Here is a 55941-nt window from a genome sequence, read left to right as displayed (position 1 = left end):
AAATCGAGATAATCGATGGGCGTGTTGTCGATCACGGTCACGTCGCGGACCGGGTCCAGGCGCGTGGACACGGCCCAGATGACATCGGCCCAGTTGCGCACGTTGATGTCCTCATCCACGACGATGACGAATTTTGTGTACATGAATTGCCTGAGAAACGACCACACGGCCATCATCACGCGCTTGGCATGGCCGGGATACGATTTGCGGATCGAGACGCAGGCGACGCGATAGGAGCAGGCTTCGGGCGGCAGGTAGAAATCCCGGATCTCGGGAAACTGCTGGCGCAGCAGCGGCACGAACACATCGTTCAGCGCCTCGCCCAGTACCGAGGGTTCGTCCGGCGGCCGGCCGGTGAAGGTGGAGAGATACACCGCGTCGCGCCGACGCGTCAGCGCCGTCACCTCGAAAACCGGGAATTCCTCCACAGCGTTGTAATAGCCGGTGTGATCGCCGTACGGCCCTTCGAGCCCCGTCTCGGTCAATGACACATAGCCTTCGAGTACGATCTCGGCCGTGGCGGGGACCCGAAGCGGCACCGTGCGACACGCCACGAGATCAAGTCGCCCGCCCCGGAGGAGGCCGGAGAACTGGTATTCCGACAGCCGGTCTGGCACCGGCGTCACGGCCGCCAGAATGGTCGCGGGATCGGCGCCAATCACCACGGCAGCGGGCAGGCGCCCCGCCTCGCGCAGGGCGGCGTTCTGCCGGCCCGCCTCGAAATGCTGCGCCCCCCCGCGATGGCGGAGCCAGCGCATCAGCGTGCGATCCGGCGCCGTGACCTGCATCCTGTAGATCCCGAGATTGACGTCGTCGGCGCCGCCTTCGGGGTCCTGCGTGACCACCAGTGGCCAGGTGATCAGCGGCGCGGGCTCGCCCGGCCAGCAGGTCTGGATGGGCAGCGCGGCGAGGTCGATTTCCTTTCCGGTCAGCACAACCTCTTGGCAGGGCCCGCTCGAGACGGTCCGGGGGCGCATGGCGAGCACGGATTTCAGCAGTGGCAGCTTGTCCACCGCCTCGCGCCAGCCGCCGGGCGGTTCAGGCTGGCGCAGAAAGGCCAAAGTCTCGCCCAGCGCCGACAGTTCGTCCGCCTCGCGGTTCATGCCCCAGGCGACGCGCTCGCGCGTGCCGAACAGATTGACGAGAACCGGCATGTCATAGGGTGTTCCGTCGGCCCGGACCGGATTCTCGAAAAGCACCGCCGGCCCCCCGGTGGCCAGAAGCCGGCGCTGGATTTCCGTCATTTCCAGTTCGGGCGAGACCGGCGCACTGACGCGCACGAGCCGGCCGGTGTTTTCGAGCCGGGTCATGAAATCGCGAAGGGATGCATAGGTCATGGAATTTACTCGCTCACGGGCGGGGTGCGCGGTTTCCGGCGTCAACGGCGGCGCGCCTCAGCCATACAGATAAAATCCGCATCCGACCAGCACCAGCGCGGTCAGGCTGAGTGGCAGGAAAGCGCCGAGGGGATGGCCGAACACGCTCGGCAGGCCGGCCCGGTGCAGGAAGTAGAGGCGGATCGCCTGGGCGCCCGCGGCCGCCACGGCCGTGGCGCCGACGATGGCGCAGATATCGGGCAGGGAAGTAAGGCGGAAAAGGATGAATGCCCCGGCCCAGACGGGCACCGACAGCATGTTTGCGTGGGCATCTTCGATCGCCCGTCCGTTCGAGACCAGGACTTCGTGCTGCGGCCCCCAAAGGAGGTCGGCGAAGCGGACCAGCAGGAGGAGGTGCAGTACCGGCACCACTTCGACGAACCCGTCACCCAGCCATCCGAGAAGGGGCTTCGCCAGAAGCAGCCCCAACACGAGCCCGAAGGCGGCCAGCGGGATCAGCGCCCTCTGGCGTGTCATGACTTGGGCGAAGCCGGCCCCTTTCTCGCCGTGCTGGCCGATGGCGCGCAATTCCCAGGGCAGCCCGAGGAAGATGAAATGCTGAATGACGATGAAGCCGATGGCGAGCTGCGCGGCGACGCGATACTCGCCGACAATGCCGAGGGCGACCGCCGACAGGACGAGAATATCGAAATATGACGCGAAGCGGGCCGTGAAATTGCCGTAGACCAGGCTGGCCGTATGCCTGCCTACGGGTTTCCAGGCCGACCAGCGCAGGTTGATGGTGCTCGCGCTCAACGCGATCTCCTGCGCCAGCAGAAACAATGTCACAAGAAAGGCGGCGAGCCAGACCAGCGTGTAGATCTCGATCACCCCGTTGGCGGTCGCTGGACCGATGATGAGGATGGCCGCCAGATAGGCGACCGGCGTGGCCACGTCGCGGACCGAGAAAAAGACGAAGAGATTGCCGGCCGAGCGGATGACCGCCAGCATGGTCTCCGTCATGCCGGCAAGGCAGGCGCCGGCGAGCGCCAGGATGAACGGCCCGGCATAGCCCGGCAGCGGATCGAAGAGCAAAACCGCCCCCGCCCCAAGCGCGAAGGTGGCCGCCGCCATGATCAGCGACAGGCTGAGATAGACGAACCAGATATGCGGCGGGGGTCGGACCTTGGCGTAGGATTGGGGCGTGAAGCGATTTAGCCACATGTCGCCGCCGCCGCTGACCAGCGCATTCACGATGGCGGCGACCGTGGCGATCAGGGCGTAGACATCGAATTCCCCGGGTGTCAGCAGCTTGGCCGCCACCAGCAGGATCAGCAGGATCGAACTGCGGGAGATGATGGCGCTCAGGATGGGCGGAAACAGATAGGTCACGCGGGGCGGTCTCGGAATGGCGACGGGTTGGGCCAAAAATCGCCGGCAGCTTAGCGGCTGGCCCAGCCCCGAGATAGCGCCGGCGCGCCAGGGGGCCGAAATCCGGTCCCGTTGATCTGGGTTAAGGTAGGATTCTCGCCATTCTGGGAATATAAAAACTACGTGAATACGCGGGCCCGCCCGGCCGGCCGGTTAGGCCGGCGGGGCTGGATCGGGCGTCACGGAATCTTAAGAAGCCCAGGCTAGATTCGGTCCATGAGTGGTAGAGCGACATATTTCTGGGTCATCGGCGGCGAGTTCGCCGACACGGACTTCTCGCATATGGCCGCGGGCAAGACGCTCGAGAAGCTTGGGCCGTTCAGCCGGTTCAAGGAGGCCTACGAGGTGTGGTCCAAATATTCCTGGGCCAGGGTGGATGACTGCCATCAGCGCTATGTGATCGTCGAGGACGGCGCCGAGGCCCCCGAGGGCGGCCCCGCCAGCCTCATGCGCCGGGCGATCCATCTGCCGGGGGCCGCGTTTTCCTCCCCCGATGCCGGCGACGGATCGGCCCTCAGCGCCGCCGTCCAGGGCTAGGCGGTCGCCTGACCGGCGATCACCGCGGCCAGAACGATCAGGCCGAAATCCCGATTGGACCGGAACGTGGCGAGGCAACTGGCGCCATCCGCGAAATCGACGTGGCGTAACTGTCGCCAGAGATGCCAGCCCGCGACCAGCCAGATCGCATAAAAACCGATCCCCAGCCCGGCCCGCCAGCCCGCCAGGCCAAGCAGCACGAAGGTGGCGAGATAGAACCCCCGCAGCCAGGGCCGTGTCCTGTCGCCCAGTTTGAGGGCGAGTGATTTCACGCCGATGAGGGCATCGTCCTCCTTGTCCTGATGGGCGTAAATCGTGTCGTAGCCGAGGGTCCAGAAGAACCCGGCCGCGTAAAGCAGAAAGGCCTCGGCCGCCAGCGCATTGGTGACCGCCGCGTATCCGAGCAGCGCCCCCCAGTTGAATGTCAGCCCCAGTACCGCCTGCGGCCAGTAGGTCACCCGCTTGCTGAGCGGGTAGGTGAAGACGAGGACGAGCGAGCCGATGCCGAGCGCGATGGCGAGCGGCGTGAGTTGCAACAGGATCCCAAGGGCCGCCAACAGCAGCCCCGCGAGAAACAGGATTGCGGCGCGAACAGAGACCTGACCGCTCGGCAGGGGCCGCGTGCGCGTGCGGACGACCTCGCCGTCGAAATCTCGGTCGACGATATCGTTATAGGTGCATCCAGCCCCGCGCATCAGCACGGCACCCAGGCCGAACAATGTTAAAAGCCAGAGCGTCTCGCGGCCCGCGGACTCGAAGGGCGTCGCCAGCGCGATGGCCCACCACCCCGGCAACAGCAGCAGCCAGGTGCCGATCGGGCGGTCGAGCCGGGCGAGACGGGCATAGGGGCCGAGCGCGCGGGGCAGGTAGCGCCCGACCCAGTCTTCCGGGCGCAGGTCGCTATGCGCTTTGGTGTCGTTTCCGGGGCGGGAGTGGCGGTCGGGGCACATGGCTTGGGTGGCGGGCGTCCCTCGGTTAAGCTGGTGCGTCCGGCTGGCGCCGGCGCTGTTTCTTTGTAGGCGAGTGACTGCCAACCCGCCAGACCTTGACGGCCAGAAAAACGAGAACACGCATGAGCACCGCCTTGCCCGGTCGGGAAATGCCGGCGGGAACATCCGGCGAGCGATGGGCGCCATGAGCGCTGATTTCCGCACGCCGCGGCTGTTCACCCCGGAGCCGTTCGCCGTCGGCGGCAGGCTTCGCCTGACCCCGGCGCAGACTCATTACCTGAAAAATGTGCTGCGCCGGAAGCCGGGCGACGATGTCCTGGTGTTCAACGGCCGGGACGGCGAGGGCGAAGGGCGGATCAGCGCGCTCGGCCGGGACGGCGCCGAAATCGAAGTTGCGCGCCTTCGCCGGCCACAGACATCCACGCCCGATCTCTGGCTGGTGTTCGCCCCGGTCAAGAAGGCAGCGATGGACAATCTCGTGGCCAAGGCGACAGAGCTCGGCGTCGACCGGCTGGTGCCGGTCTGGACCCAACATACGCAGGCTCGCCGCCTCAATCTCGACCGGCTCGAAGCGCAGGCGATCGAGGCGGCCGAACAATCGGACCGCCTGTCCGTGCCCGGGATCGCGCCGCCCCGGCCGCTCTTGGACGTGCTCTCCGATTGGCCTGGCGAGCGCCGTCTCCTTGTTTGCGACGAGACGGGAGGTGGTCGGCCGATCCTCGATGTGCTCGACGAAATGGGCTCCGGGCCGACCGCTTTCCTGGCCGGCCCCGAAGGCGGGTTCGCGATTTCCGAACTTGACCCGATGCGCAAACTGCCCTTTTCTACCGCCATCGGATTAGGGCCCCGCGTCCTTCGCGCTGATACCGCCGCTATCGCGGCCCTGTCCTGTTGGCAGGCAAGACTTGGGGATTGGCACGAACAACCCGCTTTCCGAGGAACGCGATAAGAACGCAGCAAGCACCAAGGCGCGGCGCGGCCTACTGAACCGCCTCCCATCCACAAAGTCCGGTCCAGCCATCATGTCATCGCCCTCCCTTCTGCCGGCCGGTGTGGCCGCCGACAAAGCTGCGTTGGTGAAGTTCCTCGAAGACGGCTGCAAGCCGGAGGCGAAGTGGCGCATCGGAACCGAGCACGAAAAATTCGCCTATACCCGGGATGACCATCGCCCGATCGCCTATGACGGGCCGAACGGCATCGCCGCGCTTCTGGAGGGGCTCCAGGCGTTCGGCTGGGCGCCGGTCAGCGAAGCGGGGCGGGTGATCGCCCTGACGAAAGGGCAGGCGTCCATCTCGCTCGAACCCGGCGGCCAGGTGGAGCTGTCGGGTGCGCCGCTCGATAACCTGCACCAGACCTGTGACGAAGTGCACACGCATCTGCGCGAGGTAAAGAGCGTTGCCTCCAGGATCGGGATCGGCCTTATCGGGCTGGGATTCCATCCCGAGGCGAGCCGGGACGACATCAACTGGATGCCCAAGGGCCGCTACCGGATCATGCGGGCCTATATGCCGAGGAAGGGCAAGCTCGGTATCGACATGATGATCCGGACCTGCACGGTGCAGGTGAACCTCGATTTCTCGAGCGAGGCGGACATGGTGCGCAAGTTCCGTGTCGGCCTGGCGCTTCAGCCGATTGCCGTGGCGCTGTTCGCCAATTCGCCCTTCAGTGAAGGCAGGCCGAACGGCTATCTGAGTTACCGCAGCCGGGTCTGGACGGATACGGATCCCGATCGCTGCGGCATGCTGCCCTTCGTGTTCGATGGCGCCATGGGGTTCGAGCGTTACGTCGATTACGCCCTCGATGTGCCGATGTATTTCGTGTATCGCGACGGCACGTATCACGACGCAAGCGGGCAGTCCTTTCGTGATTTCCTCAAGGGCAGGCTGCCGGCCCTGCCGGGGGAGCTGCCCACCTTCAGCGACTGGAACGATCATCTGACGACGATCTTTCCCGAAGTGCGGCTCAAGCGGTATCTGGAGATGCGTGGCGCGGATGGCGGCCCGTGGCGGCGGCTGTGCGCCCTGCCGGCACTCTGGGCCGGGCTTTGCTACGATTCGACCGCGCTCGATGCCGCCTGGGACCTCGTCAAGAACTGGTCGGTCGAGGCGCAGGCCCGGTTGCGCGACGAGGTGCCGCGCGACGGATTCGGGGCCAGCATCGCCGGACATTCGGTCCTCGATCTGGCAAGAGAGGTGGTCGCGATCGCCGAAGGGGGGCTGGCCCGGCGCAATCGACAGGACCCGGAAACGGGCAATAACGAGGTCCTGTTCCTGGCCCCGTTGCGTGAAATCGTGGAGCGGGGCCGGACACCGGCCGACGAGCTGCTCGACTTGTACAATGGGGCCTGGCAGCACAGTCTCGGGCCGCTGTACCGCGACTTTTCCTACTAGGTCTTTTCGGCCCGGGCGGCCTCGCGAAGCCCGAAGGCGTGCCCGCTCAGGCGGCCTCGGTGCCACCCACGGTCAGTGAATCGAGCTTGAGCGTCGGCTGGCCGACACCGACCGGCACGCCCTGACCGTCCTTGCCGCAGGTCCCGACGCCCGGATCGAGCTCCATGTCGTTGCCGATCATGGACACCCGCGTCAGTACGTCGGGTCCATTGCCGATCAGCGTGGCGCCCTTGACGGGGTGCGTGACCTTGCCGCCTTCGATGAGATAGGCCTCGCTGGCGGAGAAGACAAACTTGCCGGAGGTGATATCCACCTGACCGCCGCCGAAATTGACGGCGAAGAGCCCGCGATCGACCGAAGCGATGATTTCGGCCGGGTCATGCGCGCCGGCCAGCATGCAGGTATTGGTCATCCGCGGCATCGGCGCGTGGGCGTAGCTCTCCCGCCTGCCATTGCCGGTGGGCCGGACCCCCATCAGCCGCGCGTTCATCCGGTCCTGCATGTAGCCCGTCAGAACCCCGTCCTCGATCAGCACCGTACGCTGGCTGGGCGTGCCTTCGTCGTCAATGGTGAGCGATCCGCGCCGGTCGGCCAGCGTACCGTCGTCGATGACGGTGACGCCCGGGGCCGCGACCCGCTCGCCGATAAGCCCGGAAAAGGCGGAGGTCTTTTTGCGATTGAAATCCCCTTCCAGCCCGTGACCGATGGCTTCGTGCAGCAGGATCCCGGGCCAGCCCGGCCCCAGCACCACCGGCATTTCGCCCGCCGGCGCCGGCCGGGCCTCGAGATTCACCACCGCCTGGCGCAGCGCCTCGTCGACCTGCGCCCGCCAGTTCCGAGGATCGATCAGCCGGTCATAGGCGACGCGGCCGCCCGCGCCATGGCTGCCACTTTCAAGCCGGTCACCGTCGGCCGCCACGACCTGTACGTTGAGCCGGACCAGCGGTCGGATATCGCCGCTCATCTCGCCCCCCGCGCGCATGATCTGCACCGCCTGCCATTCGCCGGCCAGCGAGGCCGAGACCTGGCGCACGCGCGGGTCGGCAGCACGGGCATAGGCGTCAATCTCGCGCAGGAGCGCCACCTTGGTCTCGAAATCCAGGGCCGAGAGCGGGTTTCCCTCGGTATAAAGCGAGTGGTTGGGCCGCCCCGGCGCCGGATCGAGTGCCACGGTCCCGCGCCCGGCCCGTACGGTCCGCACCGCCTCGGCCGCCCGCTTGAGGGCGTTCGTGCTGACCTCGGATGCGTGCGCGTAGCCCGTCGCCTCGCCCGCGACGGCGCGCAGGCCGAAGCCCTGGCTGGTATCGAAGCTGGCACTGCGGATCTTGCCGTCATCCAGCGAGACCGCCTCGGACTGGCGATATTCAAGAAACAGTTCGCCGTCATCGGCGCCGTGAAGCGTCTCGTCGAGGATGGCGGTTGCGCGCTCGCGGTCCAGACCGGCGCGCTCGAAAAAAAGATGTTCGGTTTCGAGGAGGGCACTCATGCTCGTCTCGCAAATCATGGAGGAAGGTGACCAGATCAATATAGGAAGCCGGAACGGCCCCTGCATCCTTTGGGCGGCAGTTTCCGCCGATAAATTTGCCGCAGCTTCTGTCGCCGGCTTCCGGAGCAGGATTTCGGCCTTGCGGGCGGTCGGTGCGACAATAGGCCGCGAGGGCCAGGGGGCCGCTGAATTTACGGTAACAACTTGAGATCAAAGATGTTTTGAACCAGGATCGGGCGCCGTGACGACACCGGCCCCGCCCTGCGACCGGGCGCCCGTTGCGGCTTTGGACGGGTTGCCGGTATTGTGCGCGGGCACGAAAAACCGGGGGGCTAACCGGCTGATTCTGCTAATTTCATGGACGTGGACCCGGACGGTTTGCGGGGCACGCGGCCGATTGCCCCAGTGGTTCCGGGGCCATCGGCAAGATTCCGACGAGGGACTGATATTCATGGCGGACAAATCTGAAGGCGGCCTCCGGCCGGCATCGTTTTTCTGGGCGGTAACGGGGGTGGCCGTGCTGACGCTTCTCCTTGGCTTGGGAAGCATGGGAGGGCCGGCGCTGGCCGCCCAGCCCGAACCCTGGCAGATGGGGATGCAGCCGGCCGCGACGCCGATCAAGGCCGAGATCGAGGAATTTCACAATCTGCTGCTGGTGATCATTACCGCGATCAGCGTCTTCGTTCTTGCGCTTCTCATCTATGTCATGGTGCGCTTCAACGCGCGGCGCAATCCCGAGCCCGGCAAGTTTACCCACAACACCGCGATCGAGGTGATCTGGACGATCGTCCCCGTGATCATCCTGATCGTGATCGCCATCCCCTCGTTCCGGCTGCTCTATTTCAATGACGTGGTGCCGGAAAGCGATATGACCATCAAGGCGGTGGGTCATCAGTGGTACTGGTCGTACGAGTATCCCGATCACGGCGACTTCGCCTTCGACAGCTTTATGAAGGAAGACGGGGACCTCCTGGAAGGCGAGCCACGCCTGCTTTCAGTCGATAACGACCTCGTGGTGCCGGTCGGCAAGACCGTCCGGCTGCAGGTGACCTCGACCGACGTACTGCATTCCTTCGCTGTCCCCGCGTTCGGTATCAAGATCGATAGCGTCCCCGGACGGCTGAACGAGACCTGGTTCCGCATCGATCGGCCGGGCATGTATTACGGGCAGTGCTCTGAAATCTGTGGCGTCAATCACGGCTTCATGCCAATCGCCGTGCGCGCCCTCCCGGAAGAAGAATTCAATGCCTGGCTGAAGGAAGCGCAGGCCGAATTCGCCGGCACCGATTTCGACCCGGAACAGGAAACAGAGACCGCGCCGGTCAAACGTCTGGCCGCGGTCGGCCGCGATTAGGAGTGGAGTTAGGACAATGGCAGACAGCGCAGTAGATCACGGCCATCACGATCATCCGACCGGGTGGCGGCGTTTCGTTTACTCCACCAACCACAAGGACATCGGCACGATGTACCTGATCTTCGCCGTCATAGCGGGGATCATTGGTGGTGGCATGTCGATCCTGTTCCGCGCCGAACTGGCGGAGCCGGGGCTCACCGTGCTTGGTGGCGACAACCAGTTCTACAACGTGCTGATTACCGCGCATGGCCTGATCATGATCTTCTTCATGGTGATGCCGGCGATGATCGGCGGGTTCGGCAACTGGATGGTGCCCATCATGATCGGCGCGCCCGACATGGCCTTCCCGCGCATGAACAACATCAGTTTCTGGCTGCTGGTCCCGTCCTTCCTGCTGCTTCTGGGGTCGGCCTTCGTTCAGGGCGGCGCGGGGACGGGCTGGACGATCTATCCGCCGCTGTCGGGATCTCTCGGCCATGGCGGGCCGGCGGTCGATATGGCGATCTTCTCACTCCATCTCGCCGGCGCTTCGTCGATCCTTGGCGCAATCAATTTCATCACGACCATCTTCAACATGCGCGCGCCCGGCATGACACTGCACAAGATGCCGCTCTTCGTCTGGTCCGTGCTGATAACGGCCTTTTTGCTGCTGTTGTCGCTGCCGGTTCTGGCGGGCGCCATCACGATGCTGCTGACAGACCGCAATTTCGGGACCCATTTCTTCGATCCGGCCGGCGGCGGCGATCCGCTGCTGTTCCAGCATCTGTTCTGGTTCTTCGGTCATCCCGAGGTCTACATCCTGATCCTGCCGGGCTTCGGCATGATCAGCCATATCGTCTCGACCTTCTCGCGCAAGCCCGTGTTCGGTTACCTGGGCATGGCCTATGCGATGGTTTCGATCGGCGTGGTCGGTTTCGTGGTCTGGGCTCACCACATGTTCACGGTGGGTCTGGACGTCGACACCAAGGCCTATTTCACGGCCGCGACGATGATCATCGCAGTCCCCACCGGCATCAAGATCTTCAGTTGGATCGCGACCATGTGGGGCGGCTCGATCGAGTTCAAGACGCCGATGCTGTGGGCGGTCGGTTTCATCTTCCTGTTCACGGTGGGCGGCGTCACCGGCGTCGTGCTGGCCAATGCGGGGATCGACGTGGCGCTGCACGATACATATTACGTGGTGGCGCATTTCCACTACGTGCTGTCGCTCGGCGCTGTCTTCGCTATCTTTGCCGGGTTCTATTACTGGATCAGCAAGATGTGCGGCCGCCAGTACCCTGAAAAACTGGCGCAGCTCCAGTTCTGGCTGATGTTCATCGGGGTCAACCTGACCTTCTTCCCGATGCATTTCCTCGGCCTGGCCGGCATGCCGCGCCGGATTCCGGATTACCCGGACGCCTATGCCGGCTGGAACATGGTGGCGACCTACGGCTCCTACATTTCGGCGCTGAGCGTGGTGCTGTTCCTTTACATCTGCTATCGCACGTTCACGGCGGGCGAGAAGGTCGGCGCCAATCCGTGGGGCAAGGGAGCGACGACGCTGGAATGGACAGTCAGTTCGCCGCCGCCCTTCCACACCTTCGAGGAACTCCCGGAAGTGAAGTAGCCGGGCGAGGGGAGCGGAAAGCAAGGCGATGTCCGACTATTCGGCAGATCTGGATCTGGGGCAGGGCACCCGCTCCTTCGGGGCGGGCGCCGACGTGGCCGGCCCGGCGGCGCGCGACTTCATCGCATTGCTGAAGCCGCGCGTGATGTCGCTCGTCGTCTTTACCGCCGCCGTGGGCCTGGTACTGGCGCCGGGCGACCTGCATCCCGTTCTCGCGGTGGTCGCGATCCTTTGCATCGCGGTCGGGGCCGGCGCGGCGGGCGCCATCAACATGTGGTATGACCGCGATATCGACGCGATCATGGCGCGCACGCAGAACCGGCCCATTCCGGCCGGCCGGATGGCGCCGGGCACGGCGCTCGGGTTCGGCACGGTGCTGGGCGCGGGATCGGTCCTGTTGATGGGGCTGGCGTTGAACTGGGCGGCCGCGATCCTGCTTGCCGGGACGATCGGGTTCTACGTTTTCGTCTATACGATCTGGCTCAAGCGTCGCACGCCGCAGAACATCGTGATCGGCGGGGCAGCCGGCGCGTTCCCGCCGATGGTCGGCTGGGCGGCGGTAACGGGAGACGTGACACTCGTCTCGCTCGCATTGTTCGCGATCATTTTCATGTGGACGCCACCGCATTTCTGGGCCCTCGCCCTCTATCGCCAGGGTGATTACGAAAAGGCCGGCGTGCCGATGATGCCGGTGGTGGCCGGCCCGGGCGAGACCCGGCGGCAGATATTTCTCTATGCGGCGCTGCTGGTACCGGTCACGCTGGCGCCCTACTGGCTGGGCGCGCTGGGGCCGCTCTACGCCGTCGGTGCGGGCGCGCTGGGGGCGGTTTTCGTCGCGCTGGCGCTGCGCGTCCTGCTGACGCGGGATGACCGCCCGGCGCGGCAATTATTCGGTTTCTCGATCCTCTATCTCTTCGCCCTGTTCGCCCTGATGCTGGTGGACGGGCTCGTGTCGGGTGTGGTGGGGTAAGCCATGGCGGGTTCGGGACAGACGCCAAAGACCGAGGCGCGCGAGACCGCGCAGGGTCCCTACGGATCGGTCGAGCGCGAGCGGCGCATGCGCGGACGCAACCGGGCGCTGCTCGCCGTCCTCGTGGCGCTGGTCAGCCTTTTCTACGTGATCGCCTTCGTGCGTATGGGAGCAGGGCAATGAGGCAGGGGCGCTCCAACCTGCGCCTGGTGCTGGCGCTCACGTCCGTGGTGGTGGGCATGGTCGGCCTGTCCTTCGCCGCCGTGCCGCTCTATCGCCTGTTCTGCCAGGTCACCGGCTATGGCGGCACCACGCAGGTGGCCCAGGTCGCGCCCGACGTCATCTCTGACAGCCGCGTCACCGTGCGCTTCAATGCGGATAAGGATCCGGCGCTCGAGTGGCGCTTCGAGCCGTTGCAGAAATCGATGACGGCGCGGCTGGGCGAGCAGAAGCTCGCCTTCTTCCGAGCCACCAATCTCGCCGATCATCCGGTGATCGGCACCGCCACGTTCAACGTGACGCCGCTCAAGGCGGGATTGTATTTCAACAAGTTAGAATGCTTCTGTTTCACCGAGCAACGGCTCGAGCCCGGGCAGTCCATGGACATGCCGGTCGCCTTCTTCGTCGATCCGGCGATACTCGAGGACGAGGGCGCGCGCGAAGTGCGGACAGTCACGCTTTCCTACACATTCTTTCCGCTCCCGGACGCAGAGCCGGAAAAAGCGGATCGCGATCACGAGCAGGTTTCCTACGCAGACATATCCACCCAGGGGGAAAGGTAAGCGGCCATGAGTGATGCAACTCACGCCAAACATCCGTATCATCTGGTCGACCCGAGCCCGTGGCCCGTGGTCGGCGCCATCGCCGCCGGCCTCCTTTGCCTCGGCACGGTCATGTACATGCATGGCGGCTCCTGGTGGCTTCTTGCGCTGGGCGGCGCGCTGGTGCTGTTCACCATGGCCGGCTGGTGGCGCGACGTCATTCGCGAAGCGACCTTCGAGGGACATCACACGCCGGTGGTGCAGCTCTCCATGCGCTACGGCATGGCCCTCTTCATCGTTTCCGAGGTGATGTTCTTCGCCGCCTGGTTCTGGGCCTATTTCAATGCCAGCCTGTTCCCGACCGAAGCGATCGGCAGCATCTGGCCGCCCGAGGGTATCGAGACCTTCAACCCTTGGGATCTGCCCTTCCTGAACACGCTGATCCTTCTGACCTCGGGCGTGACGGTGACCTGGGCGCATCACGCCCTGCAGCATGGCGACAAGAAATCGACGCTGCGCGGTCTGGGCCTGACGATCCTGCTGGGTCTGATCTTCACCGCGGTGCAGGCTTACGAGTACAGTCATGCCGCCTTCGGGTTCACGGACGGCATTTATGCCTCCACCTTCTTTATGGCGACGGGCTTTCACGGCGCACATGTCATTATCGGCACGTTGTTTCTGATCGTGTGCTTCTTCCGCGTGCAGGCCGACCACTTCAAGCCGGACAGCCATTTCGGCTTCGAGGCGGCCGCGTGGTACTGGCATTTCGTGGACGTGGTCTGGCTGTTCCTTTTCGTCAGCATCTACTGGTGGGGTGCCTAGCCCCCGGGATGGCGGCAGGACGCCCAGAAAACGGCTCTGAGCGGGCATACCGGCCGGTCGCGCCGCTCCGCGCCGGGCTGAGACAGCGCTGCCCGCGCTGCGGCGAGGGGCGGTTGTTCGACGGCTATCTCAAGGTGGCCGAGCGCTGCCCCGTCTGCGGGTTGGAGCTCGGCCGCCATGACAGCGGCGACGGACCGGCGGTGTTCGTCATCTTCATTCTGGGCGCGCTCGTCGTCGCCCTCGCCCTCGTGACCGACGCCCTTTTTCACCCGCCCCTCTGGCTGCACGCGGTCTTGTGGAGCGCCCTGACGGTGGCCGGCGCGCTCGCCATGCTGCCGCCCTTCAAGGCGGTGCTGGTGGCGCTGCATTTCCGCCACCTGGCCGAGGACTTCGCCCCCCGCGACAACGACCCGCGCCCGGGCGGAGATGGCGGGACGCCGTGACGGGCGCGCGCCGGGCGCGGTTCCGGCCGGGGCTCTGGCCCACGGTCATGACCGCGTTGGCCCTCGCCCTCCTGCTCGCTCTTGGCAAGTGGCAGCTCGACCGCCTCGAATGGAAGGAAGCCCTGATCACGACGCGCGAGGCGGCTCTGCGCGCGCCGCCGCTCGACCTGACCCGTGGTCTCGGGCCGGCCGGGCCCGAGGAATTCTATCGAAACGTCCGGCTCGAGGGCCAGTTCACCGACGACCCGGTTTTCCTGTTGCAGGGAAAGGCCGCCGGCGGCGAGGCGGGCGTTCATGTGATCGGCACATTCCGGCTCGCGCCGTCAGACGCCCCGGCCGGGCCCGCGCTTATCCTCGTCAATCGGGGGTTTTGGCCGGGCCTGGCGCCGGCCCGGGCCGAAATTCCGCCCCCTCGCGGGGGTGAGCGGGTGCTCGAAGGCGTGCTCCTGCCACCGCCGGGCAGGGGCTGGTTTGCGCCCGAGAACGATCCGGGGCGGGACATCTGGTTTCGCATCGACCCGGTTGCCATGGGCGCGGCGCGCGGCCAGGCCCTGGCGCCCTATGCCGTGGTGGCGGCGCCGGACCGGACTTCGCCCCTGCGGCCGGTCGCCGCCCGTCCCCGGCTGGTGAACAATCACCTGCAATATGCCGTGACCTGGTTCGCCTTTGCCGGTGTCCTCGCGGTGATCTATATCCTTTTCGGAATCAAGCGCGGCCGCGAGGCCGCGTCCACGTCGGAGGACGGGGTCTAAGGTGCCACGGATGCAAGCTTACCGGGAACTCGAGGAAAGATTCGCGCGTATCGCCACGCTGACGGAGATGGGCGAGATCCTGCATTGGGACATGTCGACCAAGATGCCGCCCGGGGGCGCCGCCGGGCGGGCCGATCATCTGGCCCTTCAGGAGGTGCTGTCCCATCAGATGATAACCGATCCGGCGCTCGCCGATCTGTTGCCCGCCGCGGCCGAGGAGCCGCTAGATGACTGGCAGCGGGCCAATCTGGCCGAGATGCGCCGGCGTTGGCTGCACGCAACCGCGCTGGATGGCGTCCTCGTCGACCGCCTGGCCAAGGCGGCGACCGCGACCGAGATGGCCTGGCGGACCGCCCGCGAGACGTCGGACTTCGCCGCCGTCCGTCCGCTGCTGGGCGGGCTTCTGGCGCTGATCCGCGAGAAGGCGGCGGCCCTGTCCGAAGCCCTCGGCCTCACGCCCTATGACGCGTTGCTCGACGCCTATGAACCGGGTGGCCGGATCCGGGACATAGAGCCCGTTTTCGACGAGCTGGCCGCCTTTCTGCCCGGATTTCTCTCCGAGGTGCTGGAACGTCAGGCGCGCGCGCCGGCACCGCTTGATCCCCCGGGCCCTTTCGACAGGGCGCGGCAGACCGGACTTGCGCATGGCCTCATGGCCGATCTCGGTTTCGATTTCGATCGTGGCCGGCTCGATTCCACCTTTCATCCGTTCTGCGGCGGCACGCCCGACGACACCCGCGTGACCACGCGCTATGACGATGACGACCTGACCGAAGGGTTGATGTGCGTGATCCACGAGACGGGCCACGCGCTCTACGAGCAGGGTTTGCCGCGGAGCTGGCGGCGCCAGCCGGTGGGCGAGGCGCGCGGGATGAGCCTGCACGAGAGCCAGTCTCTTCTGTTTGAGATGCAACTGTGCCGCAGCCGGGACTTCTTCGAATTCGCGGCTCCCCGCCTTGCGGCCGCGTTCGACGGCAGCGGACCCGCCTGGTCGGCCGACAATCTTTACCGCCGCGCCATCCGCGTCGAACGCGGTTTCATTCGCGTTGAGGCCGACGAGGTGACCTATCCGGCCCATGTCATCCTGCGTACCCGGCTGGAACGGGCGATGGTTGCGGGTGATCTCGATGTCGCCGATCTGCCCGGCGCGTGGAATGACGGGATGGCGGAACTGCTCGGTGTGGTGCCGCCCGATGACCGGCGGGGCTGCTTGCAGGATATTCACTGGTATGGCGGCGATTTCGGCTATTTTCCCACATATACGCTGGGTGCCATGACGGCGGCGCAGATCTTCGCCGTCGCGCGCCGCCGCCTTCCCGATCTGGCGCAGGATATCCGGCGGGGTGATTTCGGCCCCTTGCTGGACTGGCTCAGGCGCGAAATCCATGGTCGCGCTTCCTTGCTGTCGACGGGGGACTTGCTCCGCCAGGTCACCGGCGAGCCCCTCAACCCGGCCTTCTTCGAGGAGCACCTGCGCGCGCGTTACCTGCCCTGAGCCCGCTCCGGGGCCGCTTGCCCCACCGCACCCCCGCCGCTAGATTGGGCGCCGTTTTTCCGAAGGAATTTCCGTGCGTTATGTCAGCACCCGGGGAACCGCCCCCGCCCTGGAATTCGACGACGTTCTGCTGGCCGGTCTGGCCACCGATGGCGGGCTCTACGTGCCGGAAACCTGGCCGGCGCTCGACTGGACCGCGCTTTCGGCCGCGGCCGCCGACGGCTATGCCGCGCTGACCGCCGCCCTTATCCGCCCCTTCATGGCCGGCAGCGTGGCCGAGCCTGACCTCGCCCGCCTGGTGACGGCGGCTTACCGCGAGTTTCGCGCCACGCCGGACAAGGCGGGGGACATCGCGCCGCTTCGCGAGATCGAGGACAATCTCTATGTGCTCGAACTCTTCCACGGGCCGACGCTCGCCTTCAAGGACTACGCGCTCCAGGTGGTGGGCCGACTCTTCGAGGCGGTGCTTGCGGCCCGGGGACGGCACATCACCATTATCGGCGCCACTTCGGGTGATACGGGCTCCGCCGCCATCGAGGCGTGCCGCGGGCGCGAGAATATCGATATTTTCATTCTCCACCCCAAGGGGCGGGTTTCAGAGGTGCAGCGCCGTCAGATGACGACGGTTGTGGATGACAATGTCCACAATATCGCCGTCGAGGGCACGTTCGACGATTGCCAGGATCTGGTGAAAGCGATGTTCGCCGACGCCGATCTCCGGGCGGAACTCGGCCTGTCGGCGGTGAACTCCATCAACTGGGCGCGGATCATGGCGCAGACCGCCTATTATGTCTGGGCCGGACTGAAGCTGGGCGCCCCCCGGCAGGAAGTCAGCTTCGCCGTGCCCACGGGAAATTTCGGTAATGTCTACGCGGGTTACGTTGCGAAGCGCATGGGCCTCGCCGTTCAGCAGCTGATCGTCGGGACAAATCGCAACGACATCCTCGCCCGCTTCTTCGAGAGCGGTACCATGGAAATGCGGCCGGTCGAGGCCTCCTGCAGCCCGTCCATGGATATCCAGGTTTCGAGCAACTTCGAACGCCTGCTATTCGAACTTGCGGCGCGCGACGGAGATGTGGTCAGCGAGCTTATGACGAAGTTTCGCGAAAGCGGGCGCCTGACGCTGGGCACCGCCCAGATCGTCGCCCTCAAGAGCCTGTTCAGCGCCGCCAGCCTGGATGACCCCCGGACGCTTGAGCTGATCCGGTCCGTCCATGAGGAAACCGGCTATCTGCTCGATCCCCATTCGGCCGTGGGCGTCGGGTCGGCCCGCCTCAAGCGCCGGGACCGGGCCACGCCCATGGTGGCGCTGGCGACGGCCCATCCGGCCAAGTTCCCCGAGGCGGTGGAAAAGGCGACGGGCATCCGTCCCGCGCTGCCGCCATTTCTGGCCGATCTTTTCGAGCGCCCCGAGCGTCTCGATACACTGCCCAATGACCGCGACCGCATTTGCGATTTCATCCGTGCCCGGGTTCGGCGGAGGTAATGTCATGACGAGCGAAGTCACGCATATCCGATCCAGCCGGCTGGCCAACGGTCTCACCGTTGTGAGCGATCCGATGCCGTCGGTGGAGACCGTGACGGTGGGTGTCTGGGTTGGCGTTGGCACCCGCGACGAGGCCGCTACACAGAACGGGGTTGCTCATCTGCTGGAACATATGGCCTTCAAGGGCACGACCAGTCGGACTGCGCAGCAGATTGTCGAGGAAATAGAATCGGTCGGCGGTTACGTCAACGCCTATACGTCGCGCGAGACGACGGCGTATTACGCCCGTGTCCTGACCGAGGATCTCTCCCTCGCCATCGGCATTCTCGGAGACATCCTGCAGCATTCCACGTTTGAGCCGGCCGAGCTCGAGCGCGAACGTGATGTGATCGTTCAGGAAATCGGCCAGGCGCTGGACACGCCGGAAGACGTTGTGTTCGACCGGTTTCAGGAAAAGGCCTATCCGGGCCAGGGTATCGGGCGCTCGGTACTGGGAACGACGGAGATCGTGCAGGGCCTCGCACGGAACGACATCATGGATTTCATGGCACGCCACTACAGCGCCGATAACATGGCGCTGGTGGCGGCGGGCAATATCGATCACGAGGCCCTGGTGGCGCTGGCCGAAGACGCCTTCGACACGCTTGCCCGTCATGCCGCACCGATTTCGGTGCCGGCCCGTTACGAAGGAGGCGACACGCGCCTCGCGCGCGCCGGCGAGCAGGTACACGTGCTTATCGGGCTCGACGCGCTGCCCATGACCGATCCCGATTACTACGCGGCCCTGGTCCTTTCCCAAGCGCTGGGCGGTGGCATGTCGTCACCGCTGTTCCAGGAAATCCGCGAAAAGCGCGGCCTCGCTTATGCGATTTACTCCTTCCTCGCCGGCTATCGCGACTGCGGCACCTTCGGCATCTATGCGGGGACAGGTCCCGAAAAGGTGGACGAGCTGATCCGCGTCGTCTGTGACGAGCTGACGGCGGCGAGCGAAAGGGTCACGGGTGCGGCGCTGGACAGCACCAAGCGCCAGTTGCGGGCCGGGATTTTGATGGGAATGGAAAGCAGCCAGGCGCGTGCGGACCAGATCGGGACCCAGCTTCTGACGCTTGGCCGGATCGTGCCGGTTGACGAGATGGCCCGGAGCATTGACTCTGTGACCCGGTCCGATCTGGCGCGGGTGTTTGGCCGGCTCCGGACTTCCCGGCCCACCTTCGCGGCGCTGGGGCCGCTGGGCGATATCATGGCGTTCGATACCATTGCCCGGCGCCTCGACACGCAGGGTCCGGAAACGCCGCCCGCGACCGCCATCCGCTGACGGCAGGACTGCATCACGGAGAGTGCCTATGGCAATGCGGTTGCTTCGGCCCCGATCGGATATGCCCCCCGCCGTCAGGACGGCTGGAAAAGGCATCTACCTGCGCGCGCCGCAGGAAGATGACTGGGCGGACTGGGCAAGTCTGCGTGAGGAATCCCGGGACTTTCTGGTTCCATGGGAGCCCGCCTGGTCAAACGATGCGCTGAGCCTTCCCGCCTTTCGCCGCCGCCTGCGCCAATACGCCAGTGATTGGCGCGCCGACGCCGGCTACAGCTTCTTTATCTTCCGCACGACCGGCGACGAGCTGTTGGGGGGGATCAGCCTCTCCAATGTGCGCCGGGGCATCGTGATGTCGGCCAGCCTCGGTTATTGGGTCGGCCAGCCGCACGCTCGCCAGGGGCATGGCACGGCGGCAGTCAGGGCGGCGCTGCGTTTCGCCTTCACACAGCTTCAGCTTAACCGCGTTGAGGCGGCCTGCATCCCTGAAAACGATCCGAGCCGGACGCTGCTCGAGAATGTCGGGTTCGAACGTGAAGGATTTGCGCGCAAATACCTGCGGATCAATGGCGAGTGGCGCGATCATTTGCTGTTTGGCATGCTGGCGGAGGACTTCAAATCCGTCGATGTCACTTCCACCGACTAGAACCGGGCCGTGTCAGGCAGTGCCGGCCGTACCTGACAGGCGGGCCGGGTCGATGCCGATATTGCGGATCGCCTCTTCCCACTTGACCGCCTGATCATCGCCAAACAGAAGCCGGTCATCGGCCGGCGCCAGCAGCCAGCCGTTTTCCTGTATCTCGGCCTCGAGCTGTCCGGCGCCCCAGCCGGCATAGCCCAGCGCCAGCATCGCCCGGCTTGGACCATTGCCGCGCACCATCGCGCGCAGGATATCGACCGATGCCGTCAGCGCGATCCGGTCATCGACCAGAAGGGAGGCGTCCTGCAGGTAATCCGAGGTGTGGAGCACGAAGCCGCGCCCTGTCTCCACGGGCCCTCCGAAATGGACCCGGATGTCACCCTGCCCCGGATCCGCCGGAATGCCGAGCTGGTCAAGCAGTTCCGGGAAGGTGAGCGAGTCCACCAGCCGATTGAGCACGAGGCCCATGGCGCCGTCCTCAGTATGAGCGACGAGATAGACGACGGATTTCGCAAACCTGTCGTCGAGCATGGACGGCATGGCGACGAGTATCCGGCCTGTCAGATAGGGATCCGGATCCCGGTCGAAAGTGCTTTTTTCCGAATGGCTTTCGTCGAAAAAACTCATGATCCGCCTTTCCGGTGTCGTGTCGAAAAACGCGTCAGCATAAGATCCCGAGTCTCGCGCTAATCGCGCAATATTTCAAGATAACCCCAGTCAAGTTAAGGAAAAGTGATCCTGGTTAATTTTTCTGTGAGGCCCGGGCGGTGCGGCCGCGACGAATCCGGGCGTCCCCGCACTCTCCCGGAAGGGGGTGATTTCGCGCCCGCGAAAAGCTATGGTCGCCTCATAACGAGGGCCGCAGTCCACGAGGTAAGGACCGTCCGGCCGGACGTATTTTGTTCCAGGTTTTTTCCAGGGAGACGAGGTCAGCATGACGATCAAAGTGGGTGACAGGGTTCCGTCCGCCAGCTTCAAGATGCTCGGCGAGGACGGCATGAAAGAAATCACGACGGACGAGTTGTTCAAGGGCAAGAAAGTCGTGCTGTTCGCACTGCCGGGGGCCTTTACGCCGACCTGTTCGGCCAAGCATCTGCCGGGGTTTGTGGCAAAGGCCGGCGACCTGAAGGGCAAGGGCGTCGATGCGATCGCCTGTCTTTCGGTCAATGACGCCTTTGTGATGAAGGCGTGGGGCGATCAGCAGAATGTCGATGACAAGGTGCTGATGCTGGCTGATGGCAATGCCGAGTTCACCAGGGCGCTGGGTCTCGAACTCGATGCCAGCGGCTTTGGCATGGGCACTCGCGCGCAGCGTTTCGCGATGGTGGTCGATGACGGCGTTGTCTCGCACCTTGCGGTGGAAGAGGGCGGCGATTTCAAGGTTTCGAGCGCGGAAGCCGTCCTCGACGCGCTCTAGGATCAGGACCGCAACGCCTGGCGGAATGAGACGGCCTCCCGCGGGAGGCCGTTTTCCCATGTCCGGCCCTCACGTGGCGGGAATGGCCAGGCGCGCCAGCTGGTCGGCCCGCTCGTTCTCAGGGTGGCCGGCGTGACCCTTGACCCAGTGCCATTCGATCTCGTGCGGCGCCGCGGCCGCTTCCAGCCGGCGCCAGAGCTCCGCATTCTTGACGGGTTTTTTCGCCGCCGTACGCCAGCCATTGGTCTGCCAGCGGGAGAGCCAGATGGTGATTCCATCGCGCAGATAAGTGCTGTCGGTATAAAGAGCCACGCGCGACGGGCGCTTCAGGGTCTCCAGGCCCATGATGGCCGCCATCAGCTCCATGCGATTGTTGGTGGTGTCCCCTTCGCCGCCGGAAAGCTCCTTTTCGATGCCCCGGTAGCGCAGGACGGCGCCCCAGCCGCCCGGTCCCGGGTTCCCGCTGCATGCGCCATCGGTAAAAATCTCGACAAGGCGCCCCGGCGTTTCACTGGATTCTGTCATGCGACTGAATCGAGACCATAGGCGCCCGGGCCGCTGACGCCGGCGTGAAACTGCAGCTTGCGCACGTATTCGCCCGGATCCTTCGGCCGGACGAAGGCTCCCGGCGGATGGTTCAGCCAGTCATAGAGCCGTGTCAGCAGGAATCGCAGGCTTGCCCCCCGGGCCAGAACCGGCAGGGCCTCGAGCTCGGCCGCGGAAAAAGGCCGCACATCGCGATAGGCGCGAAGCAGATTGCGCGCCTTGGTGACGTTGAAACTGTTGTCGGACTCGAAACACCAGGCGTTCAAGCAGACCGCGATGTCATAGGCGAAGAAGTCCCGGCACGCGAAATAGAAGTCAATCAGCCCCGACAGCTCCTCGCCACGAAAGAATACGTTGTCCGGAAAAAGATCGGCATGGATTATTCCGGCCGGCAGATCGCGCGGCCAATGGGCGTCAAGAAAATCAAGTTCATCCGCGATCACCCGTTCGAGGCCCGCCTGCACGGCATCGGCCCGCGTGCGGGTGCTTTTAAAAAGGTGATGCCAGCCGGCGAGAGACAGATCGTTTGCCCGAGCCCCCGGAAAATCTTCGCCCGCGAGATGCAGCCGGGCGAGCGCGCCGCCGAGGGCGCGACAGTGGAAGGGCTCGATGCGCCGCGGGCAGATTCCCTGGAGGAAGGTCACGACGGCCGCCGGCCGGCCGCAGAGTTCGCGCAGGGCCGCGCCGTCCCGCGCCGGGACGGGGATCGGGCAGGCAATCCCCTTGCGCGCGAGATGGTCCAGGAGCGAGAGAAAAAAGGGCAGATCCCCCGGCCGCACGCGTTTTTCATAAAGCGTCAGGATATAGCTGCCACCTGTCGTCTGAAGAAGGTAGTTGGAATTTTCCACACCTTCCGCGATCCCCTTGAAGGCGAGAGGCTCACCAATCTCGTAGGCCTCGAGAAATCTCGCCAGGTCGGCATCGCCGACTTCCGTATATACCGCCATCTTCCTTCTCATCCCGTTGGCGGGCAGACTTTAGCCGCTCGTCCCGCGCGCGGCTAATGGGTTTTCTGCAGCTTGCCGTTCCGCGGTAATCTCCCTAGAGTTCGCCAGGACTCAAATAACCAGCTACATGAAAAGAGGGAGGCCTCCGATGAGTGAGCCGCAGCGCCCGCAACTGGCGCCTTACGAAGTTCAGGTGGAAAAGGGCAACGATTACTGGTGGTGCGCCTGTGGCGCTTCGGCCAGCCAGCCATTTTGCGATGGATCCCACAAGGGAACGGAATTCGGCCCCGTCCAGTTCACCGCGCCGGCCTCGGGCCCGGCCTATTTCTGCGGCTGCAAGGGAAGCGGCAGTTCGCCCATGTGCGACGGATCCCACAAAGCCCTTTCCTGATGGCGGGTCCCCGATAAAGGGTCGGAAAACCCCCAAATCTTGCGGGTTTGAGATGGCCAGAGTCCGGATATTGACTCTTTGGTCAGTCGCTTTAGGTTTGTCCCGTTAGCTGCATGATCCCTGCGGGAGAGGTCGCTTCAGGACAGCGGAGCGGCGCCGAAGGAGCAACGGACCCGGAATCTCTCAGGCAAAAGGACCGCACGGGGGAGCAGCACTCTGGAAAGCAGGCGGCCTCGGCCGCCTCACCGACGGGGTAGACCGGCGGGTGGCAAGCGGGACAACGCGTCCCGGCCCCCGGCGGCAATTCTCTCAGGTCTAAAGACAGAGCGGGTCATCGGTCGAAACGCCTTTGCTTAAGGCCGCTCGCCGATGCCTCGAATCTGTTGGAGAGAGCGTTGCCGGACACCCCGCACGAACCCCTTGAGCGCACGCCGCTCCATGATCTCCACGTTGCATTGGGTGCGCGCCTGGTGCCCTTCGCGGGCTACGCCATGCCCGTCCAGTATGCCGCTGGTATCATTCAGGAACACCTCTGGGTGCGCGAGAAAGCCGGGCTCTTCGACGTCTCGCATATGGGCCAGATCCGCCTCACCCCGGCGACGGGCGACATGGCCGCGCTCGCCGGCGCGCTGGAGCGGATCACACCCGGCGACTTCCAGGCCCTGAAGCCGGGCCGCCAGCGCTATACCCTGTTTACCAACGAGGCGGGCGGGATCCTCGACGACCTCATGGTCACCCATGCCGGCGACCATTTCCATGTCGTGGTCAACGCCGCGTGCAAGGCGGCCGATCTCGCTCATCTCGAGGCCAGCCTGCCGGAAGCGCGGGTCGAACCGCGGTTCGATCGCGCGCTGCTCGCCCTGCAGGGGCCGGGCGCGGGCGATATTCTCGTCCGCCATGCGCCGTCATCGGCCGATCTCTTCTTCATGGAGGGCAAGGACATGACCGTTGCCGGCCGTGCCGCCTTTGTCACCCGTTCCGGCTATACGGGCGAGGACGGTTTCGAAATCTCGCTCGCGGCCGAGGACGGCGAGGGCGTGGCGCGTCTCCTGATCGAGGATGCGGCCTGTCTGCCCATCGGGCTTGGCGCGCGCGATTCACTGCGCCTCGAAGCCGGGCTCTGCCTTTATGGCCATGATATCGACGAGACGACCACCCCGGTCGAGGCCGGGCTTGCCTGGGCGATTGGCAAGCGCCGGCGGGCCGAAGGCGGGTTCCCCGGTTACGAAACCGTGCGCGCGCAGCTCGAAAGCGGCGCCCCGCGGCTCCGCGCGGGCCTGCGGCCAGACGGGCGGCAGCCCGCCCGGGAAGGCGCGGCGGTGCTCGACGGATCGGGGGCCGAGGTGGGGCGGATTACCAGCGGCGGTTTCGGCCCCAGCCTGGGGGGTCCGGTCGCGATGGGCTACCTGCCGCCGGCGCTGAGCGAGACCGGGCAGGCCGTGCATGTCGACATCCGGGGCAAGTCGGTGACAGCCAGCGTCGCCGCCCTGCCATTTGTGAAACCGGGCTACCGGCGTCGGTCCGGAAAATGACTGGAACAGGCCAGAAGGGGCCAGGAGCGGAAGATGAGTGAAAAGCGTTTTACCAAGGACCACGAATGGATCGCGGCCGATGATGGCGTGGCCACAATCGGCATTACCGGCTACGCGCAGGAACAGCTTGGCGACATCGTCTTTGTCGAGCTGCCCGAGATCGGCCGGGCGCTTGAAAAAGGGGGCGAGGCGGCCGTCGTCGAATCGGTCAAGGCGGCGAGCGAGGTCTACGCCCCCGTCGCCGGCGAGGTGCTCGAGGTGAACGCGCGCCTCAATGAGGATCCCGCCCTGGTCAACAGTGATGCCGAGGGGGAAGGCTGGTTTCTGCGGATCCGGCTGGCCGATTCGGGCGATCTCGCCGCCCTGATGGATCGCGCCGCCTACGACGCCTATCTCGGAGAGCTCGACTGATGCGCTACCTGCCCCATACCGAAGCCGACCGCCAGCACATGCTCCGGGCCATTGGCGTTCCCGACATTCAGGCGCTGTTCGAGGATGTGCCCGAAACGGCCCGGCTCGACCCGGCGCATTTGCCCTTCGATCTGCCCGACCACATGAGCGAAGCCGAAGTGACGGCCCGGCTGTCGCGCCTGGCGCGCGGGAATCTCGACGGTGGGACGGCACCGAGCTTTCTGGGCGCCGGGAGTTACCGCCATTTCGTGCCGGCGGCGGTGGATCACCTCATCCAGCGGGGCGAGTTCCTGACCAGCTACACGCCCTATCAGCCCGAAGTCTCGCAGGGCACGCTCCAGTATCTCTTCGAGTTCCAGACCCAGGTGGCACTGCTTGCCGGCCTCGATGTGGCGAACGCCTCCATGTATGACGGCGCGACGAGCTGTGTCGAAGCGATCATGATGGCCAACCGGATCACGCGCCGCGAGAAGGTCGTGATTTCCGGCGCCCTCCACCCGCATTATCGCGCCGTCGCCGAAACCTATGGTCGGCTCACCGGATTCGCACTCGATGTCGCCGAAACCCGCCCGGGTGGCGCCGAGGACCTGTCGGCCCGCCTCGATGGCGATGTGTCCTGCGTTGTCGTGCAGAATCCGGATGCCTTCGGCCAGGCGCGCGACCTGGCGCCGCTGGCCGAGGCCTGTCACGCGGCGGGTGCGCTTCTTGTCGTGGTCGTGACCGAGGCAGTTTCCCTCGGGCTTCTCAAATCGCCCGGCGAGATGGGGGCCGATGTACTGGCGGCGGAAGGCCAGTCGCTTGGCAACGCCATGAATTTCGGGGGCCCCCATGTGGGGCTTTTCGCGACGCGGGACAAGTTTCTGCGGCAAATGCCGGGCCGGCTGTGCGGCGAGACGAAGGACGCTGATGGCCGGCGGGGCTACGTGCTGACCCTCTCGACACGCGAGCAGCATATCCGGCGTGAGAAGGCGACCAGCAATATCTGCACCAATTCGGGGCTGTGTGCCCTGGCCTTCACGATCCACCTCTCGCTTCTGGGGGAAGAGGGGCTCGCCAAGCTCGCCCGGCTCAATCACGCGCGGGCAGTCCAACTGGCAGAAAAGCTCGCCGCCATTCCGGGTGTGGAGGTGGTGACGGACCGTTTCTTCAACGAGTTCACCCTGCGCCTGCCGGAAAACGCGGCGACCGCCGTCGAGCGCATGGCGGCGGCGGGTGTGCTGGGCGGCGTGCCGGCCTCGAGGCTCTGGCCCGGGGCGCATGATATCGACAATTTTCTGCTGGTCGCGGTGACGGAAACCAATACGGACGACGACATGGACCGGCTGGGGACGGCACTGGCGCGGGCCGTGCGAGACAGTCGGACGGAGGTGTCGGCATGAGCGCAAAGATCACCACGAGCGGCCATCGCGGCCTCGATATGGATGAGCCCCTCATCTTCGAGCAGGGCGCCACCGGGCGCACCGGCGTCGATCTGGCTGACCCGCCCGATGTAGCGAGTCCGCTCGACGGGCTCGTGCGCAGCCGTCCCATCGGCCTGCCCGGCCTGTCCGAACCCCAGGTGGTGCGCCATTACACGCGCCTCAGCCAGAAAAACTACGCGATCGACAGCGGGCTCTACCCCTTGGGCTCATGCACGATGAAGCACAATCCGCGGCTCAACGAGCGCGTCGCCCGTCTGCCCGGCTTCGCCGATATCCATCCGCTCCAGCCGGTCTCGACGGTGCAGGGAGCGCTTGAACTGATGGATGAGCTGGCGCGCTGGCTGCGCGAGCTGACGGGCATGCCCGCGGTGGCGCTGTCACCCGCGGCGGGAGCGCATGGTGAATTATGCGGCATGATGTGCATCCATGCCGCGCTCGAGGATCGCGGCGATCCCCGGCGCAAGGTGCTGGTGCCCGAATCTGCCCATGGGACTAATCCCGCGACTGCCGCCGCACTCGGCTATACGGTCCAGGCAATTCCGGGCGACGATCGCGGCCGGGTCGATGCCAGGGCGCTCAAGGCCGCGCTCGATGACGAGGTGGCGGCGATCATGCTGACCAACCCCAATACATGCGGTCTGTTCGAGAACGAGATCGTCTCGATCGCGGAGGCCGTCCACGAGGCGGGCGCATATTTCTACTGTGACGGGGCCAATTTCAACGCCATCGTCGGCCGGGTCCGGCCGGGGGATCTCGGCATCGACTGCATGCACATCAATCTGCACAAGACCTTCTCGACCCCCCATGGCGGGGGCGGCCCCGGCTCGGGGCCGGTGGTTCTGTCGGAGGCACTCGCGCCCTATGCGCCGCTTCCATTCCTTGTCCGGGGCGAAAACGGGCTGGCGCTGGCCGAAAATCGGTCCGACCTGCCGGCAGGGGCCAAACCCTTCGGCCGTCTCAAGGGGTTCCACGGCCAGATGGGGATGTTCGTCCGTGCACTCGCCTTCATGATGAGCCACGGCAAGGACGGGCTCGCCGCCGCTTCGGGCGCCGCGGTCCTCAACGCCAACTACCTGATGACGCGCTTGTCGGACGAGCTCACGCCGGCCTTCCCGGGCCGCTGCATGCACGAGGTGCTGTTCGACGACCGCTTCCTCAGGAACACGGGCGTTTCAACCCTGGACTTCGCCAAGGCGATGATCGACGAGGGCTTCCACCCCATGACCATGTATTTCCCGCTCGTGGTGCATGGCGCGCTCCTGATGGAGCCGACCGAAAGTGAAAGCCTTGAAAGCCTCGATCAGTTCATCGAGACGATCCGCGCGCTTGCAAAGAAGGCCAAGGCGGGGGAGGCGGAGATGTTCGCCGCCGCGCCCGAGCTCGCCCCCCGCCGCCGGCTGGACGAGACTGCGGCCGCGCGCAGGCCGGTTCTCACCTGGCGGCCCGGCCGCCCGGCCGAAGCGGCCGAGTAGGGGGCGGTGGCAGGTTTCGTGGGTACGACCACCAAACGACGCACGGGCCTCAGAATGTACGAGAAAAAGTTAATCTTCCTTTTGGATATACTCGGATTCCGAAAATTAATTATGTCAGATCCGACTATCCAAGAACTTGAGCGTGTTCGCGGCATACTGGAAGAATGGAGCTATAATACACAGAGTTCCAGAACAGACTTCCAGATGACGGTTCTATCTGATGCCTTTATCGTTTCAACGAACTCGACTGTTGCATCCCTTGCCAATGGGCTGTTTTCCACTCAAGGACTCTGGTGGGCTTATTTAAGTAAATTACAACTGCCACTTCGAGGCGTTATTCACGTAGGAGAAATATGGGGAATTATATACTTGACGTAGCGGATAGCCCGTTACATGCTCGCGACCGTGAACCCGCGGGAACTGATACGACAGCCGAAGTGGACGGCGAACGCGCCTAAGGACTGGGCTCAAGGGCCAGTCGGGCGGCGGTATTTCCCTATTTTTAAGGGGCAATTGGGTATTAACCCGCAATGGATATGGCGGGCTGTGGCGCTTGATTCGGAGGACTACGAGTTCCGCCTTCTCGTCCAAATGCGGCAGGACAAGCCGAACTACAAGGCGTGGTTAGCCGTTAAGACCACGGAAGGTTGGGCGATGGTGGCCCGGTTGGAATCGCACTCCCATGCGGGCTTGCATTGCCATGCGGAGTGCGGCCCCGGAGGGGGCTTAACGGTGGGCGAGATTGAACCAGCGGATATGCTATCCTTCCCCTACTGGAAAAGCGCGCACCGGCGACCGCACGTTTTGCGCGGCAAGAAGGAGTGGTGGGAGCTGGCTCTGAAGTTTTTCAGGGCGCATGCGGCGGCTCGTGGGGACTTGCTGTGAACCTAGAACATGACCTCTGCGAATATTTCTGCGACGGGATACAGATATCTGAGGTTCCCGCTGGGTTTGCTGTGTCTACTGCGTTTGAGGACAAAATAGGCGACCGCATTGCCTTCTACATTGTGCGAGATGAGCAGACCGGCCTTTACCGCTTGGAAGATGATGGCTCACTAGTGCCAGAACTCTTGGCAATGGGCACGAAGGTCACAGAGGGTCAGCGAGGGCGAGTGTTCGCCACAATTCTTGGACAATCGCGCGTTACCTATGACGAGGACACCGGAGAACTCAAATCCCCCTTGATGCAATCTCAGGAGTTACCGCAAGCAGCACTCGGATTTGTATCGATGATGATGCGCGTGAGCGCACTATCAGCCATGAATCCGGAGATTGTGCGAAACACTTTCCGCGATGATGCAATCATTCGCATTACCCAAGAGTTAGGGGATCGCGTTCAAATCCTCACAGAGCAAGCGGTCAGCCCCTCCTTGGGAGAATTTATTCCGGACGTGTTGCTTTCCGCTCCAGGGAAAATGCCTGTAGCGGTGTTCATAGCCGTCTCTGATGCGCGCCTATACGAGGCTATTTTTCTACGCATGGCTGCTGACCACGAAACCAAAGAGTTATGCTCTGTAGTGGCCCTTCTCGACCGTGACAACTCACGCCTCGTAACGGGAAAAATGCGCCAGCGTGCGCTAAACCGTTTAGATGCCACGCCAGTATTTTATGGTGCGGAATCCGAAGCTATCGCGCGTATCGCGAAGGAAATTCCAACCCTTCGAACGAGCCTACAATGACCAACAAGGGCGCCTCAAAGCCTGAACTTCCCGAATCAGAGATTATCAAGAGGCGGGACGAGGGTTTGAGAAACTTGCTAAAAACGCCGCCCAAGCCCCACGCTGAGGTGGTAGGGAAAGCCGGGCGGAAAGGCAGGAAGCCCAAGAAAGAAACCCCGGCCAAGTGACCGGGGCTCTTGCTATCGCTTATTACGCCAGCGAATGAATGCCTTAGCTTGCTGCTTAGGCGTTCGCGGTTTCGTCAGTCCTCCGATACGTCAGTCGCTTGCCCTGAATGCCGTATAGGGCCTTTGCAGCGCGTTCGGCGTCGGTGATCTTGCGCTCGTTGTAGCGGAAATCGAACTCGCCAAGGTAACGCTTTAGGTGCTGCTGGCTGACGTGCTGGTAGGTGCCGTTGATGCCACGCTTGAGGATGGAGAAATAGCCCTCAATCGTGTTGGTATGCCAGAACACACCACGGACATATTCATCAATCGAATGGTTGACGGAACCGTGTCCGGCAAACTCCTTGCCGATGCCCTTGTAGTGCATTGCCTCGTCGGTCATTAGGTAACTCTTGCGGTCAACCTGTGTGAAAATAGCAGGGCGAAGGTTCTTGTGGTTTACGGCAGGAAGGTGAGTAGAGCGCACCTTGCCGTCACGTTCTAACAGAGAGAACACCGCTTCCTTCTTGGGAATAGGCTTGCCACGCTTTGCGTTCTTGGCCTTGCCGCCGACAAAAGTTTCGTCAGCCTCAACAACCTTGTTCTCTCCACCCATGGGGCCGGGGCTGAACTCACGCATGGCCTCGCGGATACGGTGCGCCATGAACCAAGCAGTCTTGTAGGTCACGCCGAGCATACGGTGCAGTTGGTGAGCGCTCATGCCCTTCTTGGATGAGGCTATGAGGTGAAAGCCGAGCACCCACTTGTGCAGGGGGATCTTGGAGCGCTCAAGCACCGTTCCGACCGTGACTGTGAAAGCGCCACGGCAGGAATTGCACTGATGGAGGCCCGGACGGTGGGACTTGCCCGCCAGCTTCTTGATGTTCTCGTATTCGCCGCAATGGGGGCAGGTCGGCCCGTCGGGCCACAGGATGCCCTCAAGGTGTTTGCGGGCGGCGTTTTCGTCTTGGAAGATGGGGTTGGTCAGGTCCATGGCTTATCTCCTTGATAAACATGGTGCCTGATGGCCTATGCTACGTCAAGTATATAATGCCCGAAATATGGCACAGAGGGAACGTAGTTTTTGGACCTGGTTTAATTGAGGCGCATTGTCTCGAACAAAAGGTCGCAAAGTTTCCTAGAATTATCTTTTCGGAATCAGTGAACGAATTACTTCAAGAACTAAATAACAAAGAGTTTAAGTTCTATGAGAAGGACTATGATGGAAAATATTTCGTAAATGTCTTTTCGGAGCCACTTTGGAGAAGTGGTTATGAGAAACAAACCGGAATGGCGTTTGGGTCGAATCTTCAGTTATGCGAAAACGTCGTGAAAGGTCGGCAAAAGACTGAAGACCAAGGGATTGAAGAGAAGTGGTGCTGGCTTCAAGAGAAGTGGGCGCGTGCGGCGTCAGACTAACAAAAACCCCCGGTTCCGGCCGGGGGTTTCTGCTGGCGCCGATGTCTCTTTGCGCTAGTGCAACCGGGCGGGCAGATCCTCGATCGCCCGGTCGATCAGCGCCTCGGCCGAATCGCCTTTCATCTTTTCGCGGATCAGTTTTTCCGCTGCCTGGATGGCGATGGTAACGGCCGCGGTCTTCACCGCCGCCACGGCATCGGCTTCGGCCTTGGCGATCTTCTCCAGTGCCTGCTGGCGGCGGCGGGCCAGCGCGTTCTCGAGGTCCTTTGCGGCCGCGCTCTGAATGCGCTGGGCCTCCTCGGCCGCGTGGCCAAGGATGGCCTCCGCATCGCGCGCCGCGTCACGCTGCTTGCGCTGATGGTTGGCCAGCAGGTCCTGTGCCTCTTCGCGCAGCTTGGTCGCCTCGTCGATCTGGGTGCGAATCGTCTCGGCCCGCGCATCCAGCGCCCGGCCCACGACGGGCAGGAGTTTCCGCGCCAGCAGCCCGACCGTGATGACGAAGGCGACGCCGACCCAGAAACTCGAATCGTGAAGAAGCTGGTCCATCACCGGCTCTCCTTCAGGCTCGCGTCCACCGCCGCCCGGGCCGCGCCGTCGTCGGGCAGGGTCCCGGTCAGCCGTTCAGTCGCGGCCGCGGCGACGCCGGCGGCGATTGTTTCGATCTCGGCCAGTGCCGCTTTTTGCGCCTCCCCGATGCGGGCCTCGGCCGCCCGGCCCTCGCGGTCAAGCTCTTCCGAAAGGGTCCGGTGCTGCGCGTCGGCCTCTTTCTGCATCTTGTCCGCCGCCTTGGCCACGATCTCGCGTGCTTCCTCTCTCGCCTTGGCCATGCGGCGCTCAAACCGGGCAAGCGCCTCCTCGGCCTCGGCATTGAGCTGCGCGGCGCGCTCGAGATCGTTATCGACGTGCTTTTGGCGGATCTCGAGGATTTCGGCGATCTTGGGCAGGGCGAACCGGGCCATCAGCACATAAAGCGCGACGAAGGTCAGTCCCAGCCAAATGAGCTGCGAGGGATAGGTAGCGATATCGAGTTGCGGCATCGGGTGTCCTTCCGCGAAAGCCGGCCGGGAGCCGCCCGGCAGACGGCCCCCGCTGGAGTCCTGCTTACAGGAAGAGGATGAGGAACGCGATCAGAAGCGCATAAAGCGCCGTCGCCTCGACCAGCGCGAAGCCCAGCATGCTGAGCGGAAACACGTCGCCCCGCGAGGCGGGATTGCGCGACACCGAGCTGATGAGCGAGGAGAAGATACTGCCGATACCGGCACCGACGCCTCCCAGTCCGATAACGGCAAGACCGGCACCAATCATTTTTGCGGCATCAAGTTCCATGACGAATTATTCCCCAATTGTTTTCAACTGTGCTGTCCGACACTTTTGATCCGATAAAACGCTCCCTTTGGACGGAAAAGAGCGCAAGCGAGGTGACAAGTCCCTAATGCAGGTGGATAGCGTCATTCAGGTAAAGACACGTCAGAATGGCGAAGACATACGCCTGCAGGAAGGCGATCAGAAATTCGAAGGCCACCAGGGCCGAGGCCACGGCCAGGGGCGCCCAGCCGCCGATCACGCCCAGCGAGACGACGAAGCCGGCAAAGACCTTCAGCATGGTATGCCCGGCCATCATATTGGCGAACAGCCGGATGGAGAGGCTGATGGGGCGGGAGAGATAGGAGATGATCTCGATCGGGATCATCAGTGGCAGCAGCAGCACGGGCACGCCCTGTGGCACGAAAAACGACAGGAAATGGAACCCGTGGCGCGCCAGGCCGATCAGCGTAACGCCGATGAACACCAGCATGGCCAGCGCGAAGGTCACGATGATGTGGCTGGTGAAAGTGAAGGAGTAGGGGATCATCCCCAGCAGGTTGCCGAACAGGATGAAGGTGAAGATTGAGAAAATGATCGGGAAATATTTGCGCCCTTCCGAGCCCACGTTATCGCGCACCATCCCGGCGACGAACTCGTACAGAAGTTCCGCCATGGATTGCCAGCGGCCGGGGACCAGCGCGTGGCGCCGTGTCGCGGCCATCATCAGCAGGGTCACGCCCAGCACGGCGAGCACCATGAAAAGTGAGGAATTGGTGAAGGAGGCGTCCACGTCCCCCAGTTGAACCGGGATCAGCGGGGTGATTCTGAACTGGTCAAGGGGACTTGCAGCCACCGCTGTCTCCGTTCTCGTCGCCGGGGTCGCGGTCCCCGGGCCCGTCATTGTTTTCTGTTCCATCCCCGACCCGGTCCCGGGGATACCCCGCGGCCATGCCGAGATTGCGCACCGTCCGGTAGACGTTCACGAACCCGGCCGCGGCGCCGAGCACGAAAAACACCACGAGGAGCCAGGGGCCGGTGCCCAGCCAGCGGTCCAGCAGGACCCCGATAGCGACCCCGACGATCAACCCCGCGACCAGGTCCACCCCTACCCTGACGGCCATGCCAAGGCCCGTCATGGGCGGTCGGGACCCCTGGCCGCCGGTCCGGCTCCGATCTTCCCCCTGTCGCCGGGCGCGGGCGCGCGCGATGCGGCTACCGAGGTCGAGGAGAGACGGTGGAGGCTTCTTGTCCGTCATCGCAGGGCTCCCTGCCCCAGCCCGAAACGGTCTGGTTTCCACCGGTCCGGGCGGGCGCAAGATACGGGGCCAGCCCCCGTGAGGTCAAGCCGCAAAAGCCCCTGGATGCAGCGCGGCAAGTCCTTGATTTGAAATACGATATCCTAGGCCGACTCGCGGATTTTCTCGGCCTGGTGCAGGTTGACGGAGACCACCTGGCTGACCCCGCGTTCGGCCATCGTGACGCCGAACAGCCGGTCCATCCGGGCCATGGTCATGCGGTGGTGGGTGACGACGAGGAAACGGGTGTTCATGCTTTCCGAGAGTTCCTCGAGCAGGGAGCAGAACCGGTCGACATTGGCGTCGTCGAGCGGTGCATCGACCTCGTCCAGCACGCAGATCGGCGCGGGATTGGTCAGAAAGACGGCGAACAGCATGGCGAGGCCCGTCAGCGCCTGTTCGCCGCCGGACAGCAGCGACAGGGACTGCAGCTTCTTGCCCGGCGGGCTCGCAAAAATTTCCAGCCCCGCCTGGAGCGGATCATCCGATTCGACCAGCTTCATATAGGCCTTCCCGCCCCCGAACAGCCGGCCGAAGATTTTCTGGAAGTGCCCGTCCACCTGCTCGAAGGCGCGAAGCAGCCGTTCACGCCCCTCGCGATTGAGATTCTGGATGCCCTGGCGCAGCCGGGCGATCGCGTCCACGAGATCCGTGCGCTCCGTCTGCATCCCGGTCAGCCGTGCCTCGAGTTCCTCGGCCTCTTCCTCGGCCCGCAAATTGACCGCGCCGAGCCGTTCGCGCTCGCGCACCAGGCGTTCGAGCTTTTCCTCGACCTGGTCCATCTCGGGCAGCGCGTCTTCGGGGGTGATTTCGGCCACCTCGGCCACCTGGCCGGGGCTGGCATCGATCCGCTCGCGCATGCGCGTGGTGAGCGACTGGATCGCCTGCTCGCCCTGCTCCACCGCCGCCTCGCGCCGGATCCGGCCTTCCCGCGCATCGGCGAGCCGGCTTTCCGCCGCCCTGAGCGCCCGGTCGGCCGCCTGGAGCGCCTCTTCGGCCTCGGTCAGGCGGTCGGCGCTCTCCTGCCGCGTGGCGCGCGCGGTCTCGATCAGCCCGGCAAGCTCATCGCGCTTGGCGGCAATCCGTGCCGGTGCGTGAGCTAGTGTCTCGAGCTCCTTCTCCACCGCTTCCCGACGCGCCTCGAGTTGGCTGAGCTGATGTTCCGCATCGTCGCGCCGCTGGGTCCAGTTCGTGATCTCCCCGGCGATCCGCTGAAGTCGTTCGCGCCGCGTTTCGGCGCGCTGGGTGAACTGGTTCAGAATGGTCTGGCGTTCCATGTAGGCCGCCCGCCTCTCGCCCAATTCGGTGCGCCGGCGCGCTGCCTCGTCCCGCCTGGCGCCGAGATCGGGCAGCGCCGCCCGCGCCGCCTCCAGTTCGCGCACTTCCGCCTCAGCCGCCTCGCGTTCCGCCGTGAGATCGCGGATCGAGTCCTGCAGTGCGGACAGGCGCGAAGCCTGGCCCTCGTTTTTCTGGCGCAGGCTGGCGTTTCGCGACTGTGTGGCCTGGAGGGCGCCATAGGCATCGCGCAGTTGGTTCTGGGCCCGCGTGGCATCGCCCACGGCCGCCGCCGCCTTGCTGCGCGCGGCTTCAAACGCGTCCTGTGCGGTCTGGAGCCGCGCCTTAGCGTCGCCCACCTCCGCCCGCACGGATTCGAGCCGGCTGCGCTGCACGAGGCGCGTCGCCGCCGCGGTGGCCGAGCCCGGCGTGACGGTAAATCCGTCCCAGCGCCAGAGACCGCCGGCGCGGGTCACGAGGCGCTGGCCCTGGGCGAGAGTGCCTTGCAGGCGCCGTGCGGTCATCGAGTCCGCGACGACGCCGATCTGGGCCAGGCGGCGCTGAAGCGCCCCGGGGGCGTCGACATGGGCGGAAAGGGGGGTCGCCCCGGCTGGAAGGGCGGGGGCCGCGCCGGTGCCGTTTTCCCATTCCGACGTGTGCCAATGCACCGGTGCCTCGTCGCTCAGGGCGGCGATGAGATCGTCGCCGAAGGCCGCGCCCAGCGCGTCCTCGAAGCCGGCCTCGACCGAAAGGCTGTCGAGCACGCTCGGAAACTCCGACTGGTCGAACCCGTCGCTCAGCAGGTCGCCCAGCGCGTCCTCTTCGGCCGCGAGGCGCGTGTGGGCTTCCTGAGCGCGCTGCAACTCGTCGCGAATGCGGGCCTCCTCGACCTGTGCCGCACGCCAGGCGGCTTCCGCCTCATCCGCCCTGGCCTTGGCCGCCTCGACCGTTCCCTCGGCCTCCAGAAGCTCCCGGTCCGCCTGTTCAAGTCGCGCCAAATCGATCCCGGCGGCGCGCAGCTCGGCACCCTGTGCATCGAGGGTCTCGGCACGCTGGGCCAGGCGCTGAAGCCGCGCGGCCGCATCCTCCCGCTGCCGGGCGAGAGATGTGGCGCGGGCATCGGCGGCCGCAATTTCTTCCAAAAGATCGTTCAGCTTCGCTTCCGCATCCTCGACCCGGTTGACGGCTTCCCGGGCTTCCACCGCCGCCTTCTCCCGCGCGCCCGCCTCGTTCTCCTGTTCGAGCGAGATCGTCGTCTTTTCTTCCTCGAGCCCCGTCAGCGCGCGCGTCGCATCATTTTGGCGCGCGCTCTCGCGCTCGCGGTCGGCCGCGATCTGCGCCTGACGCTGGCTCGCATCCGCCTTGGCGGCCTCGACCCGGTTCTCTTCCTCGACGAGCTGGTCGAGCGCGACCGTCAGCCGGTGCAGTTCCGCCGCGGCCGCGGCTTCCTTCTGGCGCAAGTCAGGGAGTATGCCTGCCGCCTCCGCCTGGCGCGTTGCCTCCCCGGCCGCCGCCCGTGTCGCGTCGGCCACTTCGCTTTCGGCCGCGGCCAGTGACTCACGGGCCGAAGCCAGGCGTTCGGTTGCTTCCTGCCAGCGCAGGTAAAACAGCATCGCCTCTTGCTTTCGGATGTGACCGGCCAATCGGCGGTACCGCCCGGCCTGGCGGGCCTGACGCTTGAGGCCCTGGAGTTGGGTGTCCAGCGTCGCCATGACATCGTCGAGACGCTCGAGATTGCCCTCAGCCGCCTTGAGGCGGAGCTCCGCCTCGTGGCGACGGGAATGAAGTCCGGTAGTGCCGGCCGCTTCCTCGAGAAGGAGGCGGCGCTCGACCGGCTTGGCATTGACCAGGGCGCCGATACGGCCCTGGCTTACAAGTGCGGGGGACCGGGCGCCGGTGGCCACATCGGCAAACATGAGCTGCACGTCGCGCGCGCGCGCGTCATGCCCGTTGATCCGGTAGCTCGATCCCGCGCCGCGCTCGATCCGGCGCACGACCTCGATTTCGTCGGCACTGTTGAAGCTGGACGGTGCCGTGCGGTCGGCGTTGTCGAGCTGCAGGCTCACTTCCGCCAGATTGCGCGCCGGGCGGTTGTCGGTTCCGGCGAAGATCACATCGTCCATCTCGCCGCCGCGAATCTTCCTGGCCGAAGTCTCGCCCATCGCCCAGCGCAGCGCCTCGACCAGATTGGACTTGCCGCAGCCGTTGGGCCCCACGATGCCCGTCAGGCCTTTCTCGATCCAGACCTCGACGGGATCGACGAAGGATTTGAACCCGGTCATGCGGATTTTCGAGAACTGCACGCCTGTATTCCCCTTAGGCTGGCCCTGGCCGGGCTGAGGCCGATGAAGCCGTCAGCGGTTCAACTGGGATTCGACGACCTGGGCAAGGGCCTCGATCGACATGGTGCCTGTAAACTTTCGTCCGTTGAGCACGATGGTGGGCGTCCCCTGAATATCGAACGCCTGCTGCCCTTCCAGGCGGGTATTGATGATTTTTTCCTGAAGCGCCTCGTCGCTGAGGCAGGCGTCGATCCGGTCGTCGCTCAGCCCCGCGAGGCGCGCGCGCTGACGCAGCGCCGCTTCCGGATTGGGGACGAAGGCCCAGCGCTCCTGCTCGGCAAAGAGAAGCTTCACGAAACCGAAATACCGGCTCGGATCCACGCAATGGGAGAGCTGGGAAGCCTTGAGCGCGACGATATCGAGCGGGAAATCGCGGTAGATGATCCTGACCTTGCCCGTATCGACGAAGCGCTCGCGCAGGGCGGGCCAGACGTTGAGATGAAAATTGGCGCAATGGTGGCAGGTGAGCGAAGCGTATTCGATCATCGTCACGGGGGCGTCCGGGCTGCCCAGGGCATTTTCCAGCGTATCGCTGTCCTGCGCCTGCGCCCCTGCCGGCTTTTCCGCGTCCGTCGCCTGGGCCAATAGCGGGCCGCCGCCCGCCTGGGACGCTTCGCCCGATCCGTGCGTGAGGAGGGCCCCGGCCCCGATCAGGGTCGCGCCGAGAAAAAATCCTGCGATACGGTACAAATTGAGTTTTTTCATGTTCCTGACACTACATCTGGTGGGAGTATAGGCGGAGCCCCATCCAGGCATCAAGCGATGCCAACCCGGGAGCGCCGATTTTCTGTGGGTAAGTCAGTCCGTTAACCAGTCCAGCCGCCGGCCGACCGCCGGGATCGCTGCGGAAGAGCCTACACGGCAACCGGGGCAAAAAAAGGGCCGGTGGCAAGGGCCTCTCAACTCCCGGAGCCGTCCGGCCCGTCGCGATCAGGCTCGCGCCGCCCCGCGCCGCGCGCTTCCGCCCGGCCGAAAACCCGGATTCCGAGCCGCATCAGGGCGCTTTTGAGATCGCCATCGGCCAGGGGCGCCACCAGCGCCTCGACGGCGGCCCGCCCGGCCGGGCCCGCTTCGGGCGGCGCGGCCGCGGGTGTCGGGACGGGCCCGCCCACCGGCGCCTGGCGCAAGTGCAACCGGGCCACGGCGTTGAAGCCGTAATAAGTGTTCAGCCGATCGACGATTTCAGATTCCAGATGCTGGAACTCGGTCGCGAAGACCGGCTCGACCCGGACACGCAGCGTGCCGCCGGTGCGTTGCCTGGCCGGAAAGGAAAGTTTTTCGGGAAACGATTTCCGTGACAACTCGGGCCCGACGATGGCTGGCCAGTCAGTCACCACTTGCGCGTTGGCGAGCCCGCGTGCCTTGAGAGCGGGGGCGGTGACTTTCGCGACCAGTCCGGCAACGGCCCGGGGCCCCTTGGAATAACGGCGTGCGGTGGGGTCGGACATGGTCGGGCGGGCCTTTGTTGTCGTGCCAGGGATGCCGCCCTATCCTAGGTCTGCCCCCTGGGTGCGACAAGCGGCCACGAGACGGGCAGGGGGGTGGATGCGCCCCTGCCGGGCCTGAGGTATAAGCGCGTGATGACCGCATCCCCCTCCCAGACCGGTCCCGCGGGCAAGATCGACACGCGCCGCTTCGCCCGCAAGCTTCTCGCCTGGTACGACCGTCATGGCCGCGCGCTGCCTTGGCGGGTCGGGCCAGGCGAAAGAGCGGACGCCTACCGGGTCTGGATCAGCGAAATCATGCTGCAGCAGACCACCGTCGCCACGGTGGCGCCGTATTATGCCGAGTTTCTGCGCCGCTGGCCCGGCGTGCACGATCTTGCGGCGGCGCCCATCGACGATGTGCTGCATGCCTGGCAGGGGCTGGGCTATTACGCCCGGGCGCGTAACCTGCATCGCTGCGCCGGGGTCGTCAGCCGCGAGCTTGCCGGTCAATTCCCCGATACCGAAGACGCGCTTCGCCGCCTGCCGGGCATCGGCCCCTATACGGCGGCGGCCATCGCGGCCATTGTTTTCGACAGACCGGCCGCGGTGGTGGACGGCAATGTCGAACGCGTCGTGGTGCGGCTTCTGGCCGAGACGACGGCGCTGGCGCGCGTGAAGCCGCGCCTGCGCGAGACAGTCGCCGGGCTGACGCCTTCCCGCCGCCCGGGTGATTTCGCCCAGGCGATGATGGATCTCGGCGCCCTGGTCTGCGTGCCCAGAACGCCCGATTGCCGGTCCTGTCCTGTCCGGTCCTTCTGCCGTGCGGCGGAAACGGGCATTGCCGCGACCTTGCCGAGGCGCGAGGAAAAGGCGGCGCGGCCGAGGCGGCGGTCGGTCGCCTTCTTCATCACCCGGCCGGACGGCGCGTTTCTCCTTCGCCGGCGGGCGGAATCGGGACTTCTTGGCGGCATGATGGAAATTCCCTCGACTCCCTGGATCGAGGCGGCCGAGGGGGCGGGCACGGGCTGGCGCGCATGCGCCCCGGCACGCGCCCGCTGGCGGCATACGGGCAAGCGGATCGGGCATACGTTTACCCATTTCCATCTCGAAATCGAGATCGTCGCGGGCAGCGTCACGGCGGCGACGGCGCGCAGGCTTGCGGACCAGGGCGGCGTGTGGTGTCGCCCGGGCGAGGTGGGGCGTCACGCCCTGCCGACGGTGATGAAAAAAATCATCCGGGCGGCGCGGGATGACGACTGACCGGAGGAAAGCGCCCGCGGGCGACCAGGCGCTGGCGTTCAGGCGGCCTTCATACGCGCGCGGTAAATCTGGCGCAGCGCATCCAGGGGGACAAGCTGATCCTTGCGCCGGACATGCCAGAAGGTCCAGCCGTTGCAGCTTGGCGCGCGCTGGACATGGGCGCCCACCTTGTGGATGGAGCCGGTGATTTCGGCACCGACAACCGTGCCGTCAGCCTTGACCTTGGCGGCCTTTTCGCCGCGCGCGTCGACCAGGATTTCGCCTGGCCGGATATCGCCGCATTCAACCAGCGCACCAAAGGGGATGCGCGGCTCCGAACGCGGCTGCGGCGTCTGCATGAGGGCGACATCCACCGCGTCAGGCAGGCGCGCGATCCGGGCACGGGCAATCTCGGCGTATCTCTCCTCGCGCTCGAGACCGATAAAGGCGCGCCCCAGCTTCTTGGCCACTGCGCCCGTGGTGCCGCTGCCGAAAAACGGATCAAGAATCACATCCCCCACCTCGGTCGAGGCCAAAATCACCCGGTGAAGAAGGGATTCCGGCTTCTGGGTCGGGTGGGCCTTCTCGCCATCCACCTTGAGCCGCTCGCTGCCGCTGCAGATCGGCAGCGTCCAGTCGCTGCGCATCTGCACGTCGTCGTTGAGCGCTTTCATGGCCTGGTAATTGAACCGGTAGCGCGCATCCTGTGACCTGGCGCACCAGATCAGAGTCTCGTGCGCGTTGGTAAAGCGCCGGCCGCGAAAATTGGGCATCGGGTTGGTCTTGCGCCAGATGACGTCGTTCAGAATCCAGAACCCCAGATCCTGCAACTGCGCGCCGACGCGGAAAATGTTGTGATAGCTTCCGATGACCCAGAGCGCGCCGTCGTCCTTGAGGACGCGCCGCGCCGCGCCGAGCCAGCGCCGGGTGAACTCGTCATAGGCGGCGAAACTCTCGAACCGGTCCCATTCGTCGTCGACGGCATCGACTTTGGTGTTGTTGGGCCGGTGCAGTTCGCCCGCGAGCTGAAGGTTGTACGGGGGGTCGGCGAATACGGCGTCGACCGATTTTTCCGGCAGACTGTCCAGCAGGGCCACGCAATCGCCCGTCAGCACCTGATTGAGGGGCAGTGTCGGCCCGGATGCCCTGGCGGGGCGGCGAGCCGGGTTCGGTCGGGCGGTCGGTTTGCTGGCGCGGCGCTGAGGCATGGCGGGGAGAATGAGTCTCCCGAGTCACGCCGTCAATCTCTTTTGAATCAAGGGATTAGACCAATACCCTATATGGAATCATTGAGTCCATGGCCGCAAGATATTGTGGTGGCGCAGTCTTTACTTTGCGCCGCCCCGGATCTCCCGTACGGGGGCGAAGCTGGCACGGTGGTGGCGACAGGCGCCGTGGGCTTGCAGGGCGGATCGGTGTGCGGCTGTTCCGTAGCCCGCATTGTCGGCCCAGCCATATTGGGGATATCGACTGGCAAGACGGGTCATGGCCCGGTCGCGCACCACCTTCGCCACCACGGACGCGGCCGCGATGGAGAGACTCGTGCCGTCGCCCCTGATGACGGCCGTGGCCGGGATCGGCAGGGCCGGGCTGATATTGCCGTCGATCAGTGCATGGCGCGGCGCGTGATCGGCGAGCCGCATCAGCTGGTCGAGGGCGCGGTGCATGGCAAGCAGGCTGGCGTTGAGGATATTCAGGCGGTCGATTTCACCCGCGCTCGCAGCACCCAGTCCAATCCAGGCGAGACGGGGCAGGGCCGCGAAGATCCGGTGCCGGTCGGCCAGTACCATGAGCTTCGAATCCGTAAGCCCCTGGAGCTCGCCGGAAAGATGCGCCTCGGGCCGGAACATCACGGCGGCCGCGACGACCGGCCCCGCCAGTGGCCCGCGCCCTGCTTCGTCGAGCCCCGCCACCTGCCCGCCATGGGCGGATTCGAGATCGAAATGGGGACGCGGGAAATCGGCCTTCCGGATCACGGCCAGGAATCTCCCCCGTCGCGCCCCCCGCGCCGAGGTCCGGCATTTTCCCCGTCTTCTGTCGGCCGCCCGTCGGACCCGCGTCCGGACGTCCGGCGCCAGCCGGACAGTCGCGCGGCCTGGCCACGCAGGGCGCGCGCTCCGTCCATCAGCGGGTCGGCCAGATGGCCGAATACCACCCGCACGGTTTCCTGCCCGGAATTGATGCTCAGGACCACGAGGCGCATGACCCGCCGCGCGGTCGTCATCCAGATCGGGGTGATCATGAGCGACAATGCCGTGACCGAGACGATGAGCTTGGAATCGTCCGAGTCGAGGATGCCGGCGCCGAGCCCGATCTGGCCCAGGAGGAAAGAGAATTCGCCGATTTGCGCCATCAGGATGCCTGCGATCACGGCATGAGGCCAGGGCTCCTTGAGCATGTGCAGGATGCCGATATTCATCGCTGTCTTGAGCACGACCACGGCGGCCAGCACCAGAAATACGCGGCCGAAATTATCGACGATGAAGCCGAGGTCGATCAGCAGGCCGATCAAAAGGAAGAACACCATCATCAGCACCGCCTCGATGGGCTGCATCGTGACGTGCATGAGGCGTCGTTCGTTGCTGTTGCCGAGGATGAGGCCCGCGAGAAACGCGCCATAGGCGGCCGACAGCCCCAGCACGCCTGCCAGCGCGGCGAGGCCGAAGCAGAACATCAGGCCGCGCAGGGGCACCAGTTCGCGCCGGCGATGGTCGGTCGAGCTGAACGGCATTTTAACCGTGCGCCCCTGCCCGAGATACCACAGCAGCAGACCCAGCACCGCGATTCCGGAGACGAGGCGCAGCGCGTCCACCAGTTCGAACGTGCCACCCTTCATCGCGCCAACGGTCAGCACCATGGGGATGAAGGCGAGGTCCTGGGCGATCAGGATGCTGACGGTCAACTGGCCCACGGGTTGGCGCACGATATCCATCTGGGTCAGCATCCGCACCACGACGGCGGTACTCGACAGGGCGACGACGAAACCGAGCAGGATCGCGAATGGCCAGGACCAGCCAAAAAACAGGGCCAGGATCAGCATGGCTCCGACACTCGCGGCAATCTGCAGGAGGGCGGCCGTCACCGCCGTGCGCCACGACGTCTTGATGGTTTCAAGACTGAGTTCAAGTCCGATGACGAAAAGCAGCAGCAGCACGCCGAGTTCGGCCAGCAGTTCGATCCCCGCCCGGTCCTCGACGAGGCCGAGCACCGAGGGGCCGAGGATCACGCCCGCCAGGATGTAGCCGACGATGGGGGATTGCTTGAGACGCGTCATCGCGTAGCCCAGGAGGCTTGCCGCCAGGACGACGATAGCGAGACCGGTCAGATCGAAATGTGCAGACACCGCACGAGTCTATGGTGCCTTGCAGGACACGCCAAGCCACCACGACGTTCCCGGCAGATTTTTTCTCGCTGCCTCTTCAGAACAGATCGAGCTGCGCCGTGTCTTTCCGGGGCGGCCGAAAGCGCGTGCAATCGCTGTCGGGCATCGGCCGTGTCAGCCCGAAGCGCTGGCAGGCCGCCTTGTGCCGGGCGGCGATCAGTTGGGCATAGGGGCCTTCCCCTCTGAGGCGGCGCCCGAAAGCCGAATCGTTAAGCCCGCCCGCCCGCGTGTCGCGGATCAGGTTGAGTACTTTCTCACGTTTGAGCGGCGCGTGCGTCCGGAGCCATTCGTCGAAAAGCTCCTTTACCTCGTGAGGCAGGCGAAGCAGCGTATAGCTCGCACAATAGGCGCCGGCCTCTGCCGCCGCTTCGAGGAGCGCCTCGATTTCATGGTCGGTCACGGCCGGGATGATGGGGGCGGTCATGACGCCCGCGGGCACGCCCGCCTCGACCAGCCTGGAAACGGCGGCAAGCCGGCGGGACGGCGTCGCGGCGCGGGGCTCGAGCGTGCGGGCAAGGCCCCGGTCGAGCGTCGTGATCGAGACAAAAACCTGCACGAGCCGGCGCTCGGCCATGGATTTCAGCAGTTCGATGTCGCGCGTGACCAGGTCCGACTTGGTGACGATGGTGATGGGATGCTGGCACGCGGAGAGAAGTTCGATCAGGCCGCGTGTGATCCCGAGCCGACGTTCGACCGGCTGGTAGGGATCGGTATTGGCGCCAAAGGCGATCGGCGCCGGCACGTAGCCGGGCTTCGCCAGTTCGGCGCGCAGCCGGGCCACGCCGTCCATCTTGGCGAAAAGCCGGGTTTCGAAATCCAGTCCCGGCGACAGGCCGAGATACGCGTGGCTTGGGCGCGCATAGCAGTAGATGCAGCCATGCTCGCAGCCGCGATACGGGTTGATCGAGCGATCGAAGGGAATATCGGGTGAGTTGTTGCGCGCGATCACGCGCCGCGCCTGGTCGGGCAGGACCGTGGTGCGCAGCGGCCCGGACGCAGCCTCTTCCGGCACCTCCGAGCCCGCTTGCTCCCAGCCATCGGCCACCGCCTCGCGCGTATGGGGCTCAAACCGGCCGGGCGCGTTGCTCGCAGCACCCCGTCCCTTCCTGGCCTGGCCGCGGGTCAGCCGGTGGGGCGTGGCATCATAGGCGGGGCGATCGACCATCTAAAAATCTTGCGCCGAGAATGAGAACAATTCAAGAACATACATCCCGGCGGCCGGCGCGGGACGATTCCGGGTTTTATGGGGTTTCCGGGGCCGTCGGCTCGGCTAAAACGGGGCCATGACGCTTTCCGTGATCCTCCCCTGCCTTGGGGGCGCCGCCGATCTGCCGGCCTGCCTTCGCGCGCTCGGGGCCGCCGATGGTGCGCCGATTGGCGAAATCATCGTCGCCGATGGCGGCTCCAGCGACGATAGTGCGGGAGTGGCGCGCCGGGCGGGGGCACGCGTGATCGAGCTTGGCGAGCCCGGCCGGGGCCGGCAGTTGCGCCTGGGCGCCGCCGCGGCCGAGGGGGAATGGCTTCTCTTTCTGCATGTCGATACCGTCCTCGACCCTTCCTGGCGCGCGGCCGCGTGGCAGTTCATGGCGGACGCCGAAAATCACCGCCGCGTCGGCGCCTTCACTCTCGCTTTTGACGACGACACGCCCGGTGCTCGGCGTGTGGCCCGGCTTGCCAACTGGCGCAGCCGGTGGCTGGCGCTCCCCTACGGTGATCAGGGGCTGCTGATCTCGCGCGACCTGTATCGAGATGTCGGCGGGTATCGCGACCTCGGTCTGATGGAAGACGTGGATTTCATCCGCCGGCTTCGCCGGCTGGCGCGACTGGAAGGTGTCCACCGGCCCGTCCGTCTCCTGCCTGCCCGGGCCGTCACGTCGGCCCGGCGCTATCGCCGCAACGGCTATTTCCGCCGGCCGCTCAGAAACCTCTCCCTTCTCGCCCTCTATTTTGCGGGCGTCCCGCCCTGCCGGCTCGAGAGGCTCTATCGCTGATGGCCCGGCGCACCCGCATCCCTCGCGTCATCCTCATGGTCAAGGCTCCGCGCGTGGGTCAGGTCAAGAAGCGTCTCGGCCGCGAGGTCGGGGCGGTCGACGCCTGGCGCATTTATCGTCTGCTTCTGCGACAGACCATCGCCCGGCTCGGTCGCGACCGGCGCTGGCACCTCTGGATCGCGCTCAGCCCGGATTCGGCCCGCACGCGCAGCTTTCGTCTCGCCGGCGCGATCCGCCCCAAGGGCGTGCTGCGCCAGGGGCAGGGTGATCTGGGCCGGCGCATGGGCCGGACGTTTCTGGGCGGACCTGCCGGCCCCGCGGTCATGGTCGGGGGCGATATTCCCGATCTCGGCCCGCAACACATACGCCGCGCCTTGCGGCTCCTGGCGCGCCATGACGCGGTGCTGGGGCCGGCCGGCGATGGCGGCTACTGGCTTGTGGGATTTCGCCAGCCGCGGCGCGCGGTCCTGGATCACAAATGCTTCGAGGGGGTGCGCTGGTCGACCAGTCACACCTCTGCCGATACGGCGCGAAATCTTGCCCGGCTCGCCGTCGGATACGCGCCGGCGCTGGATGATCTCGATAACGGGGCGGATTGGCGGCGTTGGCGCCGGCGGCGGGAAAGACGCCAGCCCGGGTCCGCCTGATGGCGGGCGGGTTCAGGTTTCCTTCAGTCGGGGCATGAGCTCGACGAAGTTGCAGGGGCGGAACCGCGAATCGAGCTGATGGCTGAGGATTCCGTCCCAGCCGTCCTTGCACGCCCCGGGTGATCCCGGCAACGCGAAGAGATAGGTGCCGCCCGCAACGCCGGCGATGGCGCGGGACTGGATCGTGGACGTGCCGATTTTCTCGTAGCTGAGCCAGCGGAAAAGTTCGCCAAATCCGGCGATTTCCTTTTCGATCACATCGCCGAAGGCTTCGGGGGTGACGTCGCGCCCCGTCAGGCCCGTGCCTCCGGTCGAAATCACCGCGTCGATCTCGGGATCCGCGATCCAGCTCCGCAACTGCGCCGCTATCCGCGCGCGGTCGTCGGGGAGAATCTTCCGTGCCGCCAGACGGTGACCCGCCGCCGTCAGCCGGGCGGCCAGGATATCTCCGGAGGTGTCGGTTTCCGTCGTGCGCGAATCGGAGACAGTCAGAAGCGCGATCTGGACCGGCAGGAATTCGCGGCTTTCGTCGATGCCGGGCATGGTGATGCTGTCAGTCGCTCAGTTTGGCCAGTTCTTCATCCTGCGGACGGTAGACCGGCCAGCCGCCATTGGCCAGCGCGGCGAGGGAGGGGGCGTCCTGACCGAGGCGGGCACGGTAGATCCATAAATTCGTCAGCACGCGCTCGATGAAGTCACGTGTTTCGGGCGCGGGGATGCTCTCGATGAAGAGGAGAGGATCATCGGCGTAATCCGTCTCGCGCATCCATTTGCGCAGATTGCCGCTGCCCCCGTTATAGGCCGCGGCCATGAGAAACAGATTGCCACTGATATCGTCACTGGCGAGCAGGCGCTGCAGATATTTCTGCCCGAGGGACAGGTTGAGTGCGGGCTCGTACAAATCGTTGCGCCGGCTGTAACGGTAGGCGCGGGTGCCGCTGATCGAACTCGCGGTCGCCGGCATGAGCTGCATCAGGCCGCGCGCGCCGGCGTGACTTTTGGCGTAGGCGTTGAAACGGGATTCCTGGCGCGTCACCGCATAGATGAGGGCGCGGTCGACCTTGTAGCCGTCTTCGGGATGCCAGACCGGGAGCGGGTAAAGTGCGGCATCGAGGTAATCCTCTCCCTCCGCCACCTTGGTGCCGCCGATGCGCATGGCGAGCCCGGCCAGGTTGAGGTCGAGCGCGAGGACAAGCACCTGGTCCTGCTGCGTGCGTGAGAGGCTCGGGAATACGATGCGCAATTCCCGTTCCGACTGGTTCTGCTGATCGATCTCCGCCAGCGCCACCGCGCGCGCCACCGCCGGGACCTCGAGGAGCGCCGCGCGCGCCGCCGCCGGTATCGCCGGCGCCGACCAGTCGAAAGTCGCATCCAGCCCGAGCATGTAGCGGCAAAGAATGCCGTAGAAGGTCCGGTTGTGCCCCGCACCCGCGACCAGCAGTTCCTGCACTTTTTGCGGCCTGCCGTCGGCCAGATAGGCCCGCGCCGCCCAGAAGGCGCCAGCGGCCTGCTGCCAGCTTCCGGCGCGTTCCGCCCGGGCCAGCCCCTCGAAGGCACTGGCCGCCAGTTCGATCTGGCCGAGCCGCCAGGCCGCCAGCCCGGCCGTCCAATAGGCCGAGGGGACCTTGTCCCCGGACCGGGCAGCACTCCGCCGCGACAGGTCGAGCGCGAGATGGTCCTTGCCGGCCACGAAATACGCGCCCGCGATCGCGGCCTGTACCTCATCGAAGGCGGTAGGCGTATAGAGCTTTGCGCCTTGTTCGGGATCGTACAGGCGGTCCTTGGATATGGTGATGCGAAAGCGGCGCAGATCGTTATGAATTTGCGCGGTCAGGCGACGCGCGGCGGGAGAAGACTCCCCCGCCTGCCAATGGGCGACGCGTCCGCGCCAGGCGCCGGGGAAGCTTTCGCTTGCATAGCGCCCGGTCCAGAGCCGAGCTTCGGGCGGCTTCGGCGCGCCGGCGTCCGCCGGTTGGCGACGGCGAGCCAGGCGGTAGATTCGATGCGCGTCAGGAAGGTCGGCCCAGGCGGCCATCCAGTCACGCAACTCATGGAATTTGGAACGATATTTGGTCGGATGCAGATAACGCTGCGAGAGCACGTAGCCCATGAGGCGCCGGTCGCCGAGTGTCTCGATCAGCCGGCTCGCCGCACCCCAGTCGCCCGATTTCTGCGCCTCGAAGATGCGCCGATAGGTCTCGCGATCGCCCGCATTCAGAACGGCCGGCCAGCCGCGGAACAGGGTCTCGCGATCGGCCGCCGCCTGTTCCGCGCCCGGCGTGCCCGCGCTGCCAATACTCGTTTCGTCAGCGGCGGCGACGGTCGCCAGGCTGGCGAGGCAGATGGGCAGGATCGCCATGATCCGCAGGCTTATTGCCCGGCGCATTGCCCGGCTCATTGCCCGGCTCATGAGAGGGCCTCCAGACGTTTGCCGATTTCGAGAAGGTCGCGCCACGCTTCGCGCTTGGCCGAGGGCGTGCGCAAGAGATAGGCCGGATGAAAGATCGGCATGGCCGGGACCGGCGCCGGCAAGTGCGCGGTCTGGATCTCCGCCCATTTTCCCCGAAGCCGCATGATGCCGGTCCGCGTGCCGAGGAGAGCCTTGGCCGCAGTACCGCCCGCCAGGACCACGAGGCGCGGCGCGGCGAGTTCGATATGACGTTCGATGAAGGGCAGGCAGGTGGTGATCTCGGCCGAGGTCGGCTGGCGGTTGCCGGGCGGCCGCCAGGGCAGCACATTCGAGATATAGGCGCTTTTCCGGTCCAGGCCGATGCTGGCAAGCATCCGGTCAAGAAGCTGGCCGGCCGCGCCCACGAACGGCAATCCCTTGCGGTCTTCTTCCGCGCCCGGCGCCTCTCCGATAATCATGATCGGTGCCTCGGGGTTGCCGTCGGCGAAAACCGTGTGGCTCGCGGTATCCTTGAGGGCGCAGCCGTCAAACGCCTCGATCACGGCCCGAAGCTCCGCCAGGCTGGTTGCCGCCGCCGCCTCGTGTCGTGCCGATTGGGCCAGCCGGTTATCGGTCGCGAGCGGCGCCGGATCGGGGCCCGGGCGCTCGGCTCTCCTGGCCGGGCCCGCCGGGCGCTCGGCGGCCGGTGCCGCGACCGGCCGGGACGCCGTGCGGGCGGCCTTCTGTTGCCGGGTCAGGGCGTAGCTGTCGACAGGCGTGTCGGCGACGCAGACATCCGCGCCCGCCTCGACCTGCCAGGCCAGCGCATCCAGCAATGCCTGACGATCCATACTCTCCCTACCCCGCGCTGTTCCCGCTTCCGCCGAGCGCCGGGGCGCGTGGCCACCGGTCCCGCTCCGTGGGCGGTTTGGTTAACACCCCCGGATTGTGGCGCCACTATATTTAATGCCGGGTAAAAAGTCAGGCTATCGCCGGGGTTGGCTTTTGCGCGGCCCGATGCCACAAAATCCCGGGAAACAGCGGAAAGGAGGGTCGGGGTGAGTGAACAGCCGGATGGCCGTGAGGCGATGGAGTTTGATGTCGTGATCGTGGGGGCCGGGCCCGCAGGGCTGGCGGCCGCGATCCGGCTGCGCCAGCTTTCCGCCGAAACCGGACGCGAGGTGTCGGTCTGCGTTCTGGAAAAAGGGTCCGAAGTCGGGGCGCATATCCTGTCGGGGGCGGTAATGGACCCGGTCGCGCTGACGGAGCTGGTGCCGGACTGGCGCGAGAAGGGGGCGCCCCTGAACACGCCGGCAAGCAAGGACAGGTTGCTGTTCCTCACCCGGCGCCACGCCGCATGGCTCCCGGTGCTGGGGCCGATCCGCAATCATGGCAATTACATCATCAGCCTGGGCAATCTGGCGCGCTGGATGGCGGCGGAGGCGGAAGCGCTGGGGGCCGAGATCTACCCCGGCTTTGCCGCCGCCGAAGTGCTTTACGACGAGACGGGCCGCGTGGCCGGTGTCGCGACGGGCGATATGGGTCTTGGCAGGGACGGCCGGCGCAAACCCGGTTTCGAGCGCGGAGTCGAATTGCGCGGGCGTCACACGTTGTTCGCCGAAGGCTGTCGCGGCTCGCTGACCAAGGGGCTGATGGCGAAGTTCGGCCTCGAAAATGAAAGCGATCCCCAGACCTACGCCATCGGCCTCAAGGAATTGTGGGAAGTCGACCCGGCCCGTCACCGTCCCGGCCTCGTGACCCACACCGTCGGTTGGCCGCTCGACTGGCGAACCTATGGTGGCGGTTTCGTCTATCACCTCGAGGACAACCTTGTCTCCGTGGGCCTCGTCGTCGGACTCGATTACGAAAATCCGACTCTCAGCCCTTTCGAAGAGTTTCAGCGTTTGAAGACGCATCCCGCCATCCGTCCCGTGCTGGCCGGTGGACGGCGCCTGGCCTACGGGGCCCGGGCCCTCAACGAAGGGGGGTTCCAGTCGATCCCGACACTGGATTTCCCGGGCGGCGCGCTGATCGGCTGTGCGGCCGGCTTCATGAACGTCCCCCGCATCAAGGGCTCGCACACGGCGATCAAGTCGGGGATGCTGGCGGCCGAGGCAACCTTTGCCACCCTCGCGCCGGCGGACGGGGCCGAAGCCGGTTCGCCGGAGTACGAGTCCCGGCTGCGGCGGTCGTGGGTCGGTCGCGAACTCGAGAAGGTGCGCAACATTCGCCCCGCCTTCGGTTGGGGACTTCTGGCCGGGCTGGCCTACAGCGCGCTGGACAGCCTGGTGCTGCGCGGCCGTGCGCCCTGGACGCTGCACAAGCGAAAAAGAGACCACCGGCATCTGAAGCCGCGCGACAAGACGCGGACGATTACCTACCCCAAACCCGACGGAACACTCACTTTTGACAGGCTGTCATCGGTCTATATCTCGAACACAAATCACGAGGAAGATCAGCCGGGTCATCTGGTTCTGGGAGACGCGCAAAAGGCGATCGACGTCAATCTCGACATATATGGCTCGCCGGAAAGCCGGTATTGCCCGGCCGGGGTCTATGAGATCGTCGAGGAGGGGGGGGTGTCCCGGCTCCAGATCAATGCGCAGAACTGCATTCACTGCAAAACCTGCGACATCAAGGACCCGGAGCAGAACATCACCTGGGTCGTTCCCGAAGGGGGCGGCGGCCCCAACTATCCCAATATGTAACTATCGGGAAAGACATCTGGAATTAACTCATGCCCGGCCGGGTGATTGAAACTTGCCCCGGTCTGGGCGATGCTTCGGAAATCATCCCCTGACGGGTCGTGCGCCGATGGAAAACCGGGCCTCATCTCACGATAGTCGCGGTTGCGGGCGCCGCCCGCCCGCGCGTCTGGCGGTGCTCGTCCCGTTGCTTCTGTTCCTGGTGTTACCGGCCGGCGCGCCGGCCGCCTGGGCCAAGCCCGGACCGGCAAGTGACTTCGACAGCAAGCTCGCTGCCAATTACCTCGCCGGCCTGCACGCTGAGCACACCCAGGACTACGCCTCGGCGAGCGAATTTTTCGCCCGCGTCTTTGCGGCCGATCCCGATAATCGCGAACTGGGCGATCGCAGCCTGATGCTGCATGTCAGCGCCGGCCATTTCGATCGTGCCCTCGATGCGGCGCAACGCCTGCGCGCCCTCGACCACAGCCACGCCCTGGCCAACATGTTCCTCGCCATGAACGCGGCCCGAGGCGGGCATTTCACCGACGCGGTGCGTTTCCTCGAGGAAATTCCCGTCAAGGGGCTCGATCGTTACACCCGCCCCCTTTTCATGGCCTGGGCCCAAGTGGGGCAGGGGAAACCCGATCTGGCGATCAAGACCCTGGCGCGGCTCTCTCATTCGCGGGCGTTCGCGCTCTTCGACGATCTCCATGCCGGGTTCATCCACGATCTCGAAGGCAACGCGGCGGCGGCGGAAAACCGCTATCGCGCCGCCTACGGCGCCAGTCCCGAGCCGTCCCTGCGGCTGGCGGCGGCACTCGCCTCCTTCTATGCCCGCCAGGGAAGGATCGTGGAAGCGCGCGAAATCTACCGGGAATTTCAGGATACGCGCGAGGGCTCGGCGCTGGTCGCGTCTCTGACGGGCGATTTGGACGAGGGTCGGGCGATGCCACCCATGGTCGGCGCGCCGGCGGAAGGACTGGCCGAGGCGGCGCTCAACTTCGCGCATGCGCTGGAAAGCGAGAATGCGAATACCCTGGCGCTGCTTTATGTGCGGTTCGCCCTTTTTCTCAAGCCCGAGTTTCCGGAGGCGAAGCTGCTTGTCGGCGATATTCTGCGTGACCAGGGGCGCTATGAGGATGCCGTCCGCCTTTACGGCGAGGTTTCAACCCTCAGCCCCTATGGCCGGGAGGCGCGTATCCGCAAGGCCGAGGCCCTGCACCGGCTGGGCCGGAGCAAGGATGCGGCGAAACTCCTGCGGCAACTCATCGATGAGCGGGCCGATTACCTGGCGGCGCTGACGACGCTGGGAGATATCCTCCGCGATTCCGAAAAATTCGATGAGGCCGTCGCGGTCTATGACAAGGCTGTAGCCGCCGTGCAACCGGTGGAAAAGCATCACTGGGGTCTTCTCTATGCCCGCGGCATCGCGCTCGAACGGGCGAAGGAATGGCGGCGGGCGGAGACCGATTTCCTGCGTGCGCTGGAGCTCGAGCCCGACCAGCCGTTCATTCTGAATTATCTTGCCTATTCCTGGGTCGAGCAGGGCATCAATCTGCCGCGCGCGCGTTCCATGATCGAACGCGCCGTCCGCCGCCGGCCCAATGACGGGTATATCGTCGACAGCCTGGGCTGGGTTCTCTACCACCTCGGCGATTACGAGCGCGCCGCGGAAAGTCTCGAGCGGGCGGCCGAGCTCGTGCCGCATGATTCGACGATCAATGACCATTTGGGGGACGCCTATTGGCGGGTCGGTCGCCGGCTGGAAGCAAGATTCCAGTGGTCGCGGGCGCTTCTCTTCGACCCGACCGAAGAGCTTCTCGCCAGCATCACGCGCAAGCTCGAGCACGGCCTCACGGACCCGGCCCGGTCCGAGGCGCATTCCAATTCCGCCGCGGGTGCCGGCGAAAGTGCGGTGCCGTGACGCGGCTTATCGCGGCCGCCCCGGCAAAGATAAACCTTTTCCTTCACGTCACCGGCCGGCGCGAGGATGGCTATCATCTTCTCGACAGCCTGATCGTCTTTGCCGGGATCTCGGACGAGGTATCGGCCGCACCGGCCGGCACCCTGATCCTTGATGAGGTGACGGGACCGTTCGGCGGGCTTGTCGGGCCGGCGCAGGACAATCTTGTGCTGCGCGCGGCCGAGGGTCTGGCCCGACTGACCGGCCGGAGCCCTCCGCCCGGCGCCGCTCTCCGGCTTTACAAGACCCTGCCGGCGGCGGCCGGCATTGGCGGCGGGTCGGCCGATGCGGCGGCGACCTTGCGTCTTCTTTGCGCCTTGTGGGGCCTCACGCCGCGAGGGGATGACCTCGAGTCACTGGCCCGTCGGCTGGGTGCCGACGTGCCGGTCTGTCTGGCCGGGCAGGCCGCGCGGGCGAGCGGGATCGGCGACGAGTTGGCACCGGTCGGGGATTTGCCGCCCCTATGGCTGGTTCTGGTCAACCCCGGTGTGGCGGTGCCGACACCAGCGGTATTCGCTCGCCGGCAGGGTGCGTTCACCGAGCCGGCGCTCGCCGCCGCCGCCGTCGCGGGCGGGCGGGATCGCGCCGCGTTCATCGCGGCACTTCGCGAGACGCGGAACGATCTGCTGGCGCCGGCGCTTGAACTGGCGCCCGAGATCGGTGACGTGTTGGCGGCGATCCAGGCCAGCGAGGGGTGTTTGCTGGCGCGCATGTCGGGCAGCGGGGCCACGTGTTTCGGGCTTTTCGGAACGGCTGAAGAGGCGGCGGCGGCGGCCGGGTCCATCGGCCGCGATGCGCCGGCCTGGTGGGTCGCGGCCGGCCCGATGATCAGTGATATCGCGGCCGAATTGCCCCTGCGGCGAGACTGAGTTGCGGCAAGACTGACGTGCGGCAAGGCTGAGGCAACCGGCCGGAATTGACGCTGGTCAGTCGGGCGCGCTCCCGCTGTCCTCGGGTGGTGCCACGCCGCTTACGGCACGCAGATGGGTCAAGAGGGCGGGCGAGATTTCGCCGGTTTCGGGCAGGCCCGCATAGCCCTGATAGGTGCGGATGGCCGCGCGGGTTTCTTCCGTCATTCTGCCATCCACCGGCCCGGGTGATATGCGCAGCCGGTCGAGCAGTTGTTCGGTCTCGAGCACTGAATCCTTTTCGCCGTCGTTTTCAACGCCATTCCCGCCAATTTCGTTTTGGGGGAGGAAGGTCGTGCTCCACCGGCTGACCCGAGCCTCGGCCCGCTCCCGGCCTGCCGCGTCCAACCGGCCGGAGGCCAGCCCGGCGCCTGCTACGGCCGCCTGATTGCCGGCGAGGGCCGCCAGGCTGAACCAGACATAGGCATCCTCGGGCGCGGCTGGCGTGCCGAGACCGTCGAGATAGACATGCCCAAGCGCCAGTGCCGCGTCCGCGTGTCCCTTCCGGGCGGTGCGCTCCAGCACGTCCACCGCGCTGCCCAGACTTTCGGGGTCGGTCGCGTTGGCCAGCGCCATCAGTGCGAGGGCGACGCTGGCCTGTGGCTGGCCGTCACGCGCTGCCTCGCGCAGCCACGCGAGAATGCGGCCCTGGCCGGCCGGCGCGGGCTGCTCACCGGCCGCTTCGTTGTTGCCCGCCATCTGGGCGTGCAGGACCGCAAGATTATACTTCGCGTCGCGGCTGCCGTGTTCGATGCCGACCCTGAACCACTCGTCGGCGCTGGCATAATCCAGTTCGACCCCGAGCCCCCTGGCATACATGACACCGAGCGCGACCGCGGCCCAGCTATCCCCGATCCGGGCGGTTCGGGTCAGGACGGGCAAGGGCATATCCGCCATTTCCGGTGGCAGGGGCGTGAAGGACAGGCTGGCCGGATCGGCCAGCCGGGACAACTCGGCCGGCAGCGATTGCGTCTCGATCGAGAGGGTGGCGCGCATCTCGTCATTCCCGAGCCGATCGGACACGAAGCTCGAATAGACCCAAAATCCGATCCCGGCCGAAGCGAGGAGGCTGGTGACTAGAAACAGATACCGCGTCCCGTCCGGACGTTCGCCGGTCTCGACCGAAGCCCGGACGCGGCCCTCGTCGGGCCGCGCGTGCTCCTCGATCTCGGCCGGCCCGGAATTGCTGAAATACTCGAAGCGCTTTTCGAGCGACATGTGCCGGCGGCTTGTCCGCGCGGCTTCCATGCGTCCCCGTCCCGCCACCCGGGGTGCCCGGTCAACCGCCGATGCGGCTGCTTCGTCAGGCCGCTCTGCGTTCCGAACGTCATTCTCGCGGCCGGGGTCCGGCGAAAGCCCGGTCCGCGTGGGAGGTGCAGCCTCCTCTTCCAGTATCGCGCCGGGAAAGGAAGTCTCTTTTTGACCGGACGCTGGCGGCGCGCCTTCCTTGTCAAGCTGTGCCTCGATCCGGGCGAGCGCGGCTTCGAGCGGCTGGACCGCCGAGCGGATCCGGTTTTCCGATCTCGCGAGCCGGCCGCTCAACAGATCGAGGGCGCGGATCAGCTCATCGACCTTGCTGAGATCACCCGATCCGTAAGCGGGTTCGGGCAGCCCGCCCTGCTGGGAGCGGCCTGGATCGGCCCATGCCCGACGGTCCGGGTCCTGGGGTTTGTCATTTTCAACCAAGCCTGCCCCCGAGAAATCGTCACCTTGCGCTGCACCGGACGATGCCGGCGTCAGCGCCTCCGGCGACGGCCGAACAGGCCGCGGCCCGACTCGCCCTGAGAGTTCTTGCTCTCCACCGGGCCGTCCTCCCCTTCTTCCAGTTTCTGAAGCCGTTCGGCGAGGCGCGTGACCGCCCGCTCCAGACCCGGGTTGGGGCTTCCCGACGCCTTGCTTGCCTCGAGACGCTGACTCAACTCATTCACTTTTTCCGCGATCGGCTCGATTGCTTCGGCTGTC

General features: G+C 65.4%; 55 protein-coding genes and 1 riboswitch (2 of these 56 running past the window's edge). Of the genes, 30 read left to right on the top strand and 25 right to left on the bottom strand.

Translation table 11 applies throughout. The annotated features are described in order from the left end of the window. Together RLQ26_04150 and RLQ26_04145 are read right to left on the bottom strand one after the other, a co-directional pair. Window positions 1–1337, bottom strand: partial view of a UbiD family decarboxylase gene (locus RLQ26_04150; protein ID MEQ9087914.1) — the 5' portion only. The gene continues 181 nt to the left of window position 1, outside the view; 1337 of the gene's 1518 nt are visible here — the first part of the coding sequence; its start codon is at window positions 1335–1337; the stop codon falls past the left edge of the window. 57 nt (window positions 1338–1394) lie between these two features. Next, on the bottom strand, window positions 1395–2708 hold the full coding sequence (locus RLQ26_04145; GenBank protein ID MEQ9087913.1) for a hypothetical protein: 1314 nt from the start codon (window positions 2706–2708) through the stop codon (window positions 1395–1397). Window positions 2709–2963: 255 nt separating this feature from the next. Between RLQ26_04145 and RLQ26_04140 the strand changes: the two genes are divergently transcribed. Continuing rightward, a complete protein-coding gene (locus RLQ26_04140) occupies window positions 2964–3284 on the top strand; it encodes a DUF4170 domain-containing protein (protein ID MEQ9087912.1) in 321 nt (106 codons plus the stop codon). Here RLQ26_04140 and ubiA read toward each other — a convergent pair. Beyond that, window positions 3281–4234, bottom strand: a complete 954-nt coding sequence (gene ubiA / locus RLQ26_04135; protein ID MEQ9087911.1) for a 4-hydroxybenzoate octaprenyltransferase — start codon at window positions 4232–4234, stop codon at window positions 3281–3283. The genes RLQ26_04140 and ubiA overlap by 4 nt on opposite strands. Before the next feature lie 184 nt (window positions 4235–4418). Between ubiA and RLQ26_04130 the strand changes: the two genes are divergently transcribed. Both RLQ26_04130 and RLQ26_04125 read left to right on the top strand, forming a co-directional pair. Then, a complete protein-coding gene (locus RLQ26_04130) occupies window positions 4419–5183 on the top strand; it encodes a 16S rRNA (uracil(1498)-N(3))-methyltransferase (protein ID MEQ9087910.1) in 765 nt (254 codons plus the stop codon). Between the two features lie 73 nt (window positions 5184–5256). Beyond that, window positions 5257–6624, top strand: a complete 1368-nt coding sequence (locus tag RLQ26_04125) for a glutamate--cysteine ligase (GenBank protein ID MEQ9087909.1) — start codon at window positions 5257–5259, stop codon at window positions 6622–6624. A gap of 46 nt (window positions 6625–6670) precedes the next feature. Here RLQ26_04125 and tldD read toward each other — a convergent pair whose 3' ends face one another. Then, entirely contained in the window at window positions 6671–8110 is a 1440-nt protein-coding gene (tldD, locus tag RLQ26_04120) for a metalloprotease TldD (protein MEQ9087908.1), read from the bottom strand. A 451-nt stretch (window positions 8111–8561) separates the two neighbouring features. On the opposite strand from tldD, the gene coxB reads away from it, so the two are divergent. The 12 genes from coxB to RLQ26_04060 all read left to right on the top strand — a co-directional run bounded on the left by coxB (window position 8562) and on the right by RLQ26_04060 (window position 19757). Continuing rightward, on the top strand, window positions 8562–9464 hold the full coding sequence (gene coxB / locus RLQ26_04115; protein MEQ9087907.1) for a cytochrome c oxidase subunit II: 903 nt from the start codon (window positions 8562–8564) through the stop codon (window positions 9462–9464). A gap of 16 nt (window positions 9465–9480) precedes the next feature. Beyond that, window positions 9481–11070, top strand: a complete 1590-nt coding sequence (gene ctaD / locus RLQ26_04110; protein ID MEQ9087906.1) for a cytochrome c oxidase subunit I — start codon at window positions 9481–9483, stop codon at window positions 11068–11070. 28 nt (window positions 11071–11098) lie between these two features. After that, window positions 11099–12040, top strand: a complete 942-nt coding sequence (gene cyoE / locus RLQ26_04105; protein ID MEQ9087905.1) for a heme o synthase — start codon at window positions 11099–11101, stop codon at window positions 12038–12040. 3 nt (window positions 12041–12043) lie between these two features. After that, on the top strand, window positions 12044–12223 hold the full coding sequence (locus RLQ26_04100; GenBank protein ID MEQ9087904.1) for a hypothetical protein: 180 nt from the start codon (window positions 12044–12046) through the stop codon (window positions 12221–12223). Further along, the gene (locus tag RLQ26_04095) at window positions 12220–12822 is read left to right on the top strand and encodes a cytochrome c oxidase assembly protein (GenBank protein ID MEQ9087903.1); all 603 of its coding nucleotides are present in this window, start codon (window positions 12220–12222) and stop codon (window positions 12820–12822) included. The genes RLQ26_04100 and RLQ26_04095 overlap by 4 nt, the downstream gene beginning before the upstream one ends. Window positions 12823–12828: 6 nt before the next feature. After that, on the top strand, window positions 12829–13623 hold the full coding sequence (locus tag RLQ26_04090; GenBank protein MEQ9087902.1) for a cytochrome c oxidase subunit 3: 795 nt from the start codon (window positions 12829–12831) through the stop codon (window positions 13621–13623). Window positions 13624–13736: 113 nt separating this feature from the next. Continuing rightward, window positions 13737–14066 carry a DUF983 domain-containing protein gene (locus RLQ26_04085; GenBank protein MEQ9087901.1) on the top strand — a complete coding sequence of 110 codons (330 nt, stop codon included), beginning with the start codon at window positions 13737–13739 and terminating at the stop codon, window positions 14064–14066. Then, a complete protein-coding gene (locus RLQ26_04080; protein MEQ9087900.1) occupies window positions 14063–14818 on the top strand; it encodes an SURF1 family protein in 756 nt (251 codons plus the stop codon). Before RLQ26_04085 ends, RLQ26_04080 begins: the two co-directional genes overlap by 4 nt. Window positions 14819–14828: 10 nt before the next feature. Beyond that, window positions 14829–16313, top strand: coding sequence for a carboxypeptidase M32 (locus RLQ26_04075; protein MEQ9087899.1), 1485 nt, complete (start codon window positions 14829–14831; stop codon window positions 16311–16313). A 73-nt stretch (window positions 16314–16386) separates the two neighbouring features. Beyond that, on the top strand, window positions 16387–17799 hold the full coding sequence (thrC, locus tag RLQ26_04070; GenBank protein MEQ9087898.1) for a threonine synthase: 1413 nt from the start codon (window positions 16387–16389) through the stop codon (window positions 17797–17799). A 4-nt stretch (window positions 17800–17803) separates the two neighbouring features. Then, complete coding sequence (locus tag RLQ26_04065; GenBank protein ID MEQ9087897.1) at window positions 17804–19114, top strand: pitrilysin family protein; 1311 nt, start codon at window positions 17804–17806, stop codon at window positions 19112–19114. 34 nt (window positions 19115–19148) lie between these two features. Beyond that, window positions 19149–19757, top strand: coding sequence for a GNAT family protein (locus RLQ26_04060; GenBank protein MEQ9087896.1), 609 nt, complete (start codon window positions 19149–19151; stop codon window positions 19755–19757). Between the two features lie 12 nt (window positions 19758–19769). On the opposite strand, the gene RLQ26_04055 is transcribed toward RLQ26_04060, so the two are convergent. Then, window positions 19770–20378 carry a YqgE/AlgH family protein gene (locus tag RLQ26_04055; protein ID MEQ9087895.1) on the bottom strand — a complete coding sequence of 203 codons (609 nt, stop codon included), beginning with the start codon at window positions 20376–20378 and terminating at the stop codon, window positions 19770–19772. Between the two features lie 307 nt (window positions 20379–20685). On the opposite strand from RLQ26_04055, the gene RLQ26_04050 reads away from it, so the two are divergent. Beyond that, complete coding sequence (locus RLQ26_04050) at window positions 20686–21168, top strand: peroxiredoxin (GenBank protein MEQ9087894.1); 483 nt, start codon at window positions 20686–20688, stop codon at window positions 21166–21168. Window positions 21169–21237: 69 nt separating this feature from the next. Here the strand turns inward: RLQ26_04050 and rnhA are convergent, their stop codons facing one another. Both rnhA and thrB read right to left on the bottom strand, forming a co-directional pair. Then, on the bottom strand, window positions 21238–21693 hold the full coding sequence (gene rnhA / locus RLQ26_04045; GenBank protein MEQ9087893.1) for a ribonuclease HI: 456 nt from the start codon (window positions 21691–21693) through the stop codon (window positions 21238–21240). Next, window positions 21690–22661, bottom strand: a complete 972-nt coding sequence (thrB, locus tag RLQ26_04040) for a homoserine kinase (protein ID MEQ9087892.1) — start codon at window positions 22659–22661, stop codon at window positions 21690–21692. The genes rnhA and thrB overlap by 4 nt, the downstream gene beginning before the upstream one ends. 148 nt (window positions 22662–22809) lie before the next feature. Between thrB and RLQ26_04035 the strand changes: the two genes are divergently transcribed. The 7 genes from RLQ26_04035 to RLQ26_04005 all read left to right on the top strand — a co-directional run bounded on the left by RLQ26_04035 (window position 22810) and on the right by RLQ26_04005 (window position 29567). Continuing rightward, window positions 22810–23052, top strand: coding sequence for a CDGSH iron-sulfur domain-containing protein (locus tag RLQ26_04035; protein ID MEQ9087891.1), 243 nt, complete (start codon window positions 22810–22812; stop codon window positions 23050–23052). 113 nt (window positions 23053–23165) lie between these two features. Then, window positions 23166–23261: riboswitch (glycine riboswitch) on the top strand. Between the two features lie 186 nt (window positions 23262–23447). Next, window positions 23448–24584: a glycine cleavage system aminomethyltransferase GcvT gene (gene gcvT / locus RLQ26_04030; GenBank protein ID MEQ9087890.1), complete on the top strand. Its 1137-nt coding sequence runs from the start codon at window positions 23448–23450 to the stop codon at window positions 24582–24584. 33 nt (window positions 24585–24617) lie between these two features. Next, a complete protein-coding gene (gene gcvH / locus RLQ26_04025) occupies window positions 24618–24995 on the top strand; it encodes a glycine cleavage system protein GcvH (protein ID MEQ9087889.1) in 378 nt (125 codons plus the stop codon). Then, complete coding sequence (gene gcvPA, locus RLQ26_04020) at window positions 24995–26374, top strand: aminomethyl-transferring glycine dehydrogenase subunit GcvPA (protein ID MEQ9087888.1); 1380 nt, start codon at window positions 24995–24997, stop codon at window positions 26372–26374. Before gcvH ends, gcvPA begins: the two co-directional genes overlap by 1 nt. Next, complete coding sequence (gene gcvPB / locus RLQ26_04015; GenBank protein ID MEQ9087887.1) at window positions 26371–27888, top strand: aminomethyl-transferring glycine dehydrogenase subunit GcvPB; 1518 nt, start codon at window positions 26371–26373, stop codon at window positions 27886–27888. The genes gcvPA and gcvPB overlap by 4 nt, the downstream gene beginning before the upstream one ends. 393 nt (window positions 27889–28281) lie before the next feature. Then, window positions 28282–28773 carry a hypothetical protein gene (locus tag RLQ26_04010; protein MEQ9087886.1) on the top strand — a complete coding sequence of 164 codons (492 nt, stop codon included), beginning with the start codon at window positions 28282–28284 and terminating at the stop codon, window positions 28771–28773. Next, window positions 28770–29567: a DUF1828 domain-containing protein gene (locus tag RLQ26_04005; protein ID MEQ9087885.1), complete on the top strand. Its 798-nt coding sequence runs from the start codon at window positions 28770–28772 to the stop codon at window positions 29565–29567. The genes RLQ26_04010 and RLQ26_04005 overlap by 4 nt, the downstream gene beginning before the upstream one ends. Window positions 29568–29789: 222 nt before the next feature. Here the strand turns inward: RLQ26_04005 and RLQ26_04000 are convergent, their stop codons facing one another. Further along, window positions 29790–30704, bottom strand: coding sequence for an IS1595 family transposase (locus tag RLQ26_04000; GenBank protein MEQ9087884.1), 915 nt, complete (start codon window positions 30702–30704; stop codon window positions 29790–29792). Window positions 30705–30871: 167 nt separating this feature from the next. On the opposite strand from RLQ26_04000, the gene RLQ26_03995 reads away from it, so the two are divergent. Then, window positions 30872–31129 (top strand): hypothetical protein, encoded by a 258-nt coding sequence (locus RLQ26_03995; protein MEQ9087883.1) that lies wholly within the window; start codon window positions 30872–30874, stop codon window positions 31127–31129. Window positions 31130–31183: 54 nt separating this feature from the next. Here RLQ26_03995 and RLQ26_03990 read toward each other — a convergent pair whose 3' ends face one another. From RLQ26_03990 to RLQ26_03955, 8 genes are all read right to left on the bottom strand, one after another. Beyond that, window positions 31184–31675: a F0F1 ATP synthase subunit B gene (locus tag RLQ26_03990; protein ID MEQ9087882.1), complete on the bottom strand. Its 492-nt coding sequence runs from the start codon at window positions 31673–31675 to the stop codon at window positions 31184–31186. Next, on the bottom strand, window positions 31675–32166 hold the full coding sequence (locus tag RLQ26_03985; GenBank protein ID MEQ9087881.1) for a F0F1 ATP synthase subunit B': 492 nt from the start codon (window positions 32164–32166) through the stop codon (window positions 31675–31677). The genes RLQ26_03990 and RLQ26_03985 overlap by 1 nt, the downstream gene beginning before the upstream one ends. Window positions 32167–32230: 64 nt before the next feature. After that, on the bottom strand, window positions 32231–32455 hold the full coding sequence (locus RLQ26_03980) for a F0F1 ATP synthase subunit C (GenBank protein ID MEQ9087880.1): 225 nt from the start codon (window positions 32453–32455) through the stop codon (window positions 32231–32233). Between the two features lie 103 nt (window positions 32456–32558). Beyond that, a complete protein-coding gene (locus RLQ26_03975) occupies window positions 32559–33335 on the bottom strand; it encodes a F0F1 ATP synthase subunit A (GenBank protein ID MEQ9087879.1) in 777 nt (258 codons plus the stop codon). Continuing rightward, entirely contained in the window at window positions 33268–33690 is a 423-nt protein-coding gene (locus tag RLQ26_03970) for an AtpZ/AtpI family protein (GenBank protein MEQ9087878.1), read from the bottom strand. Before RLQ26_03970 ends, RLQ26_03975 begins: the two co-directional genes overlap by 68 nt. A 143-nt stretch (window positions 33691–33833) precedes the next feature. Next, window positions 33834–37307 (bottom strand): chromosome segregation protein SMC, encoded by a 3474-nt coding sequence (gene smc, locus RLQ26_03965; protein ID MEQ9087877.1) that lies wholly within the window; start codon window positions 37305–37307, stop codon window positions 33834–33836. A 51-nt stretch (window positions 37308–37358) separates the two neighbouring features. Then, on the bottom strand, window positions 37359–38051 hold the full coding sequence (locus tag RLQ26_03960) for a DsbA family protein (GenBank protein ID MEQ9087876.1): 693 nt from the start codon (window positions 38049–38051) through the stop codon (window positions 37359–37361). 194 nt (window positions 38052–38245) lie between these two features. Then, entirely contained in the window at window positions 38246–38794 is a 549-nt protein-coding gene (locus tag RLQ26_03955) for a DciA family protein (GenBank protein ID MEQ9087875.1), read from the bottom strand. 132 nt (window positions 38795–38926) lie between these two features. On the opposite strand from RLQ26_03955, the gene mutY reads away from it, so the two are divergent. Then, a complete protein-coding gene (mutY, locus tag RLQ26_03950; GenBank protein MEQ9087874.1) occupies window positions 38927–40033 on the top strand; it encodes an A/G-specific adenine glycosylase in 1107 nt (368 codons plus the stop codon). 38 nt (window positions 40034–40071) lie between these two features. Here the strand turns inward: mutY and RLQ26_03945 are convergent, their stop codons facing one another. From RLQ26_03945 to RLQ26_03930, 4 genes are all read right to left on the bottom strand, one after another. Next, window positions 40072–41220 carry a site-specific DNA-methyltransferase gene (locus RLQ26_03945; GenBank protein ID MEQ9087873.1) on the bottom strand — a complete coding sequence of 383 codons (1149 nt, stop codon included), beginning with the start codon at window positions 41218–41220 and terminating at the stop codon, window positions 40072–40074. Window positions 41221–41340: 120 nt separating this feature from the next. Further along, entirely contained in the window at window positions 41341–41985 is a 645-nt protein-coding gene (locus tag RLQ26_03940; protein MEQ9087872.1) for a ribonuclease HII, read from the bottom strand. Next, the gene (locus RLQ26_03935; protein ID MEQ9087871.1) at window positions 41985–43355 is read right to left on the bottom strand and encodes a cation:proton antiporter; all 1371 of its coding nucleotides are present in this window, start codon (window positions 43353–43355) and stop codon (window positions 41985–41987) included. The genes RLQ26_03940 and RLQ26_03935 overlap by 1 nt, the downstream gene beginning before the upstream one ends. Before the next feature lie 76 nt (window positions 43356–43431). Next, on the bottom strand, window positions 43432–44559 hold the full coding sequence (locus tag RLQ26_03930; GenBank protein ID MEQ9087870.1) for a PA0069 family radical SAM protein: 1128 nt from the start codon (window positions 44557–44559) through the stop codon (window positions 43432–43434). A gap of 118 nt (window positions 44560–44677) precedes the next feature. On the opposite strand from RLQ26_03930, the gene RLQ26_03925 reads away from it, so the two are divergent. Together RLQ26_03925 and RLQ26_03920 are read left to right on the top strand one after the other, a co-directional pair. Next, complete coding sequence (locus RLQ26_03925; GenBank protein ID MEQ9087869.1) at window positions 44678–45385, top strand: TIGR04283 family arsenosugar biosynthesis glycosyltransferase; 708 nt, start codon at window positions 44678–44680, stop codon at window positions 45383–45385. Next, window positions 45385–46032: a TIGR04282 family arsenosugar biosynthesis glycosyltransferase gene (locus RLQ26_03920; GenBank protein MEQ9087868.1), complete on the top strand. Its 648-nt coding sequence runs from the start codon at window positions 45385–45387 to the stop codon at window positions 46030–46032. Before RLQ26_03925 ends, RLQ26_03920 begins: the two co-directional genes overlap by 1 nt. Window positions 46033–46044: 12 nt before the next feature. On the opposite strand, the gene moaB is transcribed toward RLQ26_03920, so the two are convergent. Genes moaB through RLQ26_03905 form a run of 3 tightly spaced genes read right to left on the bottom strand, consistent with a single transcriptional unit; the run spans window position 46045 to window position 49272 of the window. Next, window positions 46045–46575, bottom strand: a complete 531-nt coding sequence (moaB, locus tag RLQ26_03915) for a molybdenum cofactor biosynthesis protein B (protein MEQ9087867.1) — start codon at window positions 46573–46575, stop codon at window positions 46045–46047. Window positions 46576–46585: 10 nt separating this feature from the next. Next, window positions 46586–48442, bottom strand: coding sequence for a lytic transglycosylase domain-containing protein (locus RLQ26_03910; protein MEQ9087866.1), 1857 nt, complete (start codon window positions 48440–48442; stop codon window positions 46586–46588). Then, a complete protein-coding gene (locus RLQ26_03905; GenBank protein MEQ9087865.1) occupies window positions 48439–49272 on the bottom strand; it encodes a uracil-DNA glycosylase in 834 nt (277 codons plus the stop codon). Before RLQ26_03905 ends, RLQ26_03910 begins: the two co-directional genes overlap by 4 nt. Before the next feature lie 237 nt (window positions 49273–49509). Between RLQ26_03905 and RLQ26_03900 the strand changes: the two genes are divergently transcribed. The 3 genes from RLQ26_03900 (at window position 49510) to RLQ26_03890 (ending at window position 53940) form a co-directional block, all read left to right on the top strand. Beyond that, complete coding sequence (locus RLQ26_03900; GenBank protein MEQ9087864.1) at window positions 49510–51129, top strand: electron transfer flavoprotein-ubiquinone oxidoreductase; 1620 nt, start codon at window positions 49510–49512, stop codon at window positions 51127–51129. Window positions 51130–51301: 172 nt separating this feature from the next. Further along, entirely contained in the window at window positions 51302–53032 is a 1731-nt protein-coding gene (locus tag RLQ26_03895) for a tetratricopeptide repeat protein (GenBank protein MEQ9087863.1), read from the top strand. Beyond that, window positions 53029–53940 (top strand): 4-(cytidine 5'-diphospho)-2-C-methyl-D-erythritol kinase, encoded by a 912-nt coding sequence (locus RLQ26_03890; protein ID MEQ9087862.1) that lies wholly within the window; start codon window positions 53029–53031, stop codon window positions 53938–53940. The genes RLQ26_03895 and RLQ26_03890 overlap by 4 nt, the downstream gene beginning before the upstream one ends. Before the next feature lie 57 nt (window positions 53941–53997). On the opposite strand, the gene RLQ26_03885 is transcribed toward RLQ26_03890, so the two are convergent. Beyond that, entirely contained in the window at window positions 53998–55665 is a 1668-nt protein-coding gene (locus RLQ26_03885; protein ID MEQ9087861.1) for an SEL1-like repeat protein, read from the bottom strand. A gap of 50 nt (window positions 55666–55715) precedes the next feature. Then, on the bottom strand, window positions 55716–55941 hold the 3' end of the coding sequence (locus tag RLQ26_03880) for a hypothetical protein (protein MEQ9087860.1). 431 nt of this gene lie beyond the right edge of the window; only the last 226 of its 657 coding nucleotides appear in the window; its start codon lies off the right edge, out of view; the stop codon is at window positions 55716–55718.

This window comes from Alphaproteobacteria bacterium, assembly GCA_040220875.1.
GTDB lineage: Bacteria > Pseudomonadota > Alphaproteobacteria > JAVJVX01 > JAVJVX01 > JAVJVX01.
The sequence above is the reverse complement of the archived record's forward strand: the minus strand, read 5'-3'. Positions and strand labels throughout refer to the sequence as shown.

Bases quoted from the DNA above. Each gene is read 5' to 3' on its own strand.
- RLQ26_04140 (MEQ9087912.1), top strand. From the start codon at position 2,964: ATGAGTGGTAGAGCGACATATTTCTGGGTCATCGGCGGCGAGTTCGCC.
- ubiA (MEQ9087911.1), bottom strand. From the start codon at position 4,234: ATGTGCCCCGACCGCCACTCCCGCCCCGGAAACGACACCAAAGCGCAT.
- RLQ26_04130 (MEQ9087910.1), top strand. From the start codon at position 4,419: ATGAGCGCTGATTTCCGCACGCCGCGGCTGTTCACCCCGGAGCCGTTC.
- RLQ26_04125 (MEQ9087909.1), top strand. From the start codon at position 5,257: ATGTCATCGCCCTCCCTTCTGCCGGCCGGTGTGGCCGCCGACAAAGCT.
- tldD (MEQ9087908.1), bottom strand. From the start codon at position 8,110: ATGAGTGCCCTCCTCGAAACCGAACATCTTTTTTTCGAGCGCGCCGGT.
- coxB (MEQ9087907.1), top strand. From the start codon at position 8,562: ATGGCGGACAAATCTGAAGGCGGCCTCCGGCCGGCATCGTTTTTCTGG.
- ctaD (MEQ9087906.1), top strand. From the start codon at position 9,481: ATGGCAGACAGCGCAGTAGATCACGGCCATCACGATCATCCGACCGGG.
- cyoE (MEQ9087905.1), top strand. From the start codon at position 11,099: ATGTCCGACTATTCGGCAGATCTGGATCTGGGGCAGGGCACCCGCTCC.
- RLQ26_04100 (MEQ9087904.1), top strand. From the start codon at position 12,044: ATGGCGGGTTCGGGACAGACGCCAAAGACCGAGGCGCGCGAGACCGCG.
- RLQ26_04095 (MEQ9087903.1), top strand. From the start codon at position 12,220: ATGAGGCAGGGGCGCTCCAACCTGCGCCTGGTGCTGGCGCTCACGTCC.
- RLQ26_04090 (MEQ9087902.1), top strand. From the start codon at position 12,829: ATGAGTGATGCAACTCACGCCAAACATCCGTATCATCTGGTCGACCCG.
- RLQ26_04075 (MEQ9087899.1), top strand. From the start codon at position 14,829: ATGCAAGCTTACCGGGAACTCGAGGAAAGATTCGCGCGTATCGCCACG.
- RLQ26_04065 (MEQ9087897.1), top strand. From the start codon at position 17,804: ATGACGAGCGAAGTCACGCATATCCGATCCAGCCGGCTGGCCAACGGT.
- RLQ26_04060 (MEQ9087896.1), top strand. From the start codon at position 19,149: ATGCGGTTGCTTCGGCCCCGATCGGATATGCCCCCCGCCGTCAGGACG.
- RLQ26_04055 (MEQ9087895.1), bottom strand. From the start codon at position 20,378: ATGAGTTTTTTCGACGAAAGCCATTCGGAAAAAAGCACTTTCGACCGG.
- RLQ26_04050 (MEQ9087894.1), top strand. From the start codon at position 20,686: ATGACGATCAAAGTGGGTGACAGGGTTCCGTCCGCCAGCTTCAAGATG.
- rnhA (MEQ9087893.1), bottom strand. From the start codon at position 21,693: ATGACAGAATCCAGTGAAACGCCGGGGCGCCTTGTCGAGATTTTTACC.
- thrB (MEQ9087892.1), bottom strand. From the start codon at position 22,661: ATGGCGGTATATACGGAAGTCGGCGATGCCGACCTGGCGAGATTTCTC.
- RLQ26_04035 (MEQ9087891.1), top strand. From the start codon at position 22,810: ATGAGTGAGCCGCAGCGCCCGCAACTGGCGCCTTACGAAGTTCAGGTG.
- gcvH (MEQ9087889.1), top strand. From the start codon at position 24,618: ATGAGTGAAAAGCGTTTTACCAAGGACCACGAATGGATCGCGGCCGAT.
- gcvPA (MEQ9087888.1), top strand. From the start codon at position 24,995: ATGCGCTACCTGCCCCATACCGAAGCCGACCGCCAGCACATGCTCCGG.
- gcvPB (MEQ9087887.1), top strand. From the start codon at position 26,371: ATGAGCGCAAAGATCACCACGAGCGGCCATCGCGGCCTCGATATGGAT.
- RLQ26_04010 (MEQ9087886.1), top strand. From the start codon at position 28,282: ATGCTCGCGACCGTGAACCCGCGGGAACTGATACGACAGCCGAAGTGG.
- RLQ26_04000 (MEQ9087884.1), bottom strand. From the start codon at position 30,704: ATGGACCTGACCAACCCCATCTTCCAAGACGAAAACGCCGCCCGCAAA.
- RLQ26_03990 (MEQ9087882.1), bottom strand. From the start codon at position 31,675: ATGGACCAGCTTCTTCACGATTCGAGTTTCTGGGTCGGCGTCGCCTTC.
- RLQ26_03985 (MEQ9087881.1), bottom strand. From the start codon at position 32,166: ATGCCGCAACTCGATATCGCTACCTATCCCTCGCAGCTCATTTGGCTG.
- RLQ26_03980 (MEQ9087880.1), bottom strand. From the start codon at position 32,455: ATGGAACTTGATGCCGCAAAAATGATTGGTGCCGGTCTTGCCGTTATC.
- RLQ26_03975 (MEQ9087879.1), bottom strand. From the start codon at position 33,335: ATGACGGGCCCGGGGACCGCGACCCCGGCGACGAGAACGGAGACAGCG.
- RLQ26_03970 (MEQ9087878.1), bottom strand. From the start codon at position 33,690: ATGACGGACAAGAAGCCTCCACCGTCTCTCCTCGACCTCGGTAGCCGC.
- RLQ26_03960 (MEQ9087876.1), bottom strand. From the start codon at position 38,051: ATGAAAAAACTCAATTTGTACCGTATCGCAGGATTTTTTCTCGGCGCG.
- RLQ26_03955 (MEQ9087875.1), bottom strand. From the start codon at position 38,794: ATGTCCGACCCCACCGCACGCCGTTATTCCAAGGGGCCCCGGGCCGTT.
- mutY (MEQ9087874.1), top strand. From the start codon at position 38,927: ATGACCGCATCCCCCTCCCAGACCGGTCCCGCGGGCAAGATCGACACG.
- RLQ26_03945 (MEQ9087873.1), bottom strand. From the start codon at position 41,220: ATGCCTCAGCGCCGCGCCAGCAAACCGACCGCCCGACCGAACCCGGCT.
- RLQ26_03930 (MEQ9087870.1), bottom strand. From the start codon at position 44,559: ATGGTCGATCGCCCCGCCTATGATGCCACGCCCCACCGGCTGACCCGC.
- RLQ26_03925 (MEQ9087869.1), top strand. From the start codon at position 44,678: ATGACGCTTTCCGTGATCCTCCCCTGCCTTGGGGGCGCCGCCGATCTG.
- RLQ26_03920 (MEQ9087868.1), top strand. From the start codon at position 45,385: ATGGCCCGGCGCACCCGCATCCCTCGCGTCATCCTCATGGTCAAGGCT.
- moaB (MEQ9087867.1), bottom strand. From the start codon at position 46,575: ATGCCCGGCATCGACGAAAGCCGCGAATTCCTGCCGGTCCAGATCGCG.
- RLQ26_03910 (MEQ9087866.1), bottom strand. From the start codon at position 48,442: ATGAGCCGGGCAATGAGCCGGGCAATGCGCCGGGCAATAAGCCTGCGG.
- RLQ26_03905 (MEQ9087865.1), bottom strand. From the start codon at position 49,272: ATGGATCGTCAGGCATTGCTGGATGCGCTGGCCTGGCAGGTCGAGGCG.
- RLQ26_03900 (MEQ9087864.1), top strand. From the start codon at position 49,510: ATGGAGTTTGATGTCGTGATCGTGGGGGCCGGGCCCGCAGGGCTGGCG.